60 protein-coding genes and 1 tRNA gene (1 of these 61 cut by a window edge) are annotated in these 54,139 nt (G+C 68.7%); 40 read left to right on the forward strand and 21 right to left on the reverse strand.

The features are described 5' to 3' along the window. Nucleotides 1-216 precede the first annotated feature (216 nt). Nucleotides 217-729: a hypothetical protein gene (locus AC2D10_RS18055; RefSeq protein ID WP_484709594.1), complete on the reverse strand. Its 513-nt coding sequence runs from the start codon at nucleotides 727-729 to the stop codon at nucleotides 217-219. Between the two features lie 52 nt (nucleotides 730-781). Here AC2D10_RS18055 and AC2D10_RS18060 point away from each other — a divergent pair, with 52 nt between their 5' ends. The 3 genes from AC2D10_RS18060 to AC2D10_RS18070 are packed head-to-tail and all read left to right on the forward strand — an operon-like array spanning nucleotide 782 to nucleotide 3,722. After that, the gene (locus tag AC2D10_RS18060; protein ID WP_484709595.1) at nucleotides 782-1,873 is read left to right on the forward strand and encodes an ABC transporter ATP-binding protein; all 1,092 of its coding nucleotides are present in this window, start codon (nucleotides 782-784) and stop codon (nucleotides 1,871-1,873) included. Further along, on the forward strand, nucleotides 1,849-3,414 hold the full coding sequence (locus AC2D10_RS18065; RefSeq protein WP_484709596.1) for a hypothetical protein: 1,566 nt from the start codon (nucleotides 1,849-1,851) through the stop codon (nucleotides 3,412-3,414). Before AC2D10_RS18060 ends, AC2D10_RS18065 begins: the two co-directional genes overlap by 25 nt. Before the next feature lie 41 nt (nucleotides 3,415-3,455). Beyond that, nucleotides 3,456-3,722 carry a DUF3039 domain-containing protein gene (locus AC2D10_RS18070; RefSeq protein WP_484709598.1) on the forward strand — a complete coding sequence of 89 codons (267 nt, stop codon included), beginning with the start codon at nucleotides 3,456-3,458 and terminating at the stop codon, nucleotides 3,720-3,722. A gap of 19 nt (nucleotides 3,723-3,741) precedes the next feature. Here the strand turns inward: AC2D10_RS18070 and AC2D10_RS18075 are convergent, their stop codons facing one another. After that, a complete protein-coding gene (locus AC2D10_RS18075; RefSeq protein WP_484709599.1) occupies nucleotides 3,742-5,067 on the reverse strand; it encodes a nicotinate phosphoribosyltransferase in 1,326 nt (441 codons plus the stop codon). A 62-nt stretch (nucleotides 5,068-5,129) separates the two neighbouring features. On the opposite strand from AC2D10_RS18075, the gene murI reads away from it, so the two are divergent. From murI to rdgB, 3 genes are read left to right on the forward strand one after another with little or no spacing between them, the layout of a single operon-like run. Then, nucleotides 5,130-5,966 (forward strand): glutamate racemase, encoded by an 837-nt coding sequence (gene murI / locus AC2D10_RS18080; protein WP_484709600.1) that lies wholly within the window; start codon nucleotides 5,130-5,132, stop codon nucleotides 5,964-5,966. Between the two features lie 44 nt (nucleotides 5,967-6,010). After that, the gene (gene rph, locus AC2D10_RS18085; protein ID WP_484709601.1) at nucleotides 6,011-6,748 is read left to right on the forward strand and encodes a ribonuclease PH; all 738 of its coding nucleotides are present in this window, start codon (nucleotides 6,011-6,013) and stop codon (nucleotides 6,746-6,748) included. Then, entirely contained in the window at nucleotides 6,748-7,341 is a 594-nt protein-coding gene (gene rdgB / locus AC2D10_RS18090) for an RdgB/HAM1 family non-canonical purine NTP pyrophosphatase (protein WP_484709602.1), read from the forward strand. Before rph ends, rdgB begins: the two co-directional genes overlap by 1 nt. Before the next feature lie 74 nt (nucleotides 7,342-7,415). On the opposite strand, the gene AC2D10_RS18095 is transcribed toward rdgB, so the two are convergent. Both AC2D10_RS18095 and AC2D10_RS18100 read right to left on the reverse strand, forming a co-directional pair. Further along, nucleotides 7,416-8,270, reverse strand: coding sequence for a hypothetical protein (locus AC2D10_RS18095; RefSeq protein WP_484709604.1), 855 nt, complete (start codon nucleotides 8,268-8,270; stop codon nucleotides 7,416-7,418). Continuing rightward, nucleotides 8,267-9,607, reverse strand: a complete 1,341-nt coding sequence (locus AC2D10_RS18100) for an AAA family ATPase (protein ID WP_484709605.1) — start codon at nucleotides 9,605-9,607, stop codon at nucleotides 8,267-8,269. Before AC2D10_RS18100 ends, AC2D10_RS18095 begins: the two co-directional genes overlap by 4 nt. Before the next feature lie 368 nt (nucleotides 9,608-9,975). On the opposite strand from AC2D10_RS18100, the gene AC2D10_RS18105 reads away from it, so the two are divergent. Then, the gene (locus tag AC2D10_RS18105) at nucleotides 9,976-10,896 is read left to right on the forward strand and encodes a cation diffusion facilitator family transporter (protein WP_484709606.1); all 921 of its coding nucleotides are present in this window, start codon (nucleotides 9,976-9,978) and stop codon (nucleotides 10,894-10,896) included. Between the two features lie 4 nt (nucleotides 10,897-10,900). Here AC2D10_RS18105 and ligD read toward each other — a convergent pair whose 3' ends face one another. Continuing rightward, nucleotides 10,901-12,898, reverse strand: a complete 1,998-nt coding sequence (gene ligD, locus AC2D10_RS18110; protein ID WP_484709608.1) for a non-homologous end-joining DNA ligase — start codon at nucleotides 12,896-12,898, stop codon at nucleotides 10,901-10,903. A 57-nt stretch (nucleotides 12,899-12,955) separates the two neighbouring features. On the opposite strand from ligD, the gene ku reads away from it, so the two are divergent. Next, nucleotides 12,956-13,801, forward strand: a complete 846-nt coding sequence (gene ku / locus AC2D10_RS18115; protein WP_484709610.1) for a non-homologous end joining protein Ku — start codon at nucleotides 12,956-12,958, stop codon at nucleotides 13,799-13,801. A 25-nt stretch (nucleotides 13,802-13,826) separates the two neighbouring features. On the opposite strand, the gene AC2D10_RS18120 is transcribed toward ku, so the two are convergent. From AC2D10_RS18120 to AC2D10_RS18155, 8 genes are all read right to left on the reverse strand, one after another. Then, the gene (locus AC2D10_RS18120) at nucleotides 13,827-14,606 is read right to left on the reverse strand and encodes a DedA family protein (RefSeq protein ID WP_484709611.1); all 780 of its coding nucleotides are present in this window, start codon (nucleotides 14,604-14,606) and stop codon (nucleotides 13,827-13,829) included. A gap of 75 nt (nucleotides 14,607-14,681) precedes the next feature. Beyond that, nucleotides 14,682-14,763 (reverse strand) — tRNA-Leu (locus AC2D10_RS18125). A gap of 166 nt (nucleotides 14,764-14,929) precedes the next feature. Continuing rightward, nucleotides 14,930-15,091: a hypothetical protein gene (locus tag AC2D10_RS18130; RefSeq protein ID WP_484709613.1), complete on the reverse strand. Its 162-nt coding sequence runs from the start codon at nucleotides 15,089-15,091 to the stop codon at nucleotides 14,930-14,932. A 121-nt stretch (nucleotides 15,092-15,212) separates the two neighbouring features. Next, nucleotides 15,213-15,791 carry a DUF2238 domain-containing protein gene (locus tag AC2D10_RS18135; RefSeq protein WP_484709614.1) on the reverse strand — a complete coding sequence of 193 codons (579 nt, stop codon included), beginning with the start codon at nucleotides 15,789-15,791 and terminating at the stop codon, nucleotides 15,213-15,215. Nucleotides 15,792-15,805: 14 nt separating this feature from the next. Beyond that, nucleotides 15,806-16,198, reverse strand: coding sequence for an endonuclease/exonuclease/phosphatase family protein (locus tag AC2D10_RS18140; protein WP_484709615.1), 393 nt, complete (start codon nucleotides 16,196-16,198; stop codon nucleotides 15,806-15,808). Beyond that, the gene (locus tag AC2D10_RS18145) at nucleotides 16,195-16,647 is read right to left on the reverse strand and encodes an endonuclease/exonuclease/phosphatase family protein (RefSeq protein WP_484709617.1); all 453 of its coding nucleotides are present in this window, start codon (nucleotides 16,645-16,647) and stop codon (nucleotides 16,195-16,197) included. The genes AC2D10_RS18140 and AC2D10_RS18145 overlap by 4 nt, the downstream gene beginning before the upstream one ends. After that, on the reverse strand, nucleotides 16,644-17,453 hold the full coding sequence (locus tag AC2D10_RS18150) for a glycosyltransferase family 2 protein (RefSeq protein ID WP_484709618.1): 810 nt from the start codon (nucleotides 17,451-17,453) through the stop codon (nucleotides 16,644-16,646). Before AC2D10_RS18150 ends, AC2D10_RS18145 begins: the two co-directional genes overlap by 4 nt. A gap of 95 nt (nucleotides 17,454-17,548) precedes the next feature. Further along, complete coding sequence (locus AC2D10_RS18155) at nucleotides 17,549-18,070, reverse strand: hypothetical protein (protein ID WP_484709619.1); 522 nt, start codon at nucleotides 18,068-18,070, stop codon at nucleotides 17,549-17,551. Nucleotides 18,071-18,151: 81 nt separating this feature from the next. Between AC2D10_RS18155 and AC2D10_RS18160 the strand changes: the two genes are divergently transcribed. Genes AC2D10_RS18160 through AC2D10_RS18195 form a run of 8 tightly spaced genes read left to right on the forward strand, consistent with a single transcriptional unit; the run spans nucleotide 18,152 to nucleotide 23,326 of the window. After that, nucleotides 18,152-19,351 (forward strand): TadA family conjugal transfer-associated ATPase, encoded by a 1,200-nt coding sequence (locus AC2D10_RS18160; RefSeq protein ID WP_484709620.1) that lies wholly within the window; start codon nucleotides 18,152-18,154, stop codon nucleotides 19,349-19,351. Continuing rightward, nucleotides 19,348-20,205, forward strand: coding sequence for a type II secretion system F family protein (locus AC2D10_RS18165; RefSeq protein ID WP_484709621.1), 858 nt, complete (start codon nucleotides 19,348-19,350; stop codon nucleotides 20,203-20,205). The genes AC2D10_RS18160 and AC2D10_RS18165 overlap by 4 nt, the downstream gene beginning before the upstream one ends. Beyond that, entirely contained in the window at nucleotides 20,202-21,140 is a 939-nt protein-coding gene (locus tag AC2D10_RS18170; protein ID WP_484709622.1) for a type II secretion system F family protein, read from the forward strand. The genes AC2D10_RS18165 and AC2D10_RS18170 overlap by 4 nt, the downstream gene beginning before the upstream one ends. Nucleotides 21,141-21,160: 20 nt before the next feature. Further along, nucleotides 21,161-21,361, forward strand: a complete 201-nt coding sequence (locus AC2D10_RS18175; protein WP_484709624.1) for a hypothetical protein — start codon at nucleotides 21,161-21,163, stop codon at nucleotides 21,359-21,361. Then, entirely contained in the window at nucleotides 21,361-21,765 is a 405-nt protein-coding gene (locus AC2D10_RS18180; protein WP_484709625.1) for a TadE/TadG family type IV pilus assembly protein, read from the forward strand. Before AC2D10_RS18175 ends, AC2D10_RS18180 begins: the two co-directional genes overlap by 1 nt. Then, nucleotides 21,734-22,186, forward strand: coding sequence for a TadE/TadG family type IV pilus assembly protein (locus AC2D10_RS18185; RefSeq protein WP_484709626.1), 453 nt, complete (start codon nucleotides 21,734-21,736; stop codon nucleotides 22,184-22,186). The genes AC2D10_RS18180 and AC2D10_RS18185 overlap by 32 nt, the downstream gene beginning before the upstream one ends. A gap of 53 nt (nucleotides 22,187-22,239) precedes the next feature. Next, nucleotides 22,240-22,623: a hypothetical protein gene (locus AC2D10_RS18190; protein WP_484709627.1), complete on the forward strand. Its 384-nt coding sequence runs from the start codon at nucleotides 22,240-22,242 to the stop codon at nucleotides 22,621-22,623. Between the two features lie 34 nt (nucleotides 22,624-22,657). Then, nucleotides 22,658-23,326, forward strand: coding sequence for a helix-turn-helix transcriptional regulator (locus AC2D10_RS18195; RefSeq protein WP_484709628.1), 669 nt, complete (start codon nucleotides 22,658-22,660; stop codon nucleotides 23,324-23,326). Here AC2D10_RS18195 and AC2D10_RS18200 read toward each other — a convergent pair. Continuing rightward, nucleotides 23,302-23,700, reverse strand: a complete 399-nt coding sequence (locus AC2D10_RS18200) for a VOC family protein (protein ID WP_484709629.1) — start codon at nucleotides 23,698-23,700, stop codon at nucleotides 23,302-23,304. The genes AC2D10_RS18195 and AC2D10_RS18200 overlap by 25 nt on opposite strands. A 98-nt stretch (nucleotides 23,701-23,798) precedes the next feature. Next, nucleotides 23,799-25,034, reverse strand: a complete 1,236-nt coding sequence (locus AC2D10_RS18205) for an MFS transporter (protein WP_484711877.1) — start codon at nucleotides 25,032-25,034, stop codon at nucleotides 23,799-23,801. Between the two features lie 143 nt (nucleotides 25,035-25,177). On the opposite strand from AC2D10_RS18205, the gene prfB reads away from it, so the two are divergent. Then, complete coding sequence (gene prfB, locus AC2D10_RS18210) at nucleotides 25,178-26,287, forward strand: peptide chain release factor 2 (RefSeq protein WP_484709630.1); 1,110 nt, start codon at nucleotides 25,178-25,180, stop codon at nucleotides 26,285-26,287. Nucleotides 26,288-26,353: 66 nt separating this feature from the next. On the opposite strand, the gene AC2D10_RS18215 is transcribed toward prfB, so the two are convergent. Further along, a complete protein-coding gene (locus tag AC2D10_RS18215; protein WP_484709631.1) occupies nucleotides 26,354-27,469 on the reverse strand; it encodes a DUF2510 domain-containing protein in 1,116 nt (371 codons plus the stop codon). 182 nt (nucleotides 27,470-27,651) lie between these two features. Here AC2D10_RS18215 and ftsE point away from each other — a divergent pair, with 182 nt between their 5' ends. The 3 genes from ftsE (at nucleotide 27,652) to smpB (ending at nucleotide 30,271) form a co-directional block, all read left to right on the forward strand. Beyond that, nucleotides 27,652-28,785, forward strand: a complete 1,134-nt coding sequence (ftsE, locus tag AC2D10_RS18220; RefSeq protein WP_484709633.1) for a cell division ATP-binding protein FtsE — start codon at nucleotides 27,652-27,654, stop codon at nucleotides 28,783-28,785. Beyond that, nucleotides 28,782-29,696, forward strand: coding sequence for a permease-like cell division protein FtsX (ftsX, locus tag AC2D10_RS18225; RefSeq protein ID WP_484709635.1), 915 nt, complete (start codon nucleotides 28,782-28,784; stop codon nucleotides 29,694-29,696). Before ftsE ends, ftsX begins: the two co-directional genes overlap by 4 nt. A gap of 98 nt (nucleotides 29,697-29,794) precedes the next feature. Then, nucleotides 29,795-30,271: an SsrA-binding protein SmpB gene (gene smpB / locus AC2D10_RS18230; RefSeq protein WP_484709636.1), complete on the forward strand. Its 477-nt coding sequence runs from the start codon at nucleotides 29,795-29,797 to the stop codon at nucleotides 30,269-30,271. Between the two features lie 9 nt (nucleotides 30,272-30,280). Here smpB and AC2D10_RS18235 read toward each other — a convergent pair whose 3' ends face one another. Beyond that, nucleotides 30,281-32,146, reverse strand: coding sequence for a dipeptidyl-peptidase 5 (locus AC2D10_RS18235; RefSeq protein ID WP_484709638.1), 1,866 nt, complete (start codon nucleotides 32,144-32,146; stop codon nucleotides 30,281-30,283). Nucleotides 32,147-32,195: 49 nt separating this feature from the next. Continuing rightward, nucleotides 32,196-32,882 (reverse strand): transcriptional repressor LexA, encoded by a 687-nt coding sequence (gene lexA / locus AC2D10_RS18240; RefSeq protein WP_484709640.1) that lies wholly within the window; start codon nucleotides 32,880-32,882, stop codon nucleotides 32,196-32,198. A 309-nt stretch (nucleotides 32,883-33,191) separates the two neighbouring features. On the opposite strand from lexA, the gene AC2D10_RS18245 reads away from it, so the two are divergent. Genes AC2D10_RS18245 through hisH form a run of 4 tightly spaced genes read left to right on the forward strand, consistent with a single transcriptional unit; the run spans nucleotide 33,192 to nucleotide 35,946 of the window. After that, entirely contained in the window at nucleotides 33,192-33,560 is a 369-nt protein-coding gene (locus AC2D10_RS18245) for a LysM peptidoglycan-binding domain-containing protein (protein ID WP_484709641.1), read from the forward strand. Between the two features lie 45 nt (nucleotides 33,561-33,605). Next, complete coding sequence (locus AC2D10_RS18250; protein ID WP_484709642.1) at nucleotides 33,606-34,700, forward strand: histidinol-phosphate transaminase; 1,095 nt, start codon at nucleotides 33,606-33,608, stop codon at nucleotides 34,698-34,700. After that, nucleotides 34,697-35,314: an imidazoleglycerol-phosphate dehydratase HisB gene (gene hisB, locus AC2D10_RS18255; protein ID WP_484709643.1), complete on the forward strand. Its 618-nt coding sequence runs from the start codon at nucleotides 34,697-34,699 to the stop codon at nucleotides 35,312-35,314. Before AC2D10_RS18250 ends, hisB begins: the two co-directional genes overlap by 4 nt. After that, entirely contained in the window at nucleotides 35,311-35,946 is a 636-nt protein-coding gene (gene hisH / locus AC2D10_RS18260) for an imidazole glycerol phosphate synthase subunit HisH (RefSeq protein ID WP_484709644.1), read from the forward strand. Before hisB ends, hisH begins: the two co-directional genes overlap by 4 nt. A 39-nt stretch (nucleotides 35,947-35,985) precedes the next feature. Here hisH and AC2D10_RS18265 read toward each other — a convergent pair whose 3' ends face one another. Further along, nucleotides 35,986-37,446, reverse strand: coding sequence for a MinD/ParA family ATP-binding protein (locus tag AC2D10_RS18265; protein WP_484709646.1), 1,461 nt, complete (start codon nucleotides 37,444-37,446; stop codon nucleotides 35,986-35,988). A gap of 140 nt (nucleotides 37,447-37,586) precedes the next feature. Between AC2D10_RS18265 and priA the strand changes: the two genes are divergently transcribed. Both priA and AC2D10_RS18275 read left to right on the forward strand, forming a co-directional pair. Next, a complete protein-coding gene (gene priA, locus AC2D10_RS18270) occupies nucleotides 37,587-38,336 on the forward strand; it encodes a bifunctional 1-(5-phosphoribosyl)-5-((5-phosphoribosylamino)methylideneamino)imidazole-4-carboxamide isomerase/phosphoribosylanthranilate isomerase PriA (protein ID WP_484709647.1) in 750 nt (249 codons plus the stop codon). Next, nucleotides 38,317-39,135 carry an SseB family protein gene (locus tag AC2D10_RS18275; protein WP_484709648.1) on the forward strand — a complete coding sequence of 273 codons (819 nt, stop codon included), beginning with the start codon at nucleotides 38,317-38,319 and terminating at the stop codon, nucleotides 39,133-39,135. The genes priA and AC2D10_RS18275 overlap by 20 nt, the downstream gene beginning before the upstream one ends. A gap of 19 nt (nucleotides 39,136-39,154) precedes the next feature. Here the strand turns inward: AC2D10_RS18275 and AC2D10_RS18280 are convergent, their stop codons facing one another. Beyond that, the gene (locus AC2D10_RS18280) at nucleotides 39,155-39,553 is read right to left on the reverse strand and encodes a DUF1844 domain-containing protein (protein ID WP_484709649.1); all 399 of its coding nucleotides are present in this window, start codon (nucleotides 39,551-39,553) and stop codon (nucleotides 39,155-39,157) included. Nucleotides 39,554-39,810: 257 nt separating this feature from the next. Here AC2D10_RS18280 and infC point away from each other — a divergent pair, with 257 nt between their 5' ends. The 14 genes from infC (at nucleotide 39,811) to AC2D10_RS18350 (ending at nucleotide 53,248) form a co-directional block, all read left to right on the forward strand. Further along, nucleotides 39,811-40,443, forward strand: a complete 633-nt coding sequence (gene infC / locus AC2D10_RS18285; RefSeq protein WP_484711878.1) for a translation initiation factor IF-3 — start codon at nucleotides 39,811-39,813, stop codon at nucleotides 40,441-40,443. 74 nt (nucleotides 40,444-40,517) lie between these two features. Beyond that, nucleotides 40,518-40,712, forward strand: coding sequence for a 50S ribosomal protein L35 (gene rpmI / locus AC2D10_RS18290; RefSeq protein ID WP_036278714.1), 195 nt, complete (start codon nucleotides 40,518-40,520; stop codon nucleotides 40,710-40,712). A 33-nt stretch (nucleotides 40,713-40,745) separates the two neighbouring features. Then, nucleotides 40,746-41,132 carry a 50S ribosomal protein L20 gene (gene rplT / locus AC2D10_RS18295; RefSeq protein ID WP_484709650.1) on the forward strand — a complete coding sequence of 129 codons (387 nt, stop codon included), beginning with the start codon at nucleotides 40,746-40,748 and terminating at the stop codon, nucleotides 41,130-41,132. Between the two features lie 127 nt (nucleotides 41,133-41,259). Further along, nucleotides 41,260-42,072, forward strand: coding sequence for a TrmH family RNA methyltransferase (locus AC2D10_RS18300; protein ID WP_484709652.1), 813 nt, complete (start codon nucleotides 41,260-41,262; stop codon nucleotides 42,070-42,072). A 35-nt stretch (nucleotides 42,073-42,107) separates the two neighbouring features. Continuing rightward, a complete protein-coding gene (locus AC2D10_RS18305) occupies nucleotides 42,108-42,779 on the forward strand; it encodes a response regulator transcription factor (protein ID WP_484709654.1) in 672 nt (223 codons plus the stop codon). Nucleotides 42,780-42,781: 2 nt separating this feature from the next. Then, entirely contained in the window at nucleotides 42,782-44,158 is a 1,377-nt protein-coding gene (locus tag AC2D10_RS18310; protein ID WP_484709655.1) for a sensor histidine kinase, read from the forward strand. Further along, nucleotides 44,155-45,117 carry a TAXI family TRAP transporter solute-binding subunit gene (locus AC2D10_RS18315; protein ID WP_484709657.1) on the forward strand — a complete coding sequence of 321 codons (963 nt, stop codon included), beginning with the start codon at nucleotides 44,155-44,157 and terminating at the stop codon, nucleotides 45,115-45,117. The genes AC2D10_RS18310 and AC2D10_RS18315 overlap by 4 nt, the downstream gene beginning before the upstream one ends. 376 nt (nucleotides 45,118-45,493) lie before the next feature. Next, complete coding sequence (locus tag AC2D10_RS18320) at nucleotides 45,494-46,243, forward strand: amino acid ABC transporter ATP-binding protein (protein WP_484709658.1); 750 nt, start codon at nucleotides 45,494-45,496, stop codon at nucleotides 46,241-46,243. A gap of 44 nt (nucleotides 46,244-46,287) precedes the next feature. Continuing rightward, nucleotides 46,288-47,199: a glutamate ABC transporter substrate-binding protein gene (locus AC2D10_RS18325; RefSeq protein WP_484709660.1), complete on the forward strand. Its 912-nt coding sequence runs from the start codon at nucleotides 46,288-46,290 to the stop codon at nucleotides 47,197-47,199. Nucleotides 47,200-47,267: 68 nt separating this feature from the next. Beyond that, complete coding sequence (locus AC2D10_RS18330) at nucleotides 47,268-47,924, forward strand: amino acid ABC transporter permease (protein ID WP_484709662.1); 657 nt, start codon at nucleotides 47,268-47,270, stop codon at nucleotides 47,922-47,924. Then, nucleotides 47,921-48,841, forward strand: coding sequence for an amino acid ABC transporter permease (locus tag AC2D10_RS18335; protein ID WP_484709663.1), 921 nt, complete (start codon nucleotides 47,921-47,923; stop codon nucleotides 48,839-48,841). The genes AC2D10_RS18330 and AC2D10_RS18335 overlap by 4 nt, the downstream gene beginning before the upstream one ends. 41 nt (nucleotides 48,842-48,882) lie before the next feature. Next, nucleotides 48,883-49,923 carry a phenylalanine--tRNA ligase subunit alpha gene (gene pheS, locus AC2D10_RS18340; RefSeq protein ID WP_484709665.1) on the forward strand — a complete coding sequence of 347 codons (1,041 nt, stop codon included), beginning with the start codon at nucleotides 48,883-48,885 and terminating at the stop codon, nucleotides 49,921-49,923. Beyond that, nucleotides 49,923-52,484: a phenylalanine--tRNA ligase subunit beta gene (pheT, locus tag AC2D10_RS18345; RefSeq protein WP_484709666.1), complete on the forward strand. Its 2,562-nt coding sequence runs from the start codon at nucleotides 49,923-49,925 to the stop codon at nucleotides 52,482-52,484. Before pheS ends, pheT begins: the two co-directional genes overlap by 1 nt. A gap of 47 nt (nucleotides 52,485-52,531) precedes the next feature. Beyond that, nucleotides 52,532-53,248 (forward strand): DUF402 domain-containing protein, encoded by a 717-nt coding sequence (locus AC2D10_RS18350; protein WP_484709667.1) that lies wholly within the window; start codon nucleotides 52,532-52,534, stop codon nucleotides 53,246-53,248. Between the two features lie 9 nt (nucleotides 53,249-53,257). Here the strand turns inward: AC2D10_RS18350 and AC2D10_RS18355 are convergent, their stop codons facing one another. Next, on the reverse strand, nucleotides 53,258-54,139 hold the 3' portion of the coding sequence (locus tag AC2D10_RS18355; RefSeq protein WP_484709668.1) for an AAA family ATPase. It continues 261 nt past the right edge of the window; 882 of the gene's 1,143 nt are visible here — the last part of the coding sequence; the start codon falls outside the window, past its right edge — the gene reads right to left on this strand; it ends in the stop codon at nucleotides 53,258-53,260.

Consider the following 54,139-nt stretch of genomic DNA (forward strand, 5'->3'; position numbering starts at 1 on the left):
TGTCGCGGAACCTTGGCTTGTCCCCACCGGTTGATACCGTAGAACGGTGACTTCCTCCCCTGACGACCGCACCGACCAGGTGGATGACTCCCAGAACCCTTCGACTGCCGCCGAGAAGGCTCAGGATGCCGCGAAAAGCGCTCCCGCAGCCCGGAAGGCGCCGGTGAAGCTCCCTCCTGCGAATCCGCGCACATCCGCGAAGAAGGCTGCCGCCGATCAGGCCGCTCCTTCTGTCGACGTCGTGATCGAGCCGCTCCCGGCCTCGGCGGCGGGGCGTGCCGCAGCGGCGAAGACCACCGCCGCCACGTCGACATCCCCGCGGGTGACGGCCGCGAAGAACACGGCGTCCAAGAGCACGGCGGCCAAGAGCGCGTCGGCGAAGGCGGCGGCAGCCAAGGCGGCAGCTACGAAGTCCACTGCGGCGAGGACGACTGCCGCGAAGACGACTGCGGCGAAGACGACTGCCACGAAGACGGGAAGCAGCGCGACGACCCCGAAGAGCTCCGCACCGCGGACCGCGGCGGCGAAGGCCGCAGCGGCCAAAGCGGCGGCGGCGAAGACCGCGGCACGCACGTCGGCGTCGAAGTCCGCTTCAGCGAAGACCGCGGCCGCACGCACGGCCGCGGCGAGGACTGCTGCCGCGAAGGCTGCCGCCCAGGCTGCCGCCGATGCGGCGGCAGAGGCGGAATCCGCAGCGACAGCCGCAGAAGACGCGAAGGCCGCCGACACCGTCGAGCGGATCGAAGCCGTGGACGATGTCCTCGCTGAGACAGGGGCACCAGTGGACGAATCGACCAGCGCGCAGGAAGAGGCGATCCCGACCGCGGACGACCCGGCGTCGGAGGCCCCCGCGGAGGCGTCGACGCCCGTGGCGATCGAGCAGACCGCTGAGCCCGTCGTCGAGCCGGAGCCGGACGTCGAGCCGGAGCCTGCCGTCGAGGCGGAGCCGGTCGTCGAGGCGGAGCCGGTCGTCGAGCCGGAGCCGGAGCCGGAGCCGGACGAGCCTGTGTCCGAAGCGGACGAGCCCGTGGACGAAGCGGACGAGCCTGAGCCGGTCGACGACGCCGTCGCGGATGCCGCGGGCACACCCGTCGATGTCCCTGAGACCGCAGTCGCCGACGCGCTCAGCATCCGCGGTCTGGTGAAGCACTTCGGCGAGAACCGGGCCGTGAACGGCATCGACCTCACCGTGCCCGCCGGGTCGTTCTACGGGATCGTCGGTCCCAACGGCGCCGGCAAGACGACGACCCTCTCGATCGTCGCGGGTCTGCTGCGGGCTGACGAGGGAAGCGTCGCCGTGTGCGGCATCGACCAGGCGGCGCAGCCCAACGCGGCCAAGCGGGTCATGGGCGTGCTTCCCGATCGCCTGCGTACGTTCGATCGTCTCACCGGTCGACAGCTCCTCTACTACTACGGCCTGCTGCGCGGTCTGGCCTCGAGCGTGATCGAGAAGCGCACCGCCGACCTGGCGCGCGCCTTCGACCTCGGCGATGCGCTCAGCCGCGTCGTATCGGACTACTCCGCCGGAATGACGAAGAAGATCATGCTCGCCGGCGCGATGATCCACTCTCCCCGGGTGCTGGTGCTCGACGAGCCGTTCGAGTCCGTCGACCCCGTGTCGTCCGCCGTCATCCTCGAGATCCTCCGCGCCTACGTGGCGCACGGCGGAACCGTGATCCTGTCGAGTCACGGCATGGACCTCGTCGAGCGCGTGTGCTCGCGCGTGGCCATCATCGTCGGTGGCGAGGTGCTCGCCGAGGGCACAATCGACGAGGTGCGTGCCGGACAGACGCTCGAGGCTCGGTTCGTCGAGCTCTCCGGTGGTATCGGAGAGGTGGAGGGGCTCGAATGGCTGCACATGTTCTCCGACTGAGGTTCGCACTCCTCCTCGGATCGCTGCGTGGCGAACGCCGGCTTCGCACCCTGATCACCCTCGCTGCGGTCATCGCCGTGACGGCTGCCGTCTGCGTCGCCGTGCTCTCGTTGGCCGATGCGCCCGTCACCGGTGCGCGGACCGTCGCGGTTCTCGGGGGAGCGGCCATCCTGCTCGGCTTCCTCGTGGGTCCGGTGCTGGTCGGCACGACCGATCAACTCGACCCGCGCCGCTTCGCGGTGTTCGGCGTCGATGAGCGCCGCATGCCGTGGGTCCTGCTCCTCGCGGCCTTCGTGAGCGTGCCCAGTCTCGCGCTGCTCGCCGTCTACATCAGCGTCGGCATCGTCGCGGTGCGCGCCGGCACGCCCTGGGCGCTCGCGGTGCTGATGACCGCGGTCGGCGCCGTGACGACCGTCCTCGTCGCCCGCATCGGGATGGCGCTCGGCGCGCTCTTCCTCCCCGAGCGTCGCTCGCGTGAGCTGACCGCCCTGTTCGCCCTCGCGCTGATCGTGGTGGCCTTCCCGGTGGCGGTGTTCTTCGCATCCATGCGCTGGGACGGTCAGGTGCCGGCGTCGCTGCACGCGCTGACCGAGGCCTTCGGAGTCAGCCCACTCGCCGCCGCGCCCGGATTCCTGTTCGCTTCAGCGCTCGGCGACTCGGGCATGGCGTGGATCAGCGGCATCGTCGCGATCGTGACCGCCGCCGTGCTCGCCGCGATCTGGGCCTGGCTGGTGCAGCGACTGCTCACCACCACCGAGCGCCCGGTCGCCGCTCGCGAGCGCACGGGCCTCGGGTGGTTCGGCCTGCTCCCGTCGAACGCCTTCGGCGCGATCGCCGCCCGCAGTCTCGTCTACTGGCTGCGTGATCGCCGCTACATCATGAACATCATCGTGGTGCCCGTGGCGGGCGTGCTGACGGTGTTCCCCCTCCTCGTCGCCGGCGTGCCGCTGGAGATCGCGGCCCTGATCCCGGTCCCGGTGATGGCGCTGTTCTTCGGCTGGCTGCCGCACAACGACACCGCGTACGACTCGACCGCCCTGTGGACGCACGTCGCGAGCGGCGTGCGCGGTGTGCCGGACCGGCTCGGTCGTCTGGTGCCCGTGGTGCTGGTCGCGCTGCCGGTGCTCGCCATCGTGATCCCTCTGTCGCTCCTCACGATCGGTGACTGGAGGCTGCTCATGCCGCTGACGGGTCTCGCCGCCAGCCTGCTCTTCTCCGCCCTGGGCATCTCGAGCATCGTGTCGGTCGTCGCGCCCTACGCGGTGTCGCGCCCCGGTGACAGCCCGTTCCAGCAGCCGCAGCGACCCACGTCGCGCGGTGCGTTCGGACCCGCGCTCGCGTTCCTCGGAGCGATCGCGCTCAGTGCCCCCGTGATCTGGCTGTTCGCCACCACGATCATCGAGGGGGAGCAGTACGCCACCACGACGTTCTGGGCCGGACTCGCGGTCGGAGTCGTCGTGCTCGCGGCCGGCGTCGCCATCGGCGGACGCATCTTCGAGCGCAGCGGAGAGCGTCTGATGGAGTTCGTCGAAACCGCGTGATCACGCGCCCACCGGCCTGTCGTCGCCGCTAGACTCACGGGATGAGTACTCCGCTGGACAGCCCCGATCAGGGCGGCGTGACGACGCTTGATCGCGAACTGGAAGAGCTTCTCCGCGAGGAGAACCTGGAACCCGGGGACCACGAGCGTTTCTCGCATTACGTCAAGAAGGACAAGATCCTCGAGTCCGCGATCACCGGCAAGCCGGTGCGGGCGCTCTGCGGCAAGAAGTGGACGCCGGGACGCGACCCCGAGAAGTTCCCGATCTGCCCGACGTGCAAGGAGATCTACGAGTCGATGATGACCTGACGGACACCGTCCGTCTCGTTCACGCCACGTCGACGTAGACCGTCGGGATCGCCGGATCTGACTTGCTGAGGGCCAACGCCCGCACGGGCAGCTCCTCGCGCACACGCTGATGGTGCGCCCGCGCTGCGGCCGTCCCTGCAGGACCCTCATGCGCCTGGTCGATCTCGCCTGCCTCCACGAAGGTGACCTGCAAGGGTCGTCCGTCGGCCTGTCCGCCCGGAGACCCGAGCTCTTCGAAGCCGTCGGCCACGAGCACGGTCTCGGCGGTGGCCACGCCGTCTTCGAGCGTGCGGAACGCCGCCTTGCGACCGCCGTGCGACGCCTTGTCGGTCGAGGCCTTGGCGACGCCGACCCACGAGCCGTCGGCATCCTGACGGGCGACGAGCTTGTACACCATGCTCGCCGTCGGGTACCCCGAGCCGGTCACCACGGACGTGCCGACGCCGTACGCGTCGACGGGAGAGGCGGCCAGCGCCGCGATCGCGTACTCGTCGAGGTCGCTCGTCACCGTGATGCGTGTGGCGGTGGCGCCGAGCTCGTCGAGCTGGGCGCGCACCTCAGCGGCCACGATCGGCAGGTCACCCGAGTCGAGGCGCACGCCGCCGAGCCCGGTGCCGGCGACGCGGATCGCGGTCTCGACGCCGGTGCGGATGTCGTAGGTGTCGACGAGCAGGGTCGTGTCGGTCCCGAGGCTGTCGATCTGCGCGCGGAAGGCCTGCTCCTCGGTGTCGTGCAGCAGCGTCCAGGAATGTGCGGCGGTGCCCATCGTCGGGATGCCCCACTGGCGCCCTGCCTCGAGGTTGCTCGTGGCGCGGAAGCCGGCAATGTACGCTGCACGCGCAGCCGCCACCGCGGAGCGTTCCGCAGCCCGACGCGAGCCCATCTCGGCCAGTGGGCGCTCGCCCGCCGCGATGCTCATCCGCGATGCGGCGGTCGCGACGGCGGAGTCGTGATTGAGCACGCTGAGTGCGAGGGTCTCGAGCACGACGGCGTCGGCGAACGATCCCTCGACGGTGAGGATGGGAGACCCCGGAAAGTACAGCTCGCCCTCGCGGTACCCGCGGATCGTCCCGGTGAAGCGGTAGTTCTCGAGGTACGACAGCGCACCGGCATCGACGATGTCGTTGTCGCGGAGGAAGCGCAGCTCTTCCTCGCCGAAGCGGAAGTCGCGCACCAGGCTCAGCAGTCGGCCGGTGCCGGCCACCACGCCGAACCGGCGACCGCCGGAGAGCCGGCGGGAGAAGAGTTCGAACACACTGGGGCGAGCGGCCGTGCCATCGCGGAGCGAGGCAGCGAGCATCGTGAGTTCGTAGCGATCGGTGAGCAGCGCCGTCGACGTGGTCATCCGCTCAGCTTAGTGAGGGTCGCGACGCCTCGGGTGCGCGCACGCGACTAGGCTGGTGAGTCATGAACGACGCACCGATCGGGATCTTCGACTCCGGCGTCGGTGGACTCACGGTGGCACGGGCGATCCGAGCTCAGCTGCCCCGGGAGTCGTTCGTCTACATCGGCGACACCGCGCATTCGCCCTATGGGCCGAAGCCGATCGCCGACGTCCGCCGCTATTCGCTCGAGGTGCTCGACACTCTCGTCGACCAGGGTGTGAAGATGCTTGTGATCGCCTGCAACACGGCGTCGGCGGCGATGCTGCGTGACGCGCGCGAGCGCTACGACGTGCCCGTGGTCGAGGTGATCGGTCCGGCCGTCCGCCGCGCCGTGTCGACCACTCGCAACGGCCGCGTCGGCGTGATCGGGACGGTGGGGACCATCGGCTCCCGCGCGTACCAGGACATGCTCGAGGTCAACGAGCGCCTGCAGGTGTTCACGGCGGCGTGCCCGCGGTTCGTCGAGTTCGTCGAGGCCGGTATCACCGGAACCACCGAGGTGCTGCACGTGGCCGAGGAGTACCTCGCGCCCCTGCGGGATGCCGACGTCGACACCCTTGTGCTCGGGTGCACGCACTACCCCTTCCTGCGCGGAGCGATCAGCTATGTGATGGGGGAGGGCGTGTCCTTGGTCTCCAGCGACGACGAGACAGCCGGCGACGTCTACCGCCAGCTCGTCCGCGGTGACCTGCTGGCGCCCTCCGACGCGACGGCCAGCTACGTCTACGAGGCCACCGGCGACTCCGCGACGGAGTTCACGGCGCTCGCCAACCGGCTGATGGGCCGCGAGGTGCGCGACGTGCAGCTGGTGCAGACCGGTGTCATCACCCTCCCTCCGGTGCGCCCCGACGCGCTCTGATTCCGACCTTCCCTTCCCACCCCCTCCACGAACGAAGGACTCCCATGACCGACATCGTCCGCGCCGACGGCCGCTCCACCGATCAACTCCGCGAGATCACGATCGAGCGGGGCTGGAGCGCGCACGCCGAGGGCTCGGCGCTGATCAGCTTCGGGGGCACGAAGGTGTTGTGCACCGCATCGTTCACCAATGGGGTGCCGCGCTGGCTCACCGGCAAGGGCAAGGGGTGGGTGACCGCCGAGTACTCGATGCTTCCGCGGGCCACGAACAGCCGCAACGACCGCGAGAGCGTGAAGGGCCGCATCGGCGGCCGCACGCACGAGATCTCCCGCCTGATCGGCCGTGCGCTGCGCGCCGTGGTCGACACGAAGGCGCTGGGGGAGAACACGATCGTGATCGACTGCGACGTCCTGCAAGCCGACGGCGGTACCCGCACCGCGGCGATCACGGGCGCGTATGTCGCTCTGGCCGACGCGATCGAGTGGGGACGCGAGAAGAAGTTCATCGGCAAGAACGCCACTCCGTTGATCGATTCGGTCGCTGCCGTGTCGGTCGGCATCATCGACGGTTCGCCCATGCTCGATCTGGCATATGTCGAGGATGTTCGCGCGGAGACCGACATGAACGTGGTCGTGACCGGCCGCGGGCTTTTCGTCGAGGTGCAGGGCACCGCCGAGGGAGCCCCGTTCGACAAGCGCGAGCTCGATGCGCTGCTCGACCTCGGCGTCGCCGGATGCGCGACGCTGAAGGACCGGCAGCTGGCGGCTCTGGCAGGCGAGTGATGAAGGTCGTCCTGGCGACGCACAACCCGCACAAGGTCGCCGAGTTCCAGCAGATCGTCGCACAGACGCGCCCCGACCTGGAGGTCGTCGCCTACGACGGACCGGAGCCTGTCGAAGACGGCGTCACGTTCGCCGAGAACGCGCTGATCAAGGCGCGCGCCGCGGCTGTCCACACTGGGCTGCCGGCGCTGGCTGACGACTCCGGTATCTGCGTCGATGTGCTCGGCGGATCACCCGGAGTCTTCTCGGCCTATTGGGCCGGTCAGCGAAAGGATGCAGCGGCGAACCTCGCACTGCTGCTCGATCAGCTCCGCGATGTCGGCGATCCGCACCGGAGCGCGCACTTCACCTCTACCATCGCCGTGGTGACGCCGGGCGGAGCTGAGCACGTCGTGGTCGGCGAGTGGCCGGGGCGCCTGGCGCACGAGCCCTCTGGCGGCGGCGGTTTCGGGTACGACCCGATCTTCATCCCCGACGGGCAGTCGCCGGACGCCGAGCGCACGGTCGGCGACTTTACCGACGATGAGAAGCAGTCGCAGTCGCACCGTGCGCGCGCCTTCGCAGAACTGGTGCCGCTGCTCGCTGCGCTCTGATCCGGGTGCGGGCCAAGGCATCGAACGAATTCTGGTCCAGCCTTGAAACGAGAGCCGCCTCGTTTCCGCCGAGCCTATGTGGCGCAGGGACAGCCGAACGTTGAGCGGGAGTTAACGCGCCCCCATTGATCGAGTTCTTGATACCAGTTCGTCACCCCAAGATGGGCGCACAGCAGACCCGCGATGAACGAAGCTGACAGGGAGGCCGCCCCAGCGACCACCCCATGCTCGCGAAGGACTCGCGACAGGGCACCGAACAGGTCATGGTCGCCTATGAGCAGGCCCTCGCTCACATCGAGTCGGGCGGCCTCATTCCGGATATCCACGACGAGCGCTTCCGCTGTCAGTGGGGTACCGGAGCGCTGGATTGCCAGCACCGCGAACATATCGTCGGTCGCCGGCAAGGTCGGTATCTTGCCGAACGGGAAGGCTCGAAGGTTGAGTCCGTAGTCGTGATTGTCGTTGGCGATCCGGAGTGGCGCGATTGAGGCCGCGAGCTTGAAAGCCTGCTTTCGAATCTCCGAAGTCTCGAACACCGCGCCGTTGCGCCTACCGGCTCGGCTGTGACTGTCAATGACTCGATCCAGCAAGTTTGTGCCTTCGACCGCCATATCCGCGAACGCATCGTGACCTGTCGACGTGACGACGGTCGACGGGTACTCGGGCGCAGGACGCAGGTGCCGGTCGTAGTCTGCGTCGATGAAAAATCGGACACCTTGGACGTGTTGATCCGAGGCGAGTCGAGAGGCTCGGAGCACGTTCGACTTCCCGCCGGTCGCGCAGATGACAAGGACGTCTCGTTCATTGAGATGTTGTTTGAGGACGTAGTGATCGTCGTCGCCCTCCACCACGAGAATCAACTTGTCGCTGGCCTGGCGAGCTAACTTCACCGTTGCGAACAGAGTGTCGCCGGTTAGCGCACCCCTCATGAGAAGGGAACCTCTTCCGGCCCGAGCGGCACCGCCTTATCCCAGTCGTCGTTGATTATCTGGGGTGAATGGGTGGCGACGACGAAGCGGAAACCAGCAAGCTCAGCGATCCGTTGCACGTCAGGAATGAACGCTAGTTGCCAGATGACGTGCAGGGAGATTTCTGGTTCGTCGATCAACACGAGCGCACCTTCGGGGACGTTGAAGAGCAGATCAAACATGAGGATGATCTCGTGCTGTTCGCCGGACGACAGCGAGTCGAGATCGATGGTTCGGTTGTCCTCGGTTCTTCTAACGAGCAGGCCATCGCGAGCCGTCACGCGAAGTTTCTTCCTGAGCAGGCGTGTGTTCACGATCTCCTCAAGGAGTTCGATCTTCTGAAGGAGCTTTTCGAACGGTGCCAGCTTCGCTTCAGCGTCGTCCAAGTACAGCGTGAGCAGACGAAGCTCCCAATCTTCAAGGTCGCGATCCGGCAACGACAGTGCCTCCGCGAGCGCGACCGACGCGACTCGGCCAAGACGACTGCGGAAGGCATTCTGTTCCTCATAGCGCTGACGCACCTGTTGCGCATCCCGGGGGGTAGTCGAACCTTCCAGTACTCGGTTCGGAAATGTTCGATCCAATTGTTGGGTGATGGTCGAGTGTTCTGTTTGAGCACCGTTGACCAGAGTTCGCATCTTGTCCGCGTGTTGAGCGATCTTCGATGTGTGCTTACGGCGCTGGTTGGGGCGAACGTGGAAGCCCACGTTCCTGTAGTGCGCGTTCTCGATTCGGAGACGCTGGGTCTCGATGAGGTAGCTCTTGATAACTCGGCGGAAGCTCCGGAAGACCGGAGGCAGATTCTCGCTCGCACCGCCGGACTCCGGAAACCGCAGTTCCAACTCATCGATAGAGACGACTTCGAAATCCCTCATGTCTTCCCACAGGTCGTCCTCCAGCGGCCGCCACGGGGTGTTTTCGAGAAGCCAGTCTTCGCCACTGTTTCCGGCGTACACCCACGAATCTGACTGCCCGCCAGATCGCGAGAGAGTGAATCGCAGTTGTCGCCGCGCTCGGCGTCGATCTGTCAACGCAACATCGTCATCGGCTGGTCCGACGTGAAGAATTGACTCATCGGAGAACTTGAGCGTCGCATCGCTGAACGGCATCCGTGAGAGGGAGCGTCCATCCAGGCGTGACATTGCATGGATGATCTCAAGGAACTTCGTCTTACCTACACCGTTCGGCCCGTAGATGATGATGAAGTCGTCGCCACGGGGGAACTCTAGGCGGTGATCGTACTCGCCCAACACTCCATTAGCAGTTGCGTCGATTAGCGATACGTAGGTTCCGGTCACGCTCCTACTATGGCCTAAGAATGGACCACGACGCCGCGCTATTCGAGGCCTGCGATCGTGTGGAAGACGTGCAGGTCTGCTTTCCTTCTGCTGTCGTGGGTACCTGCTGTGTATTTCTTTCCACCCGCCCTGTGAACCGGCCCCGCCACTTCCCGGACGGAAGCTGTCGCGCTGTCGCGGTTAGGACTCCCTTCTCATCATCTGTACGCATGAGGGAGCCGTTACGAAAGCAACAGCCGGAACGAGTTTTGGGCACGTGTGCCCGCGTTCGTCGTGGCGGCTGCCTGCTGGTGAGACTGGTTCTCGTTACCCTTCCCGACTAGCGGAAACCGCCCTCCACCGGCCGAAACCCGGTCTAGCCTGAGAGCATGCACGATCACGCTCCGTCCGCTGGCGGCATCCGCTCGTCGGGGCACCGACGTCTGCTGACGATCTCGCTGTGCCTCACCGCCGCGATCATGATCGTGCAGGTCGTCGGTGCCGCCCTCACCGGGTCGCTGGCGTTGCTCGCCGACGCCGCGCACATGTTCACCGATGCATCCGCCCTCGTCATCGCGCTGATCGCGGCGGCCGTGGCCGCGCGCCCCGCCGATGAGCGACGTACCTTCGGCTACCAGCGCGCCGAGGTGTTCGGAGCCCTGATCAACGCCGTCATCCTGATCCTGCTCGCGGGATGGGTGGGGGTCGAGGCGGTCGGTCGGCTGATCTCGCCGAGCGATGTGGAGGTCGCAGGCCCCCTCATGCTGGCCGTCGCCGTGGTCGGTCTTCTTGCCAACGCCGTGTCGATGTGGCTCCTGAGTCGGGCGCAGCGCACGAGCATCAACGTGCGCGGCGCGTATCTCGAGGTCATGGGCGATCTGATTGGGTCAGCCGCCGTGATCGTCGCGGCCATCGTCATCGTGACGACCGCGTGGATGCCGGCCGACGCGATCGCCTCGCTGTTCATCGCGATCATGATCGTCCCGCGGGCGATCTCACTGCTGCGCGAGGTGTTCTCGGTGCTGTCCGAGTCCGCTCCGCAGGGAACGGCCGTGAGCGACATCCGCCGCCACCTGCTCGAGTACGACGGCGTGGTCGGCGTGCACGACGTGCACGTGTGGCAGCTCACCCGCGGAGCGCCCGTGTTCAGCGCCCATGTGCGAGTGGCTCCTGCACTCCTCGCGGACGGCCGCTCGTCGACGTTGCTGTCGGAGATGCAGGCGTGCCTCGCCGATCACTTCGACGTGGAGCACTCCACGTTCCAGATCGAACCCGCCGAGCAGTCCGACTGCGAACCACGCCACGCCTGACGCGTCACCCCTCGCGCACGACCTCGTCCGGGCTCTTGTCGGGCCGGAGCCCCCGCCACCGCGCGTGTCGCAGCACGCCGTCCGGCGTCCAGTTGCCGAACTCCACCTCACCCACGAGCTCGGGCCGCACCCACAGGGCGTCCGAGGCATCCGGCGTCGGGACACCCGCCAGCGGAGCCGTGGTCGTGCGCAACGGCCCGAGCAGCTCCTGCAGGTCGTGCAGCATCCGCTCCGTGAACCCGGATCCCACGCGGCCCACGTAACGCAGCGCACCGCCGGCAGTGTCGGGGACAGCGAGCAGCAGGGAGCCGATCGATTTCGCGCGGTCTCCCTTGCCGGGGCGGATGCCGACGATGACGGCCTCCTGCATCCGGCTGTTCTTGAGCTTCAGCCAGCTGGGGGAGCGCATGCCGGGTCGGTACCGCGATTCGCGGTCCTTGACCACGACGCCCTCCAGACCGAACTCGTCACTGGCCGCCAGAGCCGCGTCGACGTCGTCGAACACCGGTGGAAGCCGCACGGGGGCGTCGAGGTCGCTCGCGACGTCGTGCAGCAGGGTGCGTCGCTGGTGCAGGGGCATGCCGGTGAGGTCGTGGCCGTCGAGGCGCAGCAGGTCGAACAGCATGTAGACGACGGGAGTGCGCACGACCTCGCGTTCGATCTCGCGTGGGCGGGTGAGGTGCATGCGATTCTGCATGAGCGAAAAGCTCGGGCGCCCGTGCTGGTCGAACGCCACGACTTCGCCGTCGACGATCGCGTCGTCGACCGGCAGGAACGGGGCTCCGTCGGCTGTCAGTTCGGGGTAGCGCGCGGTGATGTCGGTGCCGCTGCGGGCATGCAGTCGCATGCGTCCGCCGCTCCAGGTGCCCATCGCACGGATGCCGTCCCACTTGACCTCGACCCACGGCGGCGTGCTCAGGCTGCGTGCGCGACCCGGCGTGCCGTGCTCGGCGAGCATGGGCGCGAGTTCCGGAAGTGTGGCTCCGTCGGCGGGCGGCAGCGGTGCGGACGGGCGGCGGCTCCTCTTCTCGCGAGCGGGAGCGGGCGCGGCAGCGGGGGCCGAAGCTCTGATCCGGGGGGTGTCCGAGACCGCCGGTGCCGACGCTTCCGTCGCTTCTGAATGCAGGGCGGCGAGCGGATCGACTCCGGCGGCGGCGCGCGCGAGCACCTCGTCCATGTCGAGGTGCTCGAGGCCGGGGTCGTCGATCTCCTCCCAGGTGCGGGGAGCCGCCACCCAGGGCTGCGACCGTCCGCGCAGTGAGTACGGCGAGATGGTGGTCTTCTTGCCGTTGTTCTGGCTCCAGTCGAGGAAAACCTTGCCGCCGCGGACCGCCTTCGACATGATGCTCGTCGCGAGGTCCGGGTGGTCGTTCTCGATGAGTCGGGCGAGTTCTTTCACGACGGCCGAGATCTCGTCGCTCGTCTGCTCTCCCGGCAACGCGGCATACAGGTGGATCCCCTTCGATCCGCTCGTCACCGGGAGGGGCTCCAACCCCATGCCGGTGAGGATGCCGCGGGCGATGCGCGCGACCTCGGCGCACTGCTGCAGGCCCACGCCCGGCCCGGGATCGAGGTCGAGCACGAGCCGATCCGGGCGACCGGGGAGCCCCTCGGGAGTGAACCGCCACTGCGGCACGTGCAACTCGATCGCGGCGACCTGCGCGAGCCAGACCAGGGTGGGCACGTCGTCGACGAGTGGATAGTCCTTGGGGCCGTCGGAGTGCTCGATCGCCTGACGCGGGATCCAGTCCGGTGCGCCCGGTTCCAGCTGCTTCGTGAAGAACGCGTCGCCCGGAGCATCCGTCGTGCCCATGCCCTCCACCCACCGCTTGCGGGTGACGGGGCGACCGTGAACCAGGGGGAGGAGCAGCGGGGCGATCGCGGAGTAGTACGCGATGATCTCGCCCTTGGTCGTCCCGGTTTCGGGATACACGACCTTGTCGAGGTTGGTCACACGCAGACGACGGCCGTCGACCTGCACGACCTGCGCTTCACCGACCATGCAGCCAGCGTAGTCAAGGGGTGGCCGTGACGCGTGTGGCTGGTGTTCACTGGGGTCATGAGAACGATCTGGAAGGGCGCACTGACCTTCGGGCTGGTGAACGTGCCGGTCAAGGTGTACTCCGCCACGGAGGATCACGACGTGTCGCTGCACCAGGTGCACGAGAAGGACGGCGGTCGCATCCGCTACCAGCGCACCTGCGAGGTGTGCGGGGAGGCGGTGGCCTACGCCGACATCGACCGCGCCTACGTCGACGGCGGCACCACCGTCGTTCTCACCAAGGACGACCTCGCCTCGCTCCCCTCCGAAAAGAGCCGAGAGATCGACGTGGTCGAGTTCGTGCCCTCCGAGCAGGTCGACCTGCTCACGCTCGACAAGCCGTACTACCTTGAACCCGATTCCAAGTCGCCCAAGGCCTACGTGCTGCTGCGCAAGACGCTCGAGCAGACCGACCGCACCGCGATCGTGCGCTTCACGCTGCGTCAGAAGACACGTCTGGCGGCGCTGCGGGTGCGCGGTGACGTGCTCGTGCTGCAGACGCTGCTGTGGGCCGATGAGGTGCGCGCCGCCGACTTCCCCGTGCTGAACGAGGACGTGAAGATCTCGAAGAAGGAACTCGAGCTCTCCTCCTCCCTCGTCGAGAGCTACTCGGCCGACTTCGATCCCGAGGAGTTCGTCGACGAGTATCAGAAGGAGTTGCGCACGCTGATCGACGCGAAGATCGAGGCGGGCGACAGCTTCGACGCCGCCGAGACCTTCACCGACGACGACTCGGCCGCGGGCGGCGAGGTGATCGACCTGATGGAAGCGCTGCGCGCGAGCGTGGCGCGTTCGAAGGAGAAGAAGGGCGCGTCGACGGAGACGAAGGACGCTCCGAAGAAGAAGGCGAAGAACGCCGGCTGAGCGCGGTCACCCCGCGCCGACGGCGTCAGTGCTTGCCGTCGCCGTCCAGGTCGGGAGCGCGGTCGAACACCTGCGGGTCGAGCGCCAGCTCTTCAGCCTCAGCGGCATCCGTCACGACGTCTTCACCGGCGGCTGCGGCCTTCTTGGCCTTGTACCGCTCCGAGAAGTAGTGCCACAGCGTGATGAGCGCCGTGCCGCCGACCGCGGCCAGCAGGATCAGGTCGATGTAGCTCTCGACGAAGTCGGCCACCGGGGGGATGAAGCCGATCGCGTACCCGAACATCGTCAGACCGAAGCCCCAGAGGATGGCGCCGATCAGGTTGTAGAGCGTGTACTTGCGCCACGGCATATGACCGACACCGGCGGCGACCGGCGCGAACGTGCGCACGATGGGAACGAAGCGGGCGAGAATGACCGTGATGCCGCCGAAACGCTCGAAGAACGCGTTGGTGCGCTCGACGTTCTTCTTGCTGAAGACGCCGGATTCCTTGCGCTCGAAGATCGCCGGTCCGCCCTTGTGGCCGATCACGTAGCCGACCTCACCGCCGACGAACGCCGCGAGCCCGATGAGAAGGGCGACGATCCAGACGTTGATGCCGAACACCCCGTGCTCTGATGCGCCGATCGGGTGCGAGAGCAGGCCCGAGATCACCAGAAGAGTGTCGCCCGGCAGCAGGAAGCCGACCAGCAGTCCGGTCTCGGCGAAGACGATGAAGCACACCACGAGCAGCGCCCACGGGCCAGCCGCACCGATGATCGTCTGGGGGTCGAGCCAGGGGATGAGGGCGTGGGGTGCGTGCAGCATCGTTTCGAGCACTGGGATTCCCGTCGGTCGTGATCAGTCGGCGGTCTACGGTGAGAATGCGACAGCATCCCCTCGTGCGGAAGGTGGGATTTGAACCCACACGCCCTGGGGCACAGGAACCTAAATCCTGCGTGTCTGCCAATTCCACCACTCCCGCGCGGTGGCATCAGTCTACTGATGGCGCACACACCGATTCCGGGAATCAGCCCGCAGTTCTCGCTGCATCTGTCGCAGCACCTGTCACGCGACAGGGAGGGACACAGAGATATCGCCTCCCGCGCAGGCACTGCGGGAGGCGATCTCGGCTGAGGAGTCGGAGTGACTCAGGCTGTGGAGCCGGGGATGAGCGGCTCATCCGGATTCGGCGCGAGCGGCTCGGCCGGGTTGGGCGCCAGCGGCTCGTCGGGCTGCGGGGCGAGCGGCTCCTGCGGGTGCGGCGGCATCGGCTCGCCGGGGGTCGAGGGGATGGGGGAGGTGTCGGACATCTCTACTCCTTCGCTCGGGGATGCGGTGACTGCAGTCGACCATTCCCGGAGCGCGCTGTCACCACCCTTGCGCTCCACGGCGCGATGTGCCGACTCTCTCCACGTTCCCGGAGGTGGCCGCTCACGCCCGCCGGCGCTCGAGGCGGACGAATGCCACGACGAGTCCGGCCGCGAAGGCACCCATTCCGCCCATCGCCATGTCGCCGATGGTGTCTTCATACGTTACGTAGATCTCGGTGGTGATGAAGGTGCGTCCGGCCCACTCGATCATCTCCCAGATCGCACTGACGGCGAGGCCGAGGGCCGTGCAGAGGACGATCGGGATGCGTTTGCTGAACGTCGCAGAATATTGCGCGGGGACGACGCTGCAGCGCGCGAGCACGAGGTAGCCGGCGGCGGCGATCACGCCCGTGCACACGAAGTGCACCACGAGGTCCCAGCCCACGACAGTGCGATAGAGGTCGAGCACGTTGCTGCCCGCGGCCACGAGCACGGTCACCCCGATGACGATGTCGAACCCCGCGCGCATGCCCAGAGCACGAGGCACCATCAGGGCGGGGAGGGCGAGTGCGAGGATGCCGGCGTCGGTCGGCGTCGACCAGATGGCCGCCGCGAGGACGCTCAGTACGCCCACGATGCGCAGCGCGTCGGCGAGGTACTCCGCGGCCCCGTGCGGCGGTCGGAGGAAGTCGGTCTTCATGTCGTGCTCTCGTCTCATCTGATTCCCTCTGGCGTGGGCACTCGAACAACGGCCTGCACCGGAAAGTGATCGGACGGCCATCCGCCGTCGAAGCGCCGAGTGTTGATGCCGACACGGCGCACCCGGATGCCGGGGGAGACGAGCAGCGCATCGATGCGTCGCCCGAGACGAGGAGCGCGATACCGGCCGTACGTTCCCCACTCCGCGGTGGCGCGCTCTTCTGCTCGCGTCCACGCGTCGGTGAGGGATCCGTCGTCAAGCAGTGCGCGCAGCGGCGGTGAGTCCGGTCCGGCGTTGGCGTCGCCGAGCACGATCGTCGGCAGCGGCTGAGCCGCCACGAGAGCGTTCACCTGCTGCGCCGCGCGCAGGCGGGCCCGTGCCGAGAAGACGTCGAGATGCGTGTTCACGACCAGGAGTTCGGCCTCGGTCGCGCGATCACGGAACGTCGCGAGGACGGCGACGCGGGGGTGATGTTGCCCCAGGAGGTCGAGCCCGGCACATCCGGGCGATCCGACAGCGCGATCTGGCGCCAGGTGAGGAGATCCAGCCGCTCGGTGTCGAAGAACACCGGACAGCCCTCGCCGCGGGGGCCCCGCGGGCCGCGCTGCCGCCCGTGCCCGATGACACCGTACGTGGGGCCGAGCGCTGTCCTGATCGCGACGGCCTGATCGGGCAGCGCCTCCTGCGTGCCCAGGATCGCCGGCTGCTCCTGCCGCAGCAAGGCCTTCAGGCGCGGGCGCCGCACCCGCCAGCGGTCCGGCGGCGGCCACGTGAACTCGCCCATCCGCCGACGGATGTTGAACGTCATCACGTGCAGGTCCGGGGCTGCCGTCGGTCCGAACAGAGCCTCGCTCACCGTCGCGCCGCCCGCACGGCTCGCGGCGTCGGCACTCCGAGCCGATGCAGACTGCGCCGCGCCGCGAGTCGCATCACGCGCACAGGCGGGAAGTCCTGCGGCCAGTGGATCAGCACGGAGCGGAACCCGCGCACGACCCGACGGGCGAACGACCGACCGCTGCCGAACGGACGCATTGAGATCCCCATCCTCGAACCGGTGAGGTGGCGGATGCGGTGGCGCTCGCCGAAGTGAAAGGAGAGATCGAGGTCGTCGTGGATCTCGGGGTCGTCGCGGTGCACATGCGCGCGGATGTCGAGCCAGGCAGAGCGCCGGAACGCGAGGTTCGACCCGAACACCGGGATATGTCCGAGGGTCGGCGTGCACACGGCCGCGTACAAGAGGAGGTAGGCCGCGGCGAGGGGGCGCCGGAGCGCTGCAGGGCCGTCGATGAAGTGCGCGCCGCCGGTGACGACGTGGATTCGAGGATGCTGCGCGAACGTGCGCACCACGGAGTCGATCCAGCCGTCGTCGGGGAGACAGTCGGCATCGAGGCGCAGGATCAGATCGCCCGTCGCGGCGTCGTAGCCGCTCGCTGCCGCGGCCGGGATGCCGGGCTGGTCGCAGCGGACGACTCGCGCTCCGCGACGGGCGGCGACCGCGGCCGAAGAGTCGGTGGAGCCGTTGTCGACCACGATGATCTCATCGGGCGCGAAGGTCTGCCGGTTGAGGGCGGTGAGACACCGGCGCAGGTGGGTCTCGTCATCCTTGACCGGGATCACCACCGACACGGTCGGGAATGCTCCGGATGGTGTGGGGCGCTGCACGTCGTCTCCTCGGCGGCTCGTCCTCTCAGGCTATGCCGTCACACAGGCTGCGCCGAACCGGTTGACGCCGTCGATGCGGCTCGGTACGCGAGGGGTCAGAAGGTGCCGGTGTACTGGAGGTTGCCGACGAGGACGACGTTGACCGTGCTGGGGGCGACGGTGATCGTGTAGGTGCTGCCGGTGGGGAAGGGGCCGGTGATCTCGACGTTGCCGATGTTGCCGGACTCTTCGCCCGCCGCCAGCTCGTTCCGGTTCATCAGGGTGACGATGTTGCGTTCGCGGAACGCCGTCCAGTTCGCTGACGCGTTCAGAAGCGTGTCGTTGATGCCGTCGATCTCGGGGAGGAAGATCGTGATGCGCAGGGAGTTGATGGGATACGTGACGCTCGACGTGGCCCCGTTGTAGTTGGTGCCGGCGAGGTAGATCCCGGCGTTCGCGAAGGCGTTGCCCGTGAGGAAGAGCGTTCCGCCGTCGACGGTCGAGGCGGCGGCGAGCGGAGTGGCGACGGCCACGGCGACCACGGGGGCGGCCCACGCGGCGCCCTGCAACAGCTTTCGGCGGGTGACGCCCTGCGCGATCTCGGATTCGTGCATGCTTCCCCCCGGAATATCGATCATGACGAATTCAAGTCTAAGTCGCGGTCTTTTCCCTGTGGATAACTCCGGAGGGGCCGGGCCGTTTCTTGCGAGTATTCCCGGGTGAGTCATCCGTCCTCTCTTGTCGCCGAGCGTGTCCGGCGGCGCCTGCGCGCTGAAGGCATCGATCCGTCCGTCGACCCGGAGGCGACGCGCCGTATCGCGCAGGCCGAGGCGCGGCGGCACGACGACTACGCGCTCGCTCGGGGTGAGGCGTTGATCGACGACGAGGCGGGGTGCGTACGCGATGTGCTCGCGGCGGTCAGCGGGTTCGGTGCGTTGCAGCCGCTGCTCGACGATGCGGAGATCGAGGAGATCTGGCTGAACGGCACCGGGCATGTGCACGTCGCCCGCGGAGGTGTGTCGGAGCGCACGGCACTGCGTCTGACGGATGCCACGGTGCGCGACCTGGTCGAGCGCATGCTGATGTCGACCGGACGACGGGTCGACATCAGTCAGCCGTTCGTCGACGCGTCGTTGCCCGACGGCTCCCGTCTGCACGTCGCGATCGCGGACGTGGTACGGGGCTCGTGGGCGCTCAACATCCGTAAGTTCCTACCGCGATACCGCACGCTCGACGCGCTCACGGCGCAGGGGTCGATGCCCGCGTCGGTGGCTGATCTGCTGCGCCAGGCAATGCGCGAGGGCCGCAGCGTCATCGTTTCGGGTGCCACCCACGCGGGCAAGACCACGCTGCTGGGTGCCCTGCTCTCGTCCTGTGCGGAGAGCCAGCGCATCATCACCGTGGAGGAGACGTTCGAGCTGGCGGTCGAGGGGCCCGATGTCGTGTCTCTGCAGGGGCGGCAGGCGAGTCTCGAGGGAACCGGCGAGATCACCCTGCGCCGCCTGGTGAAAGAGGCCCTGCGCATGCGCCCTGATCGCCTCGTGGTCGGCGAGGTCCGTGATGCGGAGGCGCTCGATCTCGTGCTCGCTCTCAACACCGGTGTGCCCGGAGCGGGGACCGTGCACGCCAACTCCGCCGTCGAGGCGCTCGAGAAGCTCACCGTGCTGCCACTGCTGGCCGGCCGCAACATCGACCGGTCCTTCATCGCGCCGGCGCTCGCATCGGCCGTGGGGCTCGTCGTGCACTGCGCCCGCGACGCTGAGGGAGCGCGTCATGTGCAGGAAGTCGTCGCACCGACGGGAGAGGTCGTCGACGGGCGCATCCGCACTCGCATCGTGTATTCGGCATCCTCGCCCTCCGAGCGGGTTCCGGTCGCGGCGACGCGGGCGCTTGCCCGCCGCGAGGGGATGGCGTCGTGAGGGTTGTGCTCGGTGCGTTGCTGGCAGCCGGTGTGCTGCTGTGCGTGTCTCCGTGGATGTGGCCGCGGCGCGAACGCGCGGCCGCGACCGAGAACCGTGGGCCGCTCGAGCGCCTGCGTCGGGAGTCCGGCCTCGGCGACCTCTCGCACCGCGGCCTCTGGAGCGCCATCGTCGGCCTCGCTCTCGTCGCCGCATCCGCCGTGTGGTTGTTGACGGGACTGCTGGTGCTCGTCGTGCTGGCCGCGCTCGCCGCGGGAGCCGCGCCCGTGATGTTCCTTCGGGCGCGCCGCGTCCGCCTGCGACGCGTGCGACGACAACTCTGGCCGGATGTGTGCGACCTGCTGGTCGCGTCGATCCGCGTCGGGTTGTCGTTGCCGGATGCGGTGGCCGGGCTCAGTGACTCGGCACCCGCGATGTTGCGCCCCGCGTTCGCCGTCTTCTCGCGGGATCTGCAGGCGACCGGTCGCTTCGAGTCGAGCCTCGATCGACTCAAGGAGACCCTCGCCGATCCGATCGGCGACAGGATCATCGAGACGCTGCGCATGGCGCGGCAGGTCGGTGGCACCGAGCTCACCACCGTGCTGCGGGCGCTGTCGTCGTCGGTCCGCGCTGACGCGGCGCTGCGGGGTGAGGTCGAGGCGCGGCAGTCCTGGATCCGCGGCGCCGCCGTGCTGGGTGCGGTGGCGCCCTGGGTGGTGCTCGGTCTGCTCGTCATGCGTCCGGAGGGCGCAGCCGCCTACGGCACGCCGGAGGGCGTGATCGTCATCTGCGTGGGCGCCGTGGTGTCGGTGGTGGCGTTCCGCATCATGCTCCGGATCGGTCGACTCGCCGAGCCGCGGCGGTGGTTCGGATGAACGTTCTCTCGGCAGTGGCGAATTCGGTGCTGATCGGCGGACTCTTCGCCGCCGGTGTGCTGACGATGCTGGCCGCGCTGCCGTCGTGGCGTGCGGCGTCGCTGAGCACGCGCATCGCTCCCTATGTGCGTGATGTGGTGCCTGACGACCGTCTTCCGGACGGCGTCCTGCCCACATCCGGTGCGTTGCCGGCGGCCGAGCTCGCCCCCTGGCGCTGGGCGCGTGCCGCGTTCGAGCGCGCGGTGGGCGGGGGAGACGCACTGCGGCAGCGCCTCGCTCAGGCGGGAGCGGGGATGGACCCGTCGATCTTCCGCGCGCGGCAGCTGGGATGGATGCTGGTCGGCATCGCTGCGGGGGCGGTGACCGTGATCGTGCTGGCGCTCACCGGCCAGCTGACGCCGCCGATCGCGGTGCTGCCGTTTCTCGCGGGTGGTGTCGGCGCGGCCGCCTACGACCTGCAGCTCTCCGCGCGCGTCTCATCGCGGCGTTCGCGCATGACGGAGGAGCTGCCGACGATGCTCGAGTTCCTCTCGCTCTGCCTGTCGGCCGGCGAAGGGCTGCTCGACTCGCTGCGCCGCGTCACGACTGTGGGCTCCGGCGAACTCGTCGGAGAGCTGCGACAGGTGGTGCTCGCCGTCGGCACCGGTTCGCCGCTCGCCGATGCGCTGAGCGAGATGGCCACGCGGCTGCAACTCCCGGGCCTCAACCGTGCGGTCGATCAGGTCGTCGCAGCCCTCGAGCGCGGAGCCCCGCTCGCCGGCGTGCTTCAGGCGCAGGCCGGAGACGCGCGTGACGAGGCCAAGCGCACGCTGATCGAGCAGGCAGGGCGCAAAGAGATCCTGATGCTGCTGCCTCTCGTGTTCCTCATCCTGCCGCTGTCCGTGCTCTTCGCGATCTATCCCGGACTCTTCATCCTGCGCCTCGGCATCGGCTGAGCGCCCACGAAAGGAACGACATGACGATCACTCTCCGCCACTGGACGCACAGGATCGGCGCCCGCGCGCGCTGGCTCGTCGAGGATGAGAACGGAGACGTTCCCGGCTGGGTGCTGGTGACGCTGATGACGGCCGGCCTCGTGGTCCTGATCTGGGCGGTCGCGGGTCCGGCGCTGTCGGCGCTGTTCGAGCAGGCGATCCAGCGCGTCTCCGGGCTCTGATGCGCGCGCCGGCGGCACCGTGGAAGGACGAGGACGGTTCCAGTCCGGTGGAGTTCCTCCTCGTGGGCACTCTCCTCACGGTGCTCACCCTCGCGGTGCTGCAGCTGGCGTTCGCCGTCTACGTCCGCAACGTGGTGCATGACGCGGCCGTCGAGGGCGCGTACTACGCGGCGCTCGCCGACACGAGCCTCGCCGAAGGAGAGCAACGTGCACGTGACACCATCGCCCGCGCGATTGGTCCGAGCTACGCCGAGCAGATCGCGGTCGTCGAGTCCGAGCGCCTCGGCCAGCCCACGGTCGAGGTGCGCGTGCGCACGACGCTGCCGATCATCGGGCTCCTCGGCGTGCCCTACGCGTGGGAGGTGGAGGCCGATGCACCGCAGGAGAGCCTGGGCGACGGATGACGAGGGATCGGCCGCGCTCGAGTTCATCACGGTCGGAGTGATCCTGCTGGTGCCGCTCGTCTACCTCGTGATCGTCCTCGGAATCGTGCAGGAGCGGTCATTCGGCGTCGAAGCGGCCGCGCGACTCACCGCTCGGACGATCGCGCTGGCGCCGAACCCCGATGCTGTCGCGGCACGCAGCGACGCCGTGCTGGCCGGCATCGTCGACGAGTACGGGATGGATGCCGACGATGTGCAGGTCGGCGTCAGCTGCTCGCCATCCGGGCCGACCTGCCCCGCGGCGGGTGCGACGGTCACGGTCACCATCGCGACGCGCGTGCAGCTGCCGTTCGTGCCTGCGGTGTTCGGGCTCGACCGAGCCGCATCGATCCCGGTCGAGGCATCCGCCACACAGAAGGTGTCGCGGGTGTGGGGCAGATGACTCCGCGCGCGCCCCGCGCCGTTGGGAGACCTGCGGCTCAGGAAGACGGCAGCGTGCTGCTGCTGATCCTCGGCTACGCGGTGCTCTCGATCGCGGTGCTGTTCGTCTGCGTCTGCGCCACCGATCTCTACCTCGCGCAGAAGCGTCTGGACTCGCTGGCCGATGCCGCGGCGCTCGCCGGAGCCGACGGATTCACCCTGATCGTCGAGGGAGAGGGAGTCCGGGCCGAGCTGACCGATGACGGGGTGCGGGAGCAGGCTCAGGCGTTGTGGCGCGCGATTCCGCGCGACGCGCAGCTCGTCTCGGCGGACACCCCGGACGGCGCGTCCGCGCGCGTCACCGTGGCGATCGACTGGGCTCCGCCGCTGCTGGCGCCCTTCGTCGGCGACGGGGTCCGGTTGGAAGCCACGGGAACGAGTCGGACCGCGCTGCGGTGAAAGGTGTCGACGGGGCATCGAGGAGAATGAGTGCATGTACACGGAGCGTCGACTGTCTCCCCATCTGACTGTGTGGCGTTCTGTCGGTGGTCACGCGGCGACCATCCCCGCGGACGGCAGCGTCGACGTGATTCTGCACGACGATCGGTTGACCGTGGCGGGCCCGTCGACGCGATCCATCCAGACGCGGGCGGACAACGCCGACGGTTTCGTCGGCGTGCGCTGGGCCCCCGGCGCAGCGGCGTCGGCGCTGCGCCTTCCTCTCGCTGAGCTCCGGGATCTCGAGGCGCCGCTCGACGGCCTGCTTCCGCCAGCCGCCGTTCGCCGGATGGCCGCCATGATTCGCTCCGCCGTCACTGCCGGAGCGCCCGCGGAGATGGGGGACCTCGACGTCGACCCTGCCCCCTGGGTGACTGCGGTGCGGTCAGCTGCCGGCGACGGTCTCCGCGCTTCGGCCGCCGCGACGGCCGTCTTCTGTTCAGAGCGTGAACTCCGCCGGCGTATGACCGCTGAGTTCGGGTACGGATATCACTCTTTGGTGCAGGTGCTGCGAGCGCAACGGGCGTATCCGATGGTGGTCTCGGGCGTCGCGCTCGCAGACGTCGCAGTTCGCGCGGGATACGCGGACCAGTCGCATCTGACGCGCGAGTTCCGTCGGCGGGTCGGGGCGACGCCCGGTCAGCTCGCCTCGAGCTCGGCATAGAGATCAACCGAGTTTCCATCGGGGTCGAGCAGGGTCGCGTAGCGCTGCCCCCAGTGCGCGTCCCAGGGCTCGACGTGCGGTGTGTGGCCAGCCGCTGTCATCGCCGCGAACAATGCGTCGACGGCTGCCGGGCTGGGCATCGTGAAAGCCAGCGCGACGCGGTGACCCCCGCCCGGGAAGACGTACGCCGGGTCGAAGCTCCGGATGGTCTCCACGGTGTCCCAGGCGAGGACGGTTCCGTCGTCGAGTCGCCCATCGACGTGCGGGGCGTCATCCATCCCGTCCGGAACGGTCACCCCCAGCGCGCGGTAGAAGGCCAGCGAGGCGTTCATGTTCTGCGTCACGATCCCGATGAATCCCAGTGTCAATGTCATGTGCGCCACGCTACGGCGCTTCCTCGAACGGCATCTTGAACCAAACGGCCGTACGTCGCGAACACGGTCGCGACGTCAGGAACAGCAGCCCTCCGCCCCTACGCACCCTCGCCGGGCTTCACCCGTGGCACGAACCGGGGGATCCAGCGGAGGAACCCGAGTGCTCCGACGATGCCGACCACACCCATGACTCCCGCGGCGATCGGCAGCGACGACACGGCGACGATGCCCGAGATCGCGAGCGGGGCGATGGCGCCCCCGGCATCCGTCAGCGTCCGCCACGAGCCGAGGAACGGGGCGGGGTCGCGCTTGGGTGCCACATCGGCGCCGAGCGTGAGCAGGATGCCGCTGGAGAGTCCGTTTCCGACGCCGAGCACTCCGGCGAACAGGCCGTACCAGAGAACGGCGGCCTCCCCGTCGTGCGAGACCGAGAGCGCGAAGAAGCCGGCGCCCATCAGCACCATCGCGGGCATCGCCGCCCACAGGCGACCGAAGCGATCCATCACCTGACCGCTGGCGTAGAAGAGGGCGAAGTCAATCGCACCCGAGACGCCGACCACGAGGGCGATCGTCGAGGCATCGAGCCCCAACGACAGTCCCCAGAGGGGAAGGACGACCTGGCGTGCCGAGCGCATCGCCGAGAGCGACGCCGCCGCGAGTCCGAGCCGGCTCAGCACCGACCGTTGCCGCCACATCGTGCGCAGGACGCCGGTGCGTTCCATCGTCGGAATCGCGCCGCTCACGGGTTCCCCGGAGTCCTCGATGAAGGAGCGAGTGGACGGACGAGTGATCCGCGGGTTCTTCTTCTCGGGGTCGGGCCCGAGAAGAACCAGGAGCACCATTCCCACCAGGCAGCCGAGGAAGAACCAGATCGCCGCCGATTCCGATCCGAACAGCTGCAGCAGCCCGGCCGCGACGAACGGACCGACGAACATGCCCAGGCGGAAGCTGCCGCCCAGCAACGAGAGCGCGCGGGCCCGCACGGCGAGCGGGACGCGAGTGGTCATGAACGCATGACGGGCGAGGCCGAAGGCCGCGGCGCAGAATCCGAGCAGGAACACGGATGCCGCCAGCACCCCGATCGACGGGGAGAGGAGCATACCGACGGCCGCGAGTGTCGAGATCATTCCGGCGATGACCATCGTGAATCGTTCGCCGATGCGGGCGACGGCCCACCCCGCGGGCAGGTTTCCGCACAGCTGACCCACCACGAGCGCCGAGGCGACGAGCGCGGCACCGGCCACGTCCGCGCCCATGCGCACCGCGATCACGGGGATCAGTGGGATCACCGCCCCTTCGCCGAGCGCGAAGAGGATGGTGGGCAGGTACACCATGGGTCCGAACTGCCGTAGGACCCTCGATGCATCGCTCACGGGACGAGGCTACTCCGCTCGCGCGCGGGGCTCACACGGGTCGATCGCGTGCCGCCGGATATCCACACGGCACGCGGCTCCCGGGCAGGATAGGCTGAGGTGTCATGCTCGAACTAGATCTCTCCGCCGAAATACAGGCGCTCAGGCACACCTTCGGCGACATCAGCGAGGTCGTCGATGTCTCCCATCTCCGCGAGGAAATCGCCCGACTCAGCGAGGAAGCCGGTGCCCCAGACCTCTGGGACGACACCGAGCGTGCGCAGAAGGTCACCAGCGCACTCAGCCACCGCCAGTCCGAGCTCGCTCGCGTCATGGGCATCGCCTCGCGTCTCGACGACCTCGAAGTGCTCGTCGGCCTGGCCAACGAGATGGGCGACGAGGACTCCGCGCAGGAGGCTCGGGCCGAGTTGACCGCACTCACCGACCTGATCAACCAGCTCGAGGTGCAGACCCTCCTCGACGGCGAGTACGACGACCGCTCCGCGATCATCACGATCCGCTCCGGCGCGGGCGGCGATGACGCCACGGACTTCGCCGAGATGCTCATGCGCATGTATCTGCGTTGGGCCGAGCGTCACAAGTACCCGGTCAAGGTCATGGACACCTCCTACGCCGAGGGTGCGGGCATCAAGTCCGCGACGTTCGAGATCGACGCCCCCTACGCCTTCGGCACCGTCTCGGTCGAGGCCGGCACGCACCGCCTGGCCCGCATCAGTCCCTTCGGCTCAGCCGACAAGCGCCAGACGTCGTTCGCCGCCGTCGAGGTCATCCCGCTGATGGAAGAGGCCACCGAGGTCGACATCCCCGAGAACGACATCCGCGTCGATGTGTTCCGCTCCTCGGGCCCGGGTGGGCAGTCCGTCAACACGACCGACTCGGCCGTGCGCCTGACGCACCTTCCGACCGGCATCGTCGTGTCGATGCAGAACGAGAAGTCGCAGATCCAGAACCGCGCCGCCGCCATGCGTGTGCTGCAGACGCGCCTCCTGCTGCTGCAGAAGGAGCAGGAAGCAGCGAAGAAGAAGGAGCTCGCCGGCACCATCACCGCGAGCTGGGGCGACCAGATGCGCTCCTACTTCCTCTACGGCCAGCAGCTGGTCAAGGACCTGCGCACCGGACAGGAGTCGGGCAACCCGGCAGCCGTGTTCGACGGTGACCTCGATGACTTCATCTCGGCGGGCATCCGCTGGCGCAAGCGCAAGATCGAAGACTGATCTTCGGTTCATGACGAAGGCCCCGGGAGCAGATGCTCCCGGGGCCTTCGTCATGCAGGCCGCGTGTCAGGGCACGAGGCAGACAGGGATCGCATCGCCGAACTCCTCGGCGAAGGCCGACGCCGCCTCAGAATCGGTGAAGGTGCCGTCGCTGTCAGCGATCTTCCGCAGCGTCTCGTCATCGATGGACGATGCGACGAACTCGTCGGCGAAGCAGGTGATCTGCTCCGGCGTGTAGCCCTCGGCTCCGGTTGCCTCGATGAGCGTGGTGAGCCCGGTCGCCACTTCGGCGGAGGTCGGGCGTGCACCGGTGCTGGTGCCGGTGTCCGTCCCGTCGGACTCTTCGGGGGCCGGGGTCGACGTCGCCGAGAACGACGGGCGGTCGAGCTCCTCGCTGACTCCCTGCGCGAACGCGAACAGGTAGACGAACGACATCACGACGCCCAGGATCGTTCCGACCACGGCCAGGACCAGCCCGCTGATGCCCGGCCACTTCTTGCCCTTCAGGAAGAGCGAGATGAGCGAGACGATGAATCCGGCCGCGAGCAGGAAGAACCCCACGAAACCGACCACCGGGATGAAGACGAGGATCGTGCCGAGTACCGACAGACCCAGACCGACGAGGCCGAGGACGGAGACCTTCTGCGGCCCTTCAGGTGCGGGGGTGCCGTACGGGGTCGATCCGGGATAGCCGCCGCCGGGTGCTGCGTAGGCCGCGCCGGGCTGGTCGGCGGACGCAGCGCCCGGGTACGAAGGAGCAGGCGGGGCGTACGACGGCGGAGCCGCGGCGTACGACGGCGTCTCGGCCGGCACGGATGCGGCGTGGTCGCCGAGGGGAGCCGCGGCCGGGGTCGGCTCAGCCGACGCCGACTGGGAGTACGCCTCGGATGCAGCCTCGGCGGGCACCGGCTCGCTCACGTCGGGCCCCTGACCGTTCTCGGGGCTGATCTCGGTCTCTGCCGACGGGCGGACCCACGTGTCATCCAGCGACGGCTCGTGCGTCTCAGCGACCGCGGGCTCGGATGCCGCGACCGGCTCGGACGCGCCGGCCTCGGCCGAGTCGGAGGACTCCGCGGGAGACTCGGCGGCGGTCTCCGGAGCGAAGTGCTCGGTCCACTGCTGGCCGTCCCACCAGCGCTGACGCCCGGATCCGTCGTCGTACCAGCCTGCAGGTGTCGTCATGGCTCCCCCTCGAAGTGATTGCGCCCGCGCGGACAGCGCGACGGCATCTTCATGTATAGCAGTGCGCGGTGACACGCTTCCGGCCACCTGTGGGCAGTGCTGCCCGGTATGTCGGACCCGGACCCACCGCGCGGGGTGTCGCTCGCGGCCAGGGGAGAGGCCGCGCTTAGGCTCGTACCGCCATGATTCGGTTCGAGAACGTCACGAAACGCTACCGCGGGACGTCGAAGCCCGCCCTCTCCGGTGTCGACTTCGAAGTGCAGCGCGGGGAGTTCCTCTTCCTCGTCGGCGCCTCCGGCTCCGGCAAGTCGTCCTGTCTGCGCCTCATCTTGCGCGAGGACGTCCCCACCACCGGCCGGGTCGCCGTGCTCGGACGCGACCTGCGTTCGCTCGCGAACCGGAAGGTCCCGTACTTCCGCCGGCACATCGGGTCGGTCTTCCAGGACTTCCGACTGCTGCCGTCGAAGACGGTCTATCAGAACGTCGCCTTCACTCTGCAGGTGACGGGCTCGTCTCGCGGTTTCATCCAGCAGGCGGTGCCCGAGGCGCTCGCACTCGTCGGTCTGGACGGCAAGCAGAAGCGGATGCCGCACGAGCTCTCCGGCGGGGAGCAGCAGCGCGTGGCGATCGCCCGCGCTCTCGTCAACCGCCCGCAGGTGCTGCTCGCCGATGAGCCGACCGGAAACCTGGACCCGGCCACGTCGGTCGACATCATGCAGCTGCTCGCGCGCATCAACGCCGGGGGCACCACCGTGCTGATGGCCACGCACGAGGCCGGCTTCGTGGACCAGATGCAGCGTCGCGTGATCGAGCTCCGCGACGGCGAGATGGTGCGCGACGAGGTGCACGGCGGATACGGCGACACCTCGAACATCCCGCGCCTCGTGCCGGCCGAGGTGCGCGGGGCCGCAGCGGCCGCCGCGCTCACCGCCGTGCAGGAGGTGCAGCGTCAGACAGCCGATCTCTCGGTCGTGCGCGCCGCCCTCACCGACGAACTGATCACCCAGCAGCGCCGTGCTGCGGCATCCGCCCCGGCCACGACTCCGCACGACGCCCCGGCGTCGTCGTCCACTGCCGCCCCCGACGAGCCCGCGCCCGCTGAGGCATCCGAGCCCGCACCGGCACAGCACCAAGCGCAGGCAGAGGCGCAGACGCAGGCGCAGCCCCCTGCTCAGACGCAGACCCCCGCAGCCACCGCCGTCGGCCCGTTCACGCGGCCGATCGTCCTGCCTCCGGTCGACGTCGCCGAGATGGGTGTCGCCGACCGCCTCGGGCTGTCCGCGGGCGATGACGACGAAGTGGGGCCGACCTCATGAGAATCGGTCTGATCCTGACCGAGGCCCTGGGCGGTCTTCGGCGCAACATCTCGATGGTGATCTCGGTCATCCTCGTCACCTTCGTGTCGCTGACCTTCGTCGGCGCGGCGATCCTGATGCAGAGCCAGATCGGCGTCATGCGCGGCTACTGGTCCGAGCGCGCCCAGGTGGCGGTGTACATGTGCTCGGCGGTCTCGCAGACCGACACCTGTCTCGACGGCGCGGCCAGCGAAGAGCAGGTGCAGGCGGTCCGGGCGACGCTCGAGGGCGATGCGCTGTCGCCGCTCATCAGCTCGACGACCTTCGACACGAAGGAAGACACCTACGCCAAGCTCGTCGATCAGCTCGGTGCCGACCAGGCGAGCGTGCTGACACCGGACCAGGCGTTCGAGGTGTTCTTCGTGACGATGAAGGACCCGACGCAGTCGAGCGTGCTCTCGGAGGCGTTCAGTGACCAGGCGGGCGTGGAGCAGGTCAAGGATCAGCTGCAGTACCTCGAACCGCTGTTCTCGGCGTTGACCGTGGCCACGTACATCGCCGTCGGGATCGCGGTGCTGATGCTCATCGCCGCGACGCTGCTGATCGCCACCACCATCCGGCTGTCGGCCTACGCCAGACGCAAGGAGATCGGCATCATGCGGCTGGTCGGCGCCTCGAACAGGTTCATTCAGACGCCGTTCGTGCTGGAGGGCGTGTTCGCCGCCTTCCTGGGGTCGGCTCTGGCGAGTGCCGCGGTGCTGGCCGGTGTGCACTTCGGCGTCAACGGGTACCTGCGCGGGCGAGTCCCGTTCATCACGACCTGGGTGTCGATGCAGGACGCGACGCTGGTCGTGCCGGTGCTCATCGGCATCGGCGTGATCCTCGCCGCGCTCTCGGCCGGGTTCGCGATCCGCCGCTGGCTGCGCACCTGATCACTGACTTGAGTGGACCCGGCAGTCGACCGGGGATAGACTGAAAGGCTGCTCAGCCGCGTCCGGCCGCTGAGCTCGTCGAATCACAGGAGTGCATCATGCCCAGGGAACGCGGGGAGAAGGTCGTCGCGACCAATCGTCGCGCACGTCACGACTACAACATCGAGAAGTCGTACGAGGCGGGAATGGTGCTCACCGGCACCGAGGTGAAGTCGTTGCGCCAGGGGCGTGCCAACCTCAGCGACGGCTACGCCTTCGTCAAGGGCAACGAGGTCTTCCTCGACTCCGTGCACATCCCCGAGTACTCGCAGGGGCACTGGACCAACCACTCCGCGAAGCGCATCCGCAAGCTGCTGCTGCACCGCGAGGAGATCGCCAAGCTCTCCCATGCGGTCTCTGCCGGCGGCTACACGCTGATCCCGCTCAAGCTCTACTTCTCCGACGGGCGCGCCAAGATCGAGATCGCTCTCGCCAAGGGCAAGCGCGAGTTCGACAAGCGCCAGACGCTGCGTGAGCGACAGGACACCCGCGAGGCCGACCGGGCCATGCGCCTGCGCAACCGCGTCGGCGAGTAGCGCGCACGCTCAGAGGCGCGGTTCGAACCCGAACACGCGCCCCAGGAAAGTGAGCTCGCGCTCGAGCGCGTCGACGATCGTCTCCGCCCGCCGGAAGCCGTGGCCCTCGCCCGGGTACACCACGTACTCGTGAGGGATGCCGCGGGCAGCCAGAGCGTCGCGCACGGCCTCGGACTGCGCCGGGGGCACGACTCGATCGTCGGCCCCCTGCAGCAGGAGCACCGGCACATCGATGCGCTCGGCGTTCGTCAGCGGAGAACGCTCGATATACACGGGCTCGGCTTCGGGAAGGGGGCCGACCAGGCCGGCGATGTAGTGCTTCTCGAAGTCGTGGGAGTGCGCGTCGAGCATGCGCAGGTCCGCGACTGCGTAGCGGCTGATGCCGGCGGCGAAGACCCCGCCGCGCACCAGAGCCGACAGCACGGTCCACCCGCCGGCTGAACCGCCGCGGATGGCGATGCGGGCGGGATCGGCGAGTCCGGCGTCGGCCAGGCCGCGGGCGGCGGCGATCACGTCATCGACATCGACCACGCCCCATTGACCATCCAGCCGTTCGCGGTAGGCGCGACCGTAGCCGGTGGAGCCGCCGTAGTTCACATCGAGCACGCCGATGCCTCGGCTCGTGTAGAACGCGATCGCCGCCGACGAGGCCCCGGTCACGTGTGCTGTCGGACCGCCGTGCACGAACACGATGTACGGCGGGAGTTCGTCGGCGGGGGCGGAAGCCGACGGATTTGCGGGGGCATAGTCGAAGGCGTGTACCGGTCCGTGCGCGCCGTCCACCGTGAAGGGGCGGGCCGTCGGCATCCACTGATCGTCGACCGGGGCGCCGCCCGCGACGGTGAGAACCTCTCCGGAGTCGACGTCGACGCACCACACCCCGGGTGCGACGGCGGATCCGTTGCCGCTCAGCAGCACGCGTGCGCCGTCGACGTCGTCCACACTCACGTGGCCGTCCGCGGGGACGTCGAGTGCGCGGGACGAGCCATCGGTCGAGATGACGTCGATGGCATCACGGCCGTTCGTGCGCACGGCCACGACGCGTCCGTCGTCGAGAGGTCGGTACCACCGGTTGCCGAGCACCCAGAGGCCGTAGCCGGTGTCGGCGTCGGTCGGGGAGAGCGGGGTCGGGCGCCCGCCGTCAGCGAGCTCTCCCAACGACACGGTGTGCAGGGTCCAACGGTCATCGTGACCGTCGGCGAACAGCAGGAGGTCGTCGGTCAGCCATTCGGGCTGGAGGGCGGTACGGGTCGGAATGTCGGGAAGCTCCTCATCGTCGAGGGCTGCGAGGCGCAGCTGGGCCGACTGCCAGGGCATCCGACGTCCGCTCCATTCGACCCAGGCGATACGGCGGCCGTCGGGCGAGAGCGCGGGGTGCGCGAAGAACCCGGTCCCCTCCGCGAACACGCGGACGAGCGACGGGTCATCGGCGGCCGAGCCGTCGGTGGGGATATCGATGACCGCCCGCCGGTGCGGCTCGTGCGTGAGATCCTCGCGCACGGCGAGCAGGCGCCCGCCCTGCAGCCGCAGACCTCCATGCGCGGGCCCCGGGGCCGTGAGGGGAACGGGCGCTCCACCCGGCGCGAGCCGGTGGACACGCTGATCGCCCGCGTCGACGAAGTAGAGGATGCCGTCGGCATCCGCCGTCCACGCGCCTCCGCCGTACTCGTGCACGCGTGAGCGAGCGCTTCGTGGTGCCGGGAGGATTTCAGCACCCGACGAGCTGCGCACCGTGAAGCGCCCGCCTTCTGCGGGAACAGACTCGCCCCACCAGATCTCGGACCCCACGAAACGCGAGCCGTCGATGCGTGGGGACGACGAGGCGACCGCTTGCGCAGAGAAGGGAGACGGCCAGGACCCGGAGGGCGAACTCATGTTTCGAGCCTAGGTGCAGCTCCGCGGACGCACGCGGGGAGATACGAGCTCAGACCGAGCGCAGGACCGCGACGACCTTTCCGAGCACCGTGGCCTCGTCGCCGAGGATCGGCTCGAAGGCGGAGTTGCGCGGCAGCAGCCACGTGTGGCCGTCGCGGCGGCGGAACGTCTTCACGGTCGCCTCGTCGTCGAGCATTGCGGCGACGATCTCACCGTTCTCGGCGCTGTTCTGCGAGCGAACGACGACCCAGTCGCCGTCGCAGATCGCGGCGTCGATCATCGACTCGCCCGAGACCTTCAGCATGAACAGGTCTCCCTTGCCGACGAGCTGCCGCGGAAGCGGGAAGATCTCCTCGACCTGCTGCTCGGCGGTGATCGGGACGCCGGCGGCGATGCGGCCCACCAGCGGCACCATCGCGGCGTCGCCGACGGGCGTGGCCACGTCTGCGGGGTTCTCGCCGCTGCTGCCGGGCAGGTCGATCAGCACCTCCATGGCACGGGTCTTGCCCGGGTCGCGGCGCAGGTAGCCGCTCAGCTCGAGCTGGCCGAGCTGATGCGTGACGCTCGAGAGCGACTTGAGGCCGACGGCGTCACCGATCTCGCGCATGCTCGGCGGATAGCCGTGCTTCGCGATCGAGTTCTGGATGACCTCGAGGATCGCGAGCTGCTTGGGGCTCAGGTTCTTGCGACGACGCGTACGCGGTGCCTCGGCTTCGAGGGCTGAGTTCTCGCTCATGGTGCTCCTTCGGTACGCGTTCCCGACGCCGCTCTCGGAATGTCGGTGGCCCGTGGTGGGGTGTGTTCATCGAAACCGTATCCGAGAAACGACGGGATCTGGAAGATCTGTTCGAGCGTGTCGTCCGATTCGCGAGTGCGGTTTCGAAGAAAGCTTGACAGATGTTCGAAATCGAAGATACCTTCGGAACGTAGCTTCGCATCCAGTCCTCCCGGCCGAGTGCTGAATGCGAACGCTACGCCAACTTCCACCGGCCTCACGGCGGGTGGTGATCCTCCCGACAGGGAGGACGACGCAGAGGAGCACACCATGAGCACCATCACCTTCGGCACCGCAGCAGCCCGTCCGGTTCGTCCGGCGACGCGCCTCCGGCTGACCGTGCGTGGTCGCCGCGTGATGCTCGCTCTCGCGGCCCTGCCGCTCGCCGGCGGACTCGCCTTCGCGGCGATCAGCGGCGGGAGCGCGATCGCCTCGGGCGACGAGACGGCCGCGGCCACCGCGAGCTTCACCACCGTCACGGTGCTGCCGGGCGACACGCTCTGGTCGATCGCGAGCGAGGTCGCACCCGCGGCCGACCCGCGTGAGGTCATCGGAGAGATCACCCGCCTGAATGCGCTGCCGAGCGGCGAGATCCAGATCGGCCAGCAGATCTCGATCCCCGCACAGTACGAGGACTGACCTCGAAGGTCACGCCGGTCCCTGTGCAGCCGTGGGCGTTCTAGCATGGGAAGGGTGACCGCTTCTCTCGATGCCCTGCCGCTCCGCGACGATCTCCGCGGGTTGACCCCGTACGGAGCCCCGCAAGCGCCTCTGCCGATCGCGCTCAACGTCAACGAGAACACCCATCCGGTGCCCGACGAGGTCGCCAGCGACATCCTCGACGAGATCGCTGTCGCCATCCGTGACGTGAACCGCTACCCCGACCGCGAATTCACCCCTCTGCGCGAGGGCTTCGCCGCGTACCTCGGACACGGACTCGACGCGAGCCAGATCTGGGCCGGCAACGGATCGAACGAGGTCCTGCAGCACATCCTGCAGGCGTTCGGCGGGCCGGGGCGCACGGCCTTCAGCTTTACCCCCACGTACTCCATGTACCCCCTGATCGCGCAGGGCACCGGCGCCCGATGGGTCCCTGGCGTTCGCCAGCCCGACTACACGATCACGCCCGATGAGGCCGCCGCGCAGGTGCGCGAGGTCGACCCCGACGTCATCCTGCTGTGCTCGCCCAACAACCCCACCGGCACCCCGCTGGGTCTCGATGTGGTCGAGGCGGTGCACGAGGCCGCGCGCGGGGTCGTGGTCGTCGACGAGGCGTATCAGGAGTTCGCTCCCCACGACGCACCGTCCGCCCTCTCGCTGCTCGAAGGGCGCCCGCGCCTGGCTGTCTCGCGCACCATGAGCAAGGCGTTCGCATTCGCGGGCGCCCGGGTCGGATACCTCGCCGCGGATCCCGCCTTCATCGACGCGCTGCGCCTGGTTCGCCTGCCGTATCACCTAAGCGCGCTCACACAGGCGGCCGCCGTCGCCGCGCTGCGCAACGCCGACGTGATGCTCGGGATGGTCGACGAGATCGTCGAGCAGCGCGACCGCATCTCGGCCACGCTCGAAGCTCTCGGCTACACGCCGCACGAGTCGTGGTCCAACTTCGTGCTGTTCGGCGGTGTCGCCGATCCGAAGGCGACGTGGCAGAGCCTGTACGACCGCGGCGTGCTGATCCGCGACGTCGGCATTCCCGGACACCTGCGCGTCACCGCGGGCACCGAGGCCGAGACCACGGCGTTCCTCGACGCCCTCGCCTCGGTAGAATCGGCCTCATGAGCAGCCTTGCCCTGACCCCGCGCACCGCCAGCCGAGTGCGCAGCACGTCGGAGTCCACCGTCGAACTCGAACTCGACCTCGACGGCACCGGGGCGAGCCGCATCGACACGTCGGTGCCGTTCTTCGACCACATGCTCACGGCGTTCGCGAAGCACTCGCTGACCGACCTCACCGTGCGCGCGTCCGGCGACACCCACATCGACGCGCACCACACGGTCGAGGACGTCTCGATCGTGCTCGGACAGGCGATCCTCGAAGCCCTGGGCGACAAGTCCGGCATCTCGCGCTATGGCGACGCGCTCGTCCCGCTCGACGAGGCGCTGGCGCAGGCCGTCGTCGACATCTCAGGCCGTCCGTACCTCGTGCACGAGGGTGAGCCGGCCGGGTTCGAGCACCACCTCATCGGCGGTCACTTCACCGGCTCCCTGGTGCGACACGTGTTCGAAGCCATCACGTTCAACGCCGCCCTCACCGTGCACGTGCGGGTGCTGGGTGGCCGTGACCCTCACCACATCGCGGAGGCCGAGTTCAAGGCGTTCGCCCGCGCGTTCCGTCAGGCGAAGGCGCTCGACCCGCTCGTCGACGGCATCCCGTCCACGAAGGGTGCGCTGTGAGCCGGACGCCGACGGTCGCGGTCTTCGACTATGAGTCGGGCAACGTGCACTCCGCGGTCAAGGCGCTGGTCGCTGCGGGCGCCGACGCCGTACTGACGCGTGATCGCACGGTCGCACTCGAGGCCGACGGACTGCTGGTCCCCGGCGTGGGCGCGTTCGCGGCGGTGCGGGAGGCTCTGCGCGCACACGGCGGTGACGAGATCGTCGATCGTCGTCTGGCGGGCGGTCGTCCGGTGCTCGGCATCTGCGTCGGGATGCAGGTGCTGTTCTCACGCGGCGTCGAGCGCGGTCAGGACACCGAGGGGCTGGGGGAGTGGCCGGGCACGGTCACCGAGCTCAATGCCTCCGTCCTTCCCCACATGGGCTGGAACACGGTCGAACCTGGCGAGGGCAGTGTGCTGTTCCGCGGGATCGAGCAGGAGCGGTTCTACTTCGTGCACTCGTATGCCGCTCAGTCGTGGGAACTCGACGTCATGCCGCCATTCCCGCAGCCCGCGTTGACGTGGGCGACGTACGGCGACCCGTTCCTCGCCGCAGTCGAGAACGGTCCGCTGTCGGCGACGCAGTTCCACCCCGAGAAGTCCGGTGAGGCGGGCATTCAGCTGCTGCGCAACTGGATCGGCAGCCTCTGACGCAGCCCGTCTGTTCGGACGCGGGATCGAGCGATCGGCTCAGAGTCCGCGGGCGACCGATGCGGCGGCGGCGAGCCATGCGCGCTGTGTGCGCTTGGCGAGAGCGCCGTAGCGCAGGTGCCCGTCGACGATCTCGTGATCGAACGGGATGCTGACGACGTCGCGTGAGAGAGCGCCGTAGCCGTTGACGACGTTGTCGACGTCAGAGACGGTCGCCTTCGGGTCGGCCTGCGACACGACCACTACCGACTGGCGGGCGAGTCGTGCCGATCGCTCGTCGCGGTCCGCGAGCGCCTCGAGCAGCAGGGCGCCGGCTTCGGCGTGATCTGCGCGCGTCGTGGTGGCGACGACGAGCTGATCGGCGTGGTCGATCATGCGGAGCCACATGGGGTCGGATTCGTCGTTGCCCGAGTCGATGATGATCAGGCGGTAGAACTTGGCGGCGACGGCGTGGATGGAGTCGACGTCGTCGGGGCTCAGGCGGTTCTCGTGCGCGAGCTTGATCGGCTTCGACCGCAGCACGTCGTACTTCTCGCGCGGCTGGTGGTGCATGAAGTGCGCGAGGTCGGCGGATTGCGCACCGGTGCCGAGCAGTCGCCCCGCTTCGGGCAGCAGTTCGAGCAGCGTGCGATCGTGCGCGCCGGTGTCGGTGCGCCAGCCGAGGGTGCCACGGGTCTGGTTGTTGTCCCACGCCAGCACGCCGGCGCCGCCGTAGCGCGCGAACACCGCCGACAGCAGGATCGTCGTCGGCGTCTTTCCGGCGCCGCCCTTGCCGTTGACGACAGCGATGGTGCGGGGTCCGGGCCAGTGCTGGCTCACGGCGAGCTCGTCATCGCGGGCGGACTGCTCGTCGATCGAGGGAGGAAGACGGAAGCCGAGCTTGTTGAGCAGTCCGCGCGCGCCGTCGCGGGCGGGTTCCTCGGGCCGTTCGGTCTGCAGGAACGAGTGCCGCTCGCGCGAGCCCTGCGCGTCGTCGTCGGACGCTGGAGCGAGAGAACGCGGAGTCGGGCTCGCAGCAGGCTCCGGAGAGATCAGTGGAAGCGCGGCGAGGGTCGACTCGGTGACCTCGGGTGCGGCCGGTGCCGAAGCGACCGGTGCCGGAGCAGGACGCTGCGGTGCGGGCGGTGCGGCCGGTGCGGGAGGTGCGGGGGTGACGGCGGGCGCCGCGGGTGTTGCCAGGTTCGCCGGAGCGGGGGATGCCGGAGGGGTCGCACGGCTCGGTGTGTCAGGCGCCGGCGGCACCGGCGACGCAGAGGGTGCTGCGGGCGGCGTCGGCACGGGCCGCGTCGTGGTGGAGTCGGCGATGCGCTCCTCGCGGGCAGCGGCGCGCGTACGACGATACGGAGGCTGCGCCGGGGCAGTGGCACCGGCCGGGGGGAGCGGCGGAACCGGGGGAGGATCGGCGGGGAAGAGCGGCACGGAGTCGACGAGCGGCTGCTTCTCGCCGCGTGCGGGGTGAGCCTCGGCGGGGGTGGCGTCTTCTTCGTACGGTCCGGACATGATCACCCAGCTTATCGTCTGCCCCGATCCGGTATTCCGCCGCATTTGGAGGGGACCCTTCTGCGCGATACCCTCGGTTCTCGTGCGTCCATGACGGGTGTGCTCGGACCCACGGATCTGATCTCTCACATTAGGAATCCATGAACGACTTCGCGCAGTCCCCTTCGCTCACGCTCCTTCCCGCGGTCGATGTCGCCGGCGGCAAGGCTGTTCGCCTGACCCAGGGCGAGGCCGGCACCGAGACGAACTACGGCGACCCGCTCGACGCGGCCGGCGAGTGGGTGTCGCAGGGAGCCAAGTGGATCCACCTCGTCGACCTCGACGCGGCGTTCGGCCGCGGCAGCAACGGCGCCATCCTGCGCAAGGTCATCAAGCAGTTCCGCAATGTGAACGTCGAACTCTCCGGCGGCATCCGTGACGACGCGACTCTCGAGGCCGCCCTCGAGAGCGGCGCAGCACGCATCAACCTCGGCACCGCCGCACTCGAGAATCCCGAGTGGGCGGCCGACGTGATCGGTCGCTACGGCGAGGCGATCGCGGTCGGTCTCGACGTCCGCGGCACCACGCTCGCAGCGCGGGGATGGACCAAGGAGGGCGGCGACCTCTGGGAGGTCCTCGACCGACTCGAAGACGCCGGGTGCAGCCGCTACGTCGTGACCGACGTGACGAAGGACGGCACGCTGCGCGGCCCGAACCTCGAGCTTCTCCGCGAGGTCGCCTCGCGCACGCCCAAGCCTGTCGTCGCCTCGGGTGGCATCTCGAACCTCGACGACATCGCCGCGCTCCGCGAGCTGGTTCCGCTCGGCGTCGAGGGAGCGATCGTGGGCAAGGCCCTGTACGCCGGCGCGTTCACGCTGGCTGAGGCGCTGGATGTCGCCGGCGACGACTGACGACTCCTGCGGTCACGGCGACGGCGACCACGCCCACGGCCCCGCGGACCGTGGTGATTCCGCCGGCGTGCCCTGGGAGGGCCGCAGCTTCGAATCCAACCCGCATGCGGGTGACGACGGCTCCGCGGATCCCGTGCTGCTCAACGCGCTGCTGCGTTTCCGCGCCGGCGAGGGCAGCCAGGTCGAGGTCGTCGACGCGTTCCGCAACGCCCGCATCCTGATCCCCCTCATCGCGGAGAAGGGGGAGGAGGGTATCGCGCCCAGCGGTCTGGCGGTCGACAAGACGCAGGAGCTCTCGATCGTCACGGTCGCCGCTCCCGACGGTCGCCGCGTGCAGCCGGTGTTCTCATCGGTCGAGGCGATGCAGCGGTGGGATGCCACGGCACGACCGATCCCGGTCGAAGCGGTGCGTGCGGCGCTGGCGGCATCGTCGGAGGACACCGACCTGATCGTGCTGGATCCGACGTCGGACACCGAGTTCGTGATCCGTCGTCCTGCCGTCTGGGCGGTCGCGCAGGGGCACCCGTGGGAGCCGAGCTTCCTCTCACCCGAGGTCTTCGCCGCTCTGCAGGAGAGCATCGGGCACGAGCTCGCCGTGATCGACGTGGCAGTCGCGGCCGGCGACCCCGACGCGCGACTGCGAGGACCCGAGCTCGTCGTGATGCTCGAGCTGGTCGATGGTCTGGAGCGCGAGGTGCTCGACGCGGTCCTGTCGCGCCTCGCTCAGCGCTGGGCGGCGGACGACCGCATCGCGGTGCTTGCCGACTCGCTGACGGTCACGCTGCGTCGCAGCCTCTGAGTCGTGCCGACCGTGCCGGTCAGTTGACCGGGCCGGTCCACTTCTCGCCCGGGCCCTTGCCGATCGGGTCGGGGATGACCGACGCCTCGCGGAAGGCGAGCTGCAGCGAGCGGAGTCCGTCGCGCAGGGAGCGCGCGTGCATGTCGCTGATCTCGGGGGCGCCTGCGGTGATCAGGCCGGCGAGGGAATTGATGAGCTTGCGCGCCTCGTCGAGGTCCATCTGGGCCGCGGCGTTCGGATCGTCGGCGAGCCCGAGTTTCACGGCGGCGGCGCTCATGAGGTGCACCGCAGCGGTCGTGATGACCTCCACGGCGGGCACGTCAGCGATGTCGCGAGTGGCGGAAGACGCGGCCTCTTCCTGTCGCGCCCAGCGCTCTTCGCGCTCGTGGTCTGCCTCGTGCTGGCCCTGAGTCGTCACTTCGCCTTGCTTTCTGTTAGACTTCAGCGGGCTCCGGAGCATCATGCTCCGGAACGAAAGAGGATTCACTTCCCACCCGCGCTTGCCGTTCCAGGCTACCGGGTCTTGCACTCCACCGGTTCCGTTCGCCAGAACGCTCCGGTAGTCAGGGTGCAGAGCCGGCGTCTGAATGCCGGTGGGTGAGGAGACGACTCCGATTTCGCCCGGGATGCACCTCGCATCACGGTGGCTGAATCACATCGTCTAAGGAGTTCCGCATCAGCGATCCCCGTACCAATGAGCGCATCCGCGTCCCCGAGGTCCGCCTCGTCGGCCCCGCGGGTGAGCAGATCGGTGTTGTCCGCATCGAGGCGGCACTGCGCCTGGCACAGGAAGCCGACCTCGATCTCGTCGAGGTGGCCCCCAACTCGAAGCCTCCCGTGGTCAAGATCATGGACTACGGCAAGTTCAAGTACGAGGCCGCCCAGAAGGAAAAGGAAGCTCGCCGTAACCAGGCGAACACGATCCTCAAGGAAGTCCGCTTCCGTCTGAAGATCGAGGCGCACGACTACACGACCAAGCTCAAGCGCGCCGAGGGCTTCCTCAAGGCCGGCGACAAGGTCAAGGCCATGATCCTCTTCCGCGGTCGCGAGCAGTCGCGTCCCGAGCAGGGTGTGCGTCTGCTGCGCAAGTTCGCCGAAGATGTCGCCGAGCTCGGCACCGTCGAGTCGAACCCGACGATCGACGGTCGCAACATGGTCATGGTCGTGGCTCCGCTGAAGAGCAAGTCCGAGGCCAAGCAGGAGCAGAACGCCGTGCGCGACGCGCAGCGTGCCGCCAACAAGCAGGCGGCCCGCGAGGCCAAGAGCGAGTCGGACGCCGACGCGCCGGTTGACGCTTCGGCGGAGTGATTCCCGCCCCCCAGAACTCCCGCACCGCGGGTTGACAACGTCGCCTACGAAGGCGCATGACGAAGGAAGAGAAGATGCCGAAGCAGAAGACCCACTCGGGTGCTAAGAAGCGCTTCAAGATCACCGGCAGCGGCAAGCTGAAGAAGCAGCAGGCCGGGATGCGCCACAACCTCGAGCACAAGTCGAGCCGCCGCACCCGTCGTCTGAACCAGGACCAGGTGCTCTCCAAGGCTGACACCAAGACGGCTAAGAAGCTTCTCGGCCGCTGACGCGCCCGAACGCACGAATAGGAACACAGGAAAATGGCAAGAGTCAAGCGGGCGGTAAACGCCCACAAGAAGCGCCGGGTCATCCTCGAGCGCGCAAAGGGTTACCGCGGTCAGCGTTCGCGCCTGTACCGCAAGGCCAAAGAGCAGGTCATCCACTCCCTGGTCTACTCGTACCGTGACCGTCGCAAGCGCAAGGGCGACTTCCGTCGTCTGTGGATCCAGCGCATCAACGCTGCGGCTCGCCAGAACGGCATGACGTACAACCGCTTCATCCAGGGCCTCGGCCTCGCGGGTGTCACGGTCGACCGTCGCATGCTCGCCGACCTCGCGGTCAACGACGCGGCGACGTTCACCACGCTCGTCGAGACGGCCAAGAAGGCTCTGCCTTCCGACGTCAACGCGCCGAAGTCGGCTGCGTAAGCATCAGACGCTCCAGAGGGCGCTCTTCTTCGGAAGGGCGCCCTCTGTCGTACCCGCCGCGTGCGCGACAGGAGCGTGCCGCGCCGGATGGCGCACCCGCGCGCGCCGCGCCTCTTAGACTGTGAAGGTGCTGGAGAACCCGCGGTCCCCCCGAGTCCGTGCTGTGGCGAAGCTGACCAAGCGGAGCGCGCGCACCGAGACCGGCCTGTTCCTGCTGGAGGGCCCGCAGTCCGTGCGCGAGGCGCTGACCTATCTGCCCCACGCGATCGTCGAGTTGTTCGCAACGCCCACGGGGTGGGAGAAGCATCCCGACATCCGTGCGAAGGCCGCCGACGCCGCCGTGCACGTCGAATTCGTCACCGAGTATGTGCTCAACGCGATGGCCGACACGGTCACGCCGCAGGGGCTTGTCGCCGTGGTCCGTCAGACTCCGACCTCGGTGCGTGACATCTTCGCCATGAAGCCGCGTCTGGTCGCCATCTGCCAGGAGGTGCGGGATCCGGGCAACCTCGGAACCATCATCCGTGCAGCGGACGCCGCCGGAGCCGACGCCGTCGTGCTGACGGGGCGCACCGTCGACCCGTACAACCCCAAGGTGGTGCGCGCGACCACCGGGTCGCTCTTCCACCTTCCGGTCGCGATCGCGGGCGAGCTGTCCGACGTGGTTGACCGTGCGCATGGGGGCGGTCTGCGTGTCCTCGCCGCTGACGTGAAGGGCGACGACCTGCTCGCCGCGCGTGCCGAGGGCATCCTGGCGGAGCCGACCGCGTGGCTGTTCGGCAACGAGGCTCGGGGGCTCGAGGACGATGCCCTGGCCCTCGCGGACCGTGTGCTGAAGCTGCCGATCTTCGGTCGCGCCGAGTCGCTGAACCTCGCCACCGCCGCCAGCGTGTGCCTGTATGAGAGCGCGTTCTCGCAACGCGCGGCATCCGCCGGCTGACGAGGTCCGATGTCCCGAACCGAAGGACAGGATCGATGAGGATTCTGATCGTGGAAGACGATGACCGCGTCGCCGCCGCGCTCGACGCCTTCCTCGCGCGGTCCGGCTACGCCACCGTGCGGGCCGCCGACGGTGCCGCGGCGCTCGATCTGCTCGACGCCGACACCGAGGTCGTGCTGCTCGACCTGGGGCTGCCCGACGTCGACGGGATCGACCTCTGCCGACGCATCCGCGGGCGCTCCGACGTGCCGATCGTCGTGGTGACCGCCCGCAGCCAGGTGACCGAGCGCATCAAGGGGCTACGCGCCGGTGCCGACGACTTCGTGGTGAAGCCCTACGACGTGCAGGAGTTGCTCGCGCGGATCGAGGCGGTCACGCGTCGCTCCCGACCGGTGCGTCCGGCCTCCGAGACACAGGTGTCGGTCCACGACGGCGCCGTGCGGATCGACCTCGTCGCGCGCCAGCTGCATGTCGACGACGTGCCGGTGGAGCTGACGCGTAAGGAGTTCGACATCGTCGCCGTGCTCGCACGGTATCCCGGGGTGGCGGTGCCGAAGGATCGGCTGATCCGTGAGGTGTGGAACACGGACTGGCGCGGCTTCGGCCACTCGCTTGAGGTGCATGTCGGCGCGATCCGCCGCAAGACCGGGGATCGCAACGTGATCGAGACCGTGCGAGGAGTCGGATACCGGCTCGCCGGTGCCTGACCATGCGCACACGTCTGGTCGTCGTCTTCCTCGTACCCGTGATCGCGATCCTGCTCTCGCTGGCGGCCGCCACGGGCTGGAGCGCGGCCCGCAGCATCCAGCAGGCGATGTACACGGAGCAGCTCGGCGACCTGGGCTACTTCGTCGGCAGCGCACGCCAGGCACTGCGGTCGGGAAGCGAGACCGTGGTCGAGGGCGAGGCGCGCCGGTTCCAGGAGGTGCATGACATCGAGGTGGTCGTCTTCGACCTCTCGGGTGCTGTGTGGGCGACGAGCGATCCCGACCGCCCGGTGCTCGCCGATGCGGAGGCCGAGCGGGTGCGCCTCGCGCTGTCGGGCCGTCGGGCCGAGGCGCCGGATCCTCCTTTCCCGTGGATGCTGCCGGATGCCGCGACGGTCGAGCCCGTCTTCGACGACGGCGATGTGATCGGCGCCGTCATGATCACGGCCGACGTCGAGGCGCCGCGTGCCGAACTGCTGCGGCAAGTGCTGGTGCTCGCCGCGGTCGCGGTCGTGTCGATCATCCTCGGTGTGGTCCTGGTGTTCCAGCTGGCCCGGTGGGTGCTGTCGCCGGTGCGACGGCTGGACGAGGCGATGATCGCGATCGAACGCGGTGAGATGCACGCCCGCGTCGCCGAAGACACCGGTCCGCCAGAGCTTCGGCGTATGACCCGGGTGTTCAACGGCATGGCGGAGGAGATCGAGCGGGTGCTCGCGCGTCAGCAGGAGTTCGCCATGAACGCTTCGCACGAGCTGCGCAATCCGCTCAACGCCCTGCTGCTGCGCGTCGAGCACCTCGCGACGGGACTCGGGCCGGAGTGGCAGGGCGACGTGGAGGAGACCCGCGAAGAGGGCCGTCGCATGGCGCGCATCCTCGAGACGCTGCTCGGCCTCGCACGCCGTGGCCGGACGGACTCCCCGTTCTCGGCCGTCGACCTGGCGGAGCTCGCTGCTCGCCGCGTGGACGCGTGGAACGAGGTCGCCGCGCAGCGCGGCATCCGCTTCGCCTCGGTGGGGGAGTCTTCGCTGATGAGCACGACCGATCGGACCATCATCGAAGCCGCCCTCGACGCGGTGATCGACAATGCGGTGAAGTACTCGCCCGACAGCGGGGTCATCGAGGTTGGTGTGCACCGGGATGCTGCGGGGAACATCATCACGGTGCGCGATCAGGGTTCGGGCCTTCCTGAGGATCAGGTGGTCTCGGCCACCGACCGGTTCTGGCGCAGCGCCGACAGCGGCGACGTTCCGGGCACAGGACTCGGGCTCGCCATCGCGACAGATCTGCTGGCGTCGGTGGGCAGCGATCTCACGGTCGCGTCACCCGCTGACGGCGGCCTGCTGATCACGCTCCACGTCGCCGACGGAGCGGTCGCATGAGAAGCATCGGCCGTCGGGCTCTCGCCCTCGCCCTCACCGCGGCAGCGGTGCTCGGGCTGAGCGCCTGCGTGCCGCGGGCGAGCGAGTGGACCGACCGCGCATACGTGATCGCGGGAGGCGGTGCGACCGGCGTCTACTTCGACTACGGCGTGCGTCTGGCGGACGAGCTGTCGGACTCCCTCGACATCGACGTCGTGGGGGTGGAGACCAACGGCTCGGTCGACAACCTGCTGCGGGTGGCCGACGGCGAGGCCCTGCTCGGTTTCGCGCAGGGCGATGCCGCCGCCGATGCCGTGGCCGGTGCGGGAGCGTTCGACGAGCCGCTCGGCGTGCAGGCGGTGGCCCGCCTCTACGACGAGTACGTGCACGTGGTCGTGCGTGCGGATTCCTCGGTCCAGAGCATCGCCGACCTCGCAGGCACAACGGTGTCGCTCGGCGCCGAGAACTCGGGTGTGGCGGTGATCGCGAGCCGGGTGCTGCACGCGGCGGGCGTGGAGGCGACCTCGGTGCGCGATCGCCAGCTCGACCTCGGGCAGTCGATCGCAGCCGTGCAGAGCGGCGAGGTGGAGGGCTTCTTCTGGGTCGGTGGGCTGCCGACCCCTGGCATCCAGGAACTCGCGACCGATCTGCCTGTCCGCCTGCTGCCGATCGAGCAGGACTGGATCAACGCCGTGAACAACCGCTACTCCGATGCCTATCGCCCTGCCGACTTCCCCGCCGGCATCTACGGTCTGAGCGAGTCGACGCCGACGATGGCGGTGCCGAACTACCTGCTGGCCGCGGCATCCACGCCCGATGCGATGGTGCGCGATGTGCTGACGACGCTGTTCGACGCGCGGACGCGCCTGGGCGCGGAGGTGCCGGCGGTGGCGCTGCTCAACCGCCGTCAAGCCATCTTCACGGCGCCCGTCGACCTGCACCCGGGCGCCGTCGCCTACTACCGCGACAGCGGACGCTGAGCCGCGCGACCGGGCCCCCACCGCGAGTCTCAAGAAATCCTCAAGAACCACCCCGGCGGCCGCGGGCTCTGCCAGTGTGAGGTCGATCACGATCGATTCGATGGAGAATCCTGATGCCCTCGAACTGCTGCCGCAACGACAGGCGAAGCCGTTCTCCGCACGCCGAAGACGTCGGGGTCACCCCCGGAGGGTTCGTCACCGGACGGTGTCATCGTGGGGGCGCTGACACCACCCGCCGCGTCCCCACGGCTCGGTGGGGAAGGGCCGTGGGGAACGTGCGCTCGATGCGTCCGATGGGCGGTCAGGGTGATTACGAACGTGTAAATCTCGCGCAGGTCGTGCACCACGACACTGACCGCGTGGCTAGTTTGGAGAAATGATGACCTCAGGTACGCCCCTCGTCGTGGTCGAGAACGTTCAGAAGCACTACGGCGACTTCCAGGCGCTGACCGACATCGACCTCACCGTCAACACGGGCGAGGTCGTCGTGGTGATCGGCCCGTCCGGTTCCGGCAAGTCGACGCTCTGCCGCACGATCAACCGGCTCGAGACGATCACCAGCGGCAGCATCCGCATCGACGGCAAGGAGCTCCCGGCTGAGGGCAAGGGCCTCGCCCACCTCCGCGCCGACGTGGGCATGGTGTTCCAGTCCTTCAACCTCTTCGCGCATCTGACGATCCTCGAGAATGTGACCCTCGGCCCGATCAAGGTGCGCGGACTCAAGAAGTCCGAGGCCGAGAAGGAGGCGATGGTGCTCCTCGAACGCGTGGGCATCGCCCAGCAGGCCTCGAAACTTCCGGCCCAGCTCTCGGGCGGTCAGCAGCAGCGCGTGGCCATCGCTCGGGCGCTCGCGATGCAGCCCAAGGTGATGCTGTTCGACGAGCCGACCAGCGCGCTCGACCCCGAGATGATCAATGAGGTCCTCGACGTGATGGTCGACCTCGCGCACGACGGCATGACGATGATCGTCGTCACCCACGAGATGGGCTTCGCGCGCAAGGCGGCGGACCGCGTCGTCTTCATGGCCGACGGCCGGATCGTGGAGGAGGCGACTCCCGAGGAGTTCTTCACGAACCCGACCAGCGACCGTGCCAAGGACTTCCTCTCGAAGCTCCTCACGCACTGACCCGCACACAGACCCTGCACACACAGCAACACAAGGAGACGCACATGCGACGCACACGCACACTCGCAGGCATCGGAATCGCAGCGGTGGCGCTGCTGACCCTGACGGCCTGCAACACCGGCAGCCCCTCGGCTCCCGGCGCCGGCACCGGCGGCGAGGAGGGTGGCGAGGACAGCACCTGGTTCGAGGTCGCCTCGGACGTCCAGCTCGAAGGCAGCCCGACGTTCGACGCCATCACCGAGCGCGACAAGGTGGTCGTCGGCGTCAAGGAGGACCAGCCCGGTCTCGGGTACCTCGACGTCACGAGCGGAGACCGCACGGGCTTCGACGTCGACATCGCACGCTGGATCGCCGCCTCGCTCGGCTACGACGAGGACAAGATCGAGTTCAAGCCGATCGCCTCCGCGAACCGCGAGCAGGCCATCACCAACGGCGACATCGACTACTACGTCGGCACGTACTCCATCAACGACAAGCGCAAAGAGCTCATCGACTTCGCCGGCCCGTACTTCATCACGGGCCAGGGCCTGCTGGTCGCAGCTGACGCCCCCGAGGCAGAGGCGCTCGAGGACTTCAACGGCAAGACGGTCTGCTCGGCGACGGGCTCGACCCCGATCCAGAACATCAAGGCGAACTTCCCCGACATCACCACGCAGGAGTACGACCTGTACTCCGCATGCGTGCAGGACCTGATCGATGGCAAGGTCGATGCGGTCACCACCGACCAGGCGATCCTCATCGGCTACGCCGCCCAGTACCCGGACGACGTGAAGGTCACCGGCGGACTGTTCACGGAGGAGCGCTACGGCGTCGGCCTCGAGAAGGGTGACGACGCGCTGCGTACGCACATCAACGAGCTGTTCACCGACAACGCCGAGATCTGGCAGGCGATCTTCGACAAGAACCTCGGTTCGAGCGGCATCGAGGTCGAGCAGCCCGAGGTCGACCAGTACTGATCTGACAACAGGAGGGGCGGTCGCCCGTGCGGCGGCCGTCCCTCCCCTCCTGAAGAAGGGAGGGTGGCGTGGACGTCATCTTCGGCAACCTCGACCTGTGGGGAGAGGCGATCGGCAACACGCTGCTCGTCTTCGCCATCGGCGGCATCATCGCGCTCGTGCTCGGCATCATCGTCGGCGCCATGCGTGTGTCTCCGATCCCGATCGCGAGAGGGATCGGGACGCTCTACGTCAACATCATTCGCAACACCCCGCTGACCCTGGTGTTCTTCTTCTTCGTCTTCGGCTACCCGCAGCTGGGCCTGCCGGACCTGTCCAACACGGTCCTGGGCATCCTGGCCATCGGCATCTACACCGCGACGTACGTCGCCGAGGTGCTCCGTGCCGGCATCAACACCGTCCCGGTCGGACAAGCCGAGGCAGCGCGCGCCATCGGTCTGCCGTTCGGTCAGGTGATGGGACTCGTGATCCTCCCGCAGGCCTTCCGTTCGGTCGTCCCGCCGATGATGAGCGTGTTCATCGCCCTGCTCAAGAACACCACCGTCGCGGCCGGCTTCTCGATCGCCGAACTCGCGGCCCTGCGCTCCACGATCAACGACTCCGCTGATCGACCGGGCAACCCGATGGAGGTGCTGCTCTGGGTGGCAGTCGTCTTCGTCGCCCTGGTCCTGCTGATGAGCTGGCTCCAGCGCCATCTCGAGAACCGATGGAGGATCGCCCGATGAGTTCCGTACTGTACGACGTCCCCGGACCGCGGGCGATCGCTCGAAACCGCATCCTTGCCCTCATCACGGTCGTCATCGTTCTCATGCTCGTCGGCTTCGTCGTTCTGCGCATGCTGGAGACCGGGCAGTTCTCGGCGGAGAAGTGGTACGTCTTCACGTTCTCCAACGTGTGGATGGGGATCTTCAAGGCCCTCGGCAACACCCTCGCCGCGTTCGCCCTGGCGGCGGTGCTCAGCGTCATCCTCGGTTTCGTGCTCGCGATCGGACGCCTCTCCGACCACGCGTGGGTGCGCATCCCCGTGACCGTCATCACTGAGCTGTTCCGCGCGGTGCCGGTGCTCGTCTTCATGATGCTGCTCTACTACGGGCTTCCGGTCATCGGGATCAAGATGGACCCGTACTGGGCTGTGGTGATCGCGCTGATGGCGTACAACGGATCCGTACTCGCCGAGGTGCTCCGCGCCGGAATCGAGTCCCTGCCGCGCGGTCAGAAGGAGGCGGGCTTCGCGATCGGCCTCCGCAAGAGCGGCGTGATGCGGCTCATCCTGCTGCCGCAGGCGATCCGCGCCATGCTCCCGGTGATCGTCGCTCAGCTGGTCGTCACCATGAAGGACACCGCGCTCGGGTTCATCATCACCTACCCCGAACTGCTCTACTACGCGAAGCAGTTGACGTCGCAGCAGGGTCGACCGATCCTTCAGTCCGCCTTCGTCATCGGCGGAATTTACATCATCATGTGCCTGATCCTGTCGGGTATCGCGCGATGGGTGGAGGTCCGAACGCGACGCTCGCCGAAGGTCCGCGGTGTGCTTCCGGGCGGTGGCGCGGATCCCCGCACGCATGAGGACGGGACCAACACCCAACTCATCGCCATGCAGCGAGGTACAGGCAAATTCGACGGAACGAGCACCGGCTGAACGTCTGTGCGTTGCGACGCGCGCCGGTAGACTCGTCTCTCGTGTCTGACTCTCCAGAGATCACCCCAGAAGCAGTCGAAGCGGCGGTCGCCGCAGCCCTCGATGCGATCGGCGCAGCAGCCGACACCGCAGAGCTGAAAGCGGTCCGCGCCGCGCACGTCGCCGAGGGATCGCCGCTCGCGGTGCTCAACGCGTCGATGCGTCAGGTGGCGCCCGAGAACAAGGCGGCGTTCGGCAAGCTCGTCGGCCAAGGTCGGGGTCGTGTCACCCAGGCCCTGGCGGCGAAGGAGGCCGAGCTCGCGACCGCCGAGGTCGCGGCCCGCCTCGAGGCCGAGCGCATCGACATCACCGCCGTCCCGTCGCGGACGCGCGTGGGCGCGCGGCATCCGCTCACCCTGCTGCAGGACCAGGTCTGCGACATCTTCGTCGGCATGGGATGGGAGATCGCCGAGGGGCCCGAGCTCGAGCACGAGTGGTTCAACTTCGACGCTCTCAACTTCGACGTCGACCACCCCGCCCGCCAGGAGCAGGACACCTTCTACGTCGACCCGACCTCGCGGCACCTGGTGATGCGCACGCACACCAGCCCCGTGCAGGTGCGGTCGATGCTCGACCGCGAGCTGCCCATCTACGTGCTCTGCCCTGGCCGCGTCTACCGCACCGACGAGTTCGACGCCACGCACCTGCCGGTGTTCACCCAGTTCGAGGGGCTCGTGATCGACAAGGGCATCACGATGGCGCACCTCAAGGGCACGCTCGATCACTTCGCCCGTCAGCTCTTCGGCGCCGAGGCCAAGACGCGGTTCCGCACCAACTACTTCCCCTTCACCGAGCCGTCTGCCGAGCTCGACCTGTGGCACCCGACCTTCAAGGGTGGCGCGCGCTGGATCGAGTGGGGCGGATGCGGCATGGTCAACCCGAACGTGCTTCGCGCGGCCGGGATCGACCCCGAGGTGTACAGCGGCTTCGCGTTCGGCATGGGCATCGAGCGGGGCCTGATGTTCCGCAGCGATGTGCAGGACATGCGCGACATGGCCGAGGGCGATGTCCGTTTCAGCGAGCAGTACGGGATGGTGGTGTGATGCGCGTCCCGCTTTCGTGGTTGCGTGAGTACGTGGATGTGGCACCGGATGCCACGCCGGAGGATGTCCTCGCGGCGCTGGTGACGGTCGGCTTCGAAGAGGAGGACGTGCACCGCTTCGAGATCACGGGTCCCGTCGTCGTCGGGCAGGTCGTGTCGCTCGAGCCCGAGCCGCAGTCCAACGGCAAGACGATCAACTGGTGCCAGGTCGATGTCGGCCCGTCGTCCGGCTCAGGAACCGATCATGACGTCCGCGGCATCGTCTGCGGCGCGCACAACTTCGCCGTCGGCGACAAGGTCGTGGTGACCCTTCCCGGCGCCGTCCTGCCGGGGCCGTTCCCGATCGCTGCCCGTAAGACCTACGGCCATGTCTCCGACGGCATGATCGCCTCGGCCCGCGAACTCGGGCTCGGCGACGAGCACAACGGCATCGTCGTGCTCGCCGACCTCGGCATCGACGCACCCGTCGGCACCGATGCGATCACGCTCCTCGGACTGGATGACGTCGCGGTCGAGATCAACGTGACGCCGGACCGCGGGTACGCGTTCTCGCTGCGTGGGGTGGCACGGGAGTACTCGCATGCCACCGGCGCGACCTTCCGCGATCCCGCCGAGCGCGACTTCACCGAGCTGCAGCCCGGCACCGGGTTCACGGCGATCGTCGATGACACGGCGCCCGTGCGCGGGCGTGTCGGGGCCAGCGAGTTCGTCACGCGCGTCGTGCGCGGGGTCGACCCGTCACGCCCGACCCCGCCGTGGATGATCGCGCGCCTCAGCCTCGCCGGCATGCGCTCGCTCGGCGTGCTGATCGACATCACCAACTACGTCATGCTCGAGCTCGGCCAGCCGCTGCACGGCTATGACCTCGACAGGCTCGACGGGGGCATCACGGTGCGGCGGGCGACGCCCGGCGAGAAGATGACGACCCTCGACGGCGTGGAGCGCGCTCTGCACACCGAGGATCTGTTGATCACCGACGGCTCCGGCCCCATCGGGCTCGCCGGCGTCATGGGCGGCGGCACCACTGAGATGTCGAGCACCACGCAGAACGTGCTGATCGAGGCGGCGACCTTCGATCCGATCACGATCGCTCGTACGGCTCGTCGTCACAAGCTGCCCAGCGAGGCCTCCAAGCGCTTCGAGCGCGGCGTCGACCCGCTGATCCCGTTCGTCGCGGCTCGCCGTGCGGCCGACCTGATGGTCGAGTTCGCCGGCGGCACCCTCACGGAGGAGGGCGGCGCGCTGTTCGCCGAGGTCTTCGTCGAGGAGATCGCGCTTCCGGCCGGCTTCGTGCAGGGCCTGATCGGTGTGGACTACACGGATGACGAGATCACCGGTGCGCTGACCACGATCGGCGCCGAGGTCACCGTGTCCGAGGGTTCTGGCACCCAGGACGACGCGTGGGGCTCCGGCACGCAGGGCGGCTGGGCGGTCATCCCGCCGACCTGGCGCCCCGACCTCACCGACAAGTGGACGCTGGCCGAAGAGGTCGCACGCATCCACGGGCTCGACCGCATCCCGTCCGTGCTGCCCACGCCGCCGTCCGGCCGTGGGCTGACCGCGCTGCAGCAGGGACGCCGTCGGGTGTCTGACGCGCTGGCCGCGGCAGGATTCGTCGAGACACCCTCGTTCCCGTTCACCACCCAGGCGCAGAACGACCTCCACGGGTCGGCGTCGGGGGAGACGCTGCCCGGCATCCGCCTGGCGAACCCGCTCGACGGCCAGGCGCCGTTCCTGCGTCGATCGCTGGTTCCGGGGCTGCTGCAGACCGCGCACCGCAACATCTCGCGCGGCCTCACCGACCTCGCGCTCTTCGAGACGGGCGTGGTCTTCGTGCCCGAGGCGGGCGTGACGTACGGCACCGACGAGGTCCCGCCGCTGGGCGCCCGTCCGTCGGACGAGACGCTCGCCGCGCTGAACGCGTCGATCCCGCCGCAGCACCGACACGTCGCTCTGCTGCTGACGGGCAACATCGTCGCGCGTCAGCCCGGCCGCCCTGCCGAGCCCGCCGGCATCGCCGAGGCTCTCGACGCCGCGCATGTCATCGCCGTCGCGGCCGGAGTCGAGATCGATGTCGTGCAGGCTGAGCGTGCCGCACTGCACCCCGGACGCACGGGTGTGCTGCGCGTCGGATCACAGCAGGTCGGCTACGTCGGCGAGCTGCACCCGGCCGTGGCGGAGGACGCCGATCTGCCCGGCCGTGCAGTGGTGCTCGAACTGGACCTCGACCGCATCCTGTCGCTCGCGGGAGACCGCACGGTCGCCGAGTCGCTGTCGACCTTCCCCGCCGCGACGCAGGACGTGTCGCTCACGCTGCCGGCGTCGGTTCCCGCCGGTGACGTGCGTGCCGCTCTCGCCGAGGGTGCGGGCGCACTGCTCGAGTCCGTGCGTCTGGTCGATGACTACCGCGGCGAGGGTGTGCCGGAGGGGTCGAAGAGCCTGACGTTCGCGCTGCGGTTCCGCGCCGCCGATCGCACGCTCACCGCGGCTGAGGCGACCGAAGCGAAGCTCGCGGGCGTCACCGTCGCGGCCGAGCGTTTCGGAGCGGCGCTGCGCGACTGAGCACGTCGCTCCTGCGGCACGCTGGTCGTCGGGGGTAGCGTGACGGCATGAGCATCCTCCCGCACGCCACCCCCGCGGCCGTCCCCGACGACGCGCGCTGGCTCGGCGAGGGGCCGTTCCTCCCGCCGGGAGCGCAGATCGACTGGCACTACCGCAAGCCCGGGTGGCAGGCGGGCGAGGCGTCGACCATCACGCCGATGCGCGTGGTGCGCGACGACGAGCGGGGGCTGGTCGCGTGGCTGGCGCCGGGCACGCTGCAGGAGGGGCAAGGAGCTCCGGATGGGCAGCGCGTGCGCACCGTGCCGCTCGAGCGACGATGGCTCGAGCCGCGAACCCGCATCCCCGAGGAGTGGTGGGGCAACGGCATCCTGCGGATCGCGCCCGCCGGCTCTGCCTGGTCGGTGTGGCTGTTCTGGAGCGACACGACTACTGACGATTGGGAATTCGCGGGCTGGTACGTGAACCTCGAGAACGCGCACGTGCGCACCGATCACGACACCTACACGTCTGATCACATCCTCGATGTCGAGATCGACGCGAACGGCGCGGTGCACCTGAAGGACGAGGACGAGGTCATCGCAGCGATCGAGCAGGGCCGGCTCAGTCGCGAGCAGGCGTCTCAGATCGAGCGGCACGCGGATGCCGCGATCGCCTCATTCCACGACGGGCACTGGGCGTTCGACGACGAATGGTGTCGGTGGCGACCGGATGCCGGATGGACCACTCCCGCGCTGTCCGGACTCGACGAACTCACTACCCGCTGACACTCGATCTCAGCGCGAGGGCCACTGCCAGCCGGGCCGGTCCAGGACTCCCTGGTCGCGGACCCGCGTGCCGTACCCCGCGGACTCCAGCTCCACGACCGCGCCGCCGGCCTCGCCCAGGGTGCGCCGGAGTGCGGCGGAATGCGTCACGACGATGACCTGTGTCTCCGCGGCGGCCGCGGTGAGAAGTGCGCCCAGCGGTTCGATCAGGCTCTCGTGCAGGCTCGACTCGGGCTCGTTGACGACCAGCAGCGGCGGCGGGTCGGCGGGCAACAGCGCCGCGCACAGCAGCAGGAAGCGCAGGGTGCCGTCGGAGAGCTCGGATGCGTCGAGCGGTCGCAGCAGTCCCGGCTGACGCAGTTGGAGGCGGAACCCTCCCTCACCCGCCGCCACCTGCACCCGGGAACCGGGGAAGGCGCGATCGACGGCTGCGTCGAGGGCGTCTCCGCGACCAGCTTCCTGGGTCGTCGCCCACACGGCGGCGAGATCGGCGCCGTCGTCGCTCAGCCACCGGGTGCGCGTGCCGACCTGCGGTGCCCGGGCGGGTGCGTCGGCGTCGGTGCGGAAGTGATCGTAGAAGCGCCAGGCGGCGATGCGCTGGCGCAGGCCGACCGTCTCCCACACCGCGGTGCCGTCGGCGAGATCGAGCAGTGCGCTCTGACCAGGGGCCATCGGTTGGTCGACGGTGATCCAGCCGTCGTCGCCCCGCACGCGGACAGCCGCGCGCTGCCGGTCGAGGATCAGCGTCCCCGGTCGCGCGACCGGGCCGCTGAACACCTGCTCGCGTTTGATGTCGGGGTCGCGTGTGAAGAAGCTCTCCTGCCCGGCCTGTGGGAGTCCGAGGTCCAGCAGATAACCGAGCTCGTCGGCCGCGAAGCCCAGGCGCACCGA

The organism is Microbacterium sp. PI-SA-G (genome assembly GCF_057215335.1).

Excerpts from the sequence above, each read along its gene's own strand:
- AC2D10_RS18065 (WP_484709596.1), top strand. The coding sequence starts at position 1,849 with ATGGCTGCACATGTTCTCCGACTGAGGTTCGCACTCCTCCTCGGATCG.
- AC2D10_RS18070 (WP_484709598.1), top strand. The coding sequence starts at position 3,456 with ATGAGTACTCCGCTGGACAGCCCCGATCAGGGCGGCGTGACGACGCTT.
- AC2D10_RS18075 (WP_484709599.1), bottom strand. The coding sequence starts at position 5,067 with ATGACCACGTCGACGGCGCTGCTCACCGATCGCTACGAACTCACGATG.
- murI (WP_484709600.1), top strand. The coding sequence starts at position 5,130 with ATGAACGACGCACCGATCGGGATCTTCGACTCCGGCGTCGGTGGACTC.
- rph (WP_484709601.1), top strand. The coding sequence starts at position 6,011 with ATGACCGACATCGTCCGCGCCGACGGCCGCTCCACCGATCAACTCCGC.
- rdgB (WP_484709602.1), top strand. The coding sequence starts at position 6,748 with ATGAAGGTCGTCCTGGCGACGCACAACCCGCACAAGGTCGCCGAGTTC.
- AC2D10_RS18095 (WP_484709604.1), bottom strand. The coding sequence starts at position 8,270 with ATGAGGGGTGCGCTAACCGGCGACACTCTGTTCGCAACGGTGAAGTTA.
- AC2D10_RS18105 (WP_484709606.1), top strand. The coding sequence starts at position 9,976 with ATGCACGATCACGCTCCGTCCGCTGGCGGCATCCGCTCGTCGGGGCAC.
- ligD (WP_484709608.1), bottom strand. The coding sequence starts at position 12,898 with ATGGTCGGTGAAGCGCAGGTCGTGCAGGTCGACGGCCGTCGTCTGCGT.
- ku (WP_484709610.1), top strand. The coding sequence starts at position 12,956 with ATGAGAACGATCTGGAAGGGCGCACTGACCTTCGGGCTGGTGAACGTG.
- AC2D10_RS18120 (WP_484709611.1), bottom strand. The coding sequence starts at position 14,606 with ATGCTGCACGCACCCCACGCCCTCATCCCCTGGCTCGACCCCCAGACG.
- AC2D10_RS18130 (WP_484709613.1), bottom strand. The coding sequence starts at position 15,091 with ATGTCCGACACCTCCCCCATCCCCTCGACCCCCGGCGAGCCGATGCCG.
- AC2D10_RS18135 (WP_484709614.1), bottom strand. The coding sequence starts at position 15,791 with ATGAAGACCGACTTCCTCCGACCGCCGCACGGGGCCGCGGAGTACCTC.
- AC2D10_RS18155 (WP_484709619.1), bottom strand. The coding sequence starts at position 18,070 with ATGATCGATATTCCGGGGGGAAGCATGCACGAATCCGAGATCGCGCAG.
- AC2D10_RS18170 (WP_484709622.1), top strand. The coding sequence starts at position 20,202 with ATGAACGTTCTCTCGGCAGTGGCGAATTCGGTGCTGATCGGCGGACTC.
- AC2D10_RS18175 (WP_484709624.1), top strand. The coding sequence starts at position 21,161 with ATGACGATCACTCTCCGCCACTGGACGCACAGGATCGGCGCCCGCGCG.
- AC2D10_RS18180 (WP_484709625.1), top strand. The coding sequence starts at position 21,361 with ATGCGCGCGCCGGCGGCACCGTGGAAGGACGAGGACGGTTCCAGTCCG.
- AC2D10_RS18185 (WP_484709626.1), top strand. The coding sequence starts at position 21,734 with ATGCACCGCAGGAGAGCCTGGGCGACGGATGACGAGGGATCGGCCGCG.
- AC2D10_RS18195 (WP_484709628.1), top strand. The coding sequence starts at position 22,658 with ATGTACACGGAGCGTCGACTGTCTCCCCATCTGACTGTGTGGCGTTCT.
- AC2D10_RS18200 (WP_484709629.1), bottom strand. The coding sequence starts at position 23,700 with ATGACATTGACACTGGGATTCATCGGGATCGTGACGCAGAACATGAAC.
- AC2D10_RS18205 (WP_484711877.1), bottom strand. The coding sequence starts at position 25,034 with ATGGTGTACCTGCCCACCATCCTCTTCGCGCTCGGCGAAGGGGCGGTG.
- prfB (WP_484709630.1), top strand. The coding sequence starts at position 25,178 with ATGCTCGAACTAGATCTCTCCGCCGAAATACAGGCGCTCAGGCACACC.
- AC2D10_RS18215 (WP_484709631.1), bottom strand. The coding sequence starts at position 27,469 with ATGACGACACCTGCAGGCTGGTACGACGACGGATCCGGGCGTCAGCGC.
- ftsE (WP_484709633.1), top strand. The coding sequence starts at position 27,652 with ATGATTCGGTTCGAGAACGTCACGAAACGCTACCGCGGGACGTCGAAG.
- ftsX (WP_484709635.1), top strand. The coding sequence starts at position 28,782 with ATGAGAATCGGTCTGATCCTGACCGAGGCCCTGGGCGGTCTTCGGCGC.
- smpB (WP_484709636.1), top strand. The coding sequence starts at position 29,795 with ATGCCCAGGGAACGCGGGGAGAAGGTCGTCGCGACCAATCGTCGCGCA.
- AC2D10_RS18235 (WP_484709638.1), bottom strand. The coding sequence starts at position 32,146 with ATGAGTTCGCCCTCCGGGTCCTGGCCGTCTCCCTTCTCTGCGCAAGCG.
- lexA (WP_484709640.1), bottom strand. The coding sequence starts at position 32,882 with ATGAGCGAGAACTCAGCCCTCGAAGCCGAGGCACCGCGTACGCGTCGT.
- AC2D10_RS18245 (WP_484709641.1), top strand. The coding sequence starts at position 33,192 with ATGAGCACCATCACCTTCGGCACCGCAGCAGCCCGTCCGGTTCGTCCG.
- AC2D10_RS18250 (WP_484709642.1), top strand. The coding sequence starts at position 33,606 with ATGGGAAGGGTGACCGCTTCTCTCGATGCCCTGCCGCTCCGCGACGAT.
- hisB (WP_484709643.1), top strand. The coding sequence starts at position 34,697 with ATGAGCAGCCTTGCCCTGACCCCGCGCACCGCCAGCCGAGTGCGCAGC.
- AC2D10_RS18265 (WP_484709646.1), bottom strand. The coding sequence starts at position 37,446 with ATGTCCGGACCGTACGAAGAAGACGCCACCCCCGCCGAGGCTCACCCC.
- priA (WP_484709647.1), top strand. The coding sequence starts at position 37,587 with ATGAACGACTTCGCGCAGTCCCCTTCGCTCACGCTCCTTCCCGCGGTC.
- AC2D10_RS18275 (WP_484709648.1), top strand. The coding sequence starts at position 38,317 with ATGTCGCCGGCGACGACTGACGACTCCTGCGGTCACGGCGACGGCGAC.
- rpmI (WP_036278714.1), top strand. The coding sequence starts at position 40,518 with ATGCCGAAGCAGAAGACCCACTCGGGTGCTAAGAAGCGCTTCAAGATC.
- rplT (WP_484709650.1), top strand. The coding sequence starts at position 40,746 with ATGGCAAGAGTCAAGCGGGCGGTAAACGCCCACAAGAAGCGCCGGGTC.
- AC2D10_RS18305 (WP_484709654.1), top strand. The coding sequence starts at position 42,108 with ATGAGGATTCTGATCGTGGAAGACGATGACCGCGTCGCCGCCGCGCTC.
- AC2D10_RS18310 (WP_484709655.1), top strand. The coding sequence starts at position 42,782 with ATGCGCACACGTCTGGTCGTCGTCTTCCTCGTACCCGTGATCGCGATC.
- AC2D10_RS18315 (WP_484709657.1), top strand. The coding sequence starts at position 44,155 with ATGAGAAGCATCGGCCGTCGGGCTCTCGCCCTCGCCCTCACCGCGGCA.
- AC2D10_RS18320 (WP_484709658.1), top strand. The coding sequence starts at position 45,494 with ATGATGACCTCAGGTACGCCCCTCGTCGTGGTCGAGAACGTTCAGAAG.
- AC2D10_RS18325 (WP_484709660.1), top strand. The coding sequence starts at position 46,288 with ATGCGACGCACACGCACACTCGCAGGCATCGGAATCGCAGCGGTGGCG.
- AC2D10_RS18335 (WP_484709663.1), top strand. The coding sequence starts at position 47,921 with ATGAGTTCCGTACTGTACGACGTCCCCGGACCGCGGGCGATCGCTCGA.
- pheT (WP_484709666.1), top strand. The coding sequence starts at position 49,923 with ATGCGCGTCCCGCTTTCGTGGTTGCGTGAGTACGTGGATGTGGCACCG.
- AC2D10_RS18350 (WP_484709667.1), top strand. The coding sequence starts at position 52,532 with ATGAGCATCCTCCCGCACGCCACCCCCGCGGCCGTCCCCGACGACGCG.